55 protein-coding genes and 2 tRNA genes (2 of these 57 cut by a window edge) are annotated in these 55,375 nt (G+C 73.2%); 25 read left to right on the top strand and 32 right to left on the bottom strand.

Annotation, left to right across the window (positions count from 1 at the left end; all coding sequences use genetic code 11):
* On the bottom strand, window positions 1-1,160 hold the 5' portion of the coding sequence (locus ACFQBR_RS19695) for a molybdopterin oxidoreductase family protein (protein ID WP_267948005.1). Its footprint begins 784 nt before the window's first position; the window shows 1,160 of its 1,944 coding nt (coding positions 1-1,160); the start codon lies at window positions 1,158-1,160; its stop codon lies beyond the left edge, outside the window.
* A gap of 103 nt (window positions 1,161-1,263) precedes the next feature.
* The gene (locus tag ACFQBR_RS19690; RefSeq protein WP_344183000.1) at window positions 1,264-2,283 is read right to left on the bottom strand and encodes a 2-dehydropantoate 2-reductase; all 1,020 of its coding nucleotides are present in this window, start codon (window positions 2,281-2,283) and stop codon (window positions 1,264-1,266) included.
* Window positions 2,284-2,488: 205 nt separating this feature from the next.
* On the opposite strand from ACFQBR_RS19690, the gene ACFQBR_RS19685 reads away from it, so the two are divergent.
* On the top strand, window positions 2,489-3,592 hold the full coding sequence (locus ACFQBR_RS19685) for a molybdopterin-binding protein (RefSeq protein WP_267948007.1): 1,104 nt from the start codon (window positions 2,489-2,491) through the stop codon (window positions 3,590-3,592).
* A 67-nt stretch (window positions 3,593-3,659) separates the two neighbouring features.
* Window positions 3,660-4,343, top strand: coding sequence for a GntR family transcriptional regulator (locus tag ACFQBR_RS19680; protein WP_267948008.1), 684 nt, complete (start codon window positions 3,660-3,662; stop codon window positions 4,341-4,343).
* On the opposite strand, the gene ACFQBR_RS19675 is transcribed toward ACFQBR_RS19680, so the two are convergent.
* The 9 genes from ACFQBR_RS19675 to ACFQBR_RS19635 all read right to left on the bottom strand — a co-directional run bounded on the left by ACFQBR_RS19675 (window position 4,270) and on the right by ACFQBR_RS19635 (window position 13,001).
* Window positions 4,270-4,866 (bottom strand): DUF2087 domain-containing protein, encoded by a 597-nt coding sequence (locus ACFQBR_RS19675; RefSeq protein WP_344183004.1) that lies wholly within the window; start codon window positions 4,864-4,866, stop codon window positions 4,270-4,272. The two genes, ACFQBR_RS19680 and ACFQBR_RS19675, sit on opposite strands and share 74 nt — an antisense overlap.
* A gap of 69 nt (window positions 4,867-4,935) precedes the next feature.
* Window positions 4,936-5,754: an HAD family hydrolase gene (locus ACFQBR_RS19670; protein ID WP_267948010.1), complete on the bottom strand. Its 819-nt coding sequence runs from the start codon at window positions 5,752-5,754 to the stop codon at window positions 4,936-4,938.
* Window positions 5,754-6,740 (bottom strand): STM4011 family radical SAM protein, encoded by a 987-nt coding sequence (locus ACFQBR_RS19665; RefSeq protein WP_352987012.1) that lies wholly within the window; start codon window positions 6,738-6,740, stop codon window positions 5,754-5,756. Before ACFQBR_RS19665 ends, ACFQBR_RS19670 begins: the two co-directional genes overlap by 1 nt.
* Window positions 6,741-6,892: 152 nt before the next feature.
* Window positions 6,893-8,245, bottom strand: coding sequence for an STM4012 family radical SAM protein (locus tag ACFQBR_RS19660; protein WP_344183006.1), 1,353 nt, complete (start codon window positions 8,243-8,245; stop codon window positions 6,893-6,895).
* Window positions 8,242-9,099, bottom strand: coding sequence for an STM4013/SEN3800 family hydrolase (locus ACFQBR_RS19655; protein ID WP_267948012.1), 858 nt, complete (start codon window positions 9,097-9,099; stop codon window positions 8,242-8,244). Before ACFQBR_RS19655 ends, ACFQBR_RS19660 begins: the two co-directional genes overlap by 4 nt.
* 68 nt (window positions 9,100-9,167) lie before the next feature.
* Window positions 9,168-10,295 carry an STM4014 family protein gene (locus tag ACFQBR_RS19650; RefSeq protein ID WP_267948013.1) on the bottom strand — a complete coding sequence of 376 codons (1,128 nt, stop codon included), beginning with the start codon at window positions 10,293-10,295 and terminating at the stop codon, window positions 9,168-9,170.
* Window positions 10,292-11,368, bottom strand: coding sequence for an STM4015 family protein (locus tag ACFQBR_RS19645; RefSeq protein ID WP_344183009.1), 1,077 nt, complete (start codon window positions 11,366-11,368; stop codon window positions 10,292-10,294). The genes ACFQBR_RS19650 and ACFQBR_RS19645 overlap by 4 nt, the downstream gene beginning before the upstream one ends.
* 75 nt (window positions 11,369-11,443) lie before the next feature.
* On the bottom strand, window positions 11,444-12,436 hold the full coding sequence (locus tag ACFQBR_RS19640; protein WP_344183011.1) for an STM4015 family protein: 993 nt from the start codon (window positions 12,434-12,436) through the stop codon (window positions 11,444-11,446).
* A 40-nt stretch (window positions 12,437-12,476) separates the two neighbouring features.
* Complete coding sequence (locus ACFQBR_RS19635) at window positions 12,477-13,001, bottom strand: helix-turn-helix domain-containing protein (RefSeq protein WP_344183013.1); 525 nt, start codon at window positions 12,999-13,001, stop codon at window positions 12,477-12,479.
* Between the two features lie 57 nt (window positions 13,002-13,058).
* Here ACFQBR_RS19635 and ACFQBR_RS19630 point away from each other — a divergent pair, with 57 nt between their 5' ends.
* From ACFQBR_RS19630 to ACFQBR_RS19620, 3 genes are all read left to right on the top strand, one after another.
* Window positions 13,059-13,649, top strand: a complete 591-nt coding sequence (locus ACFQBR_RS19630; protein WP_344183015.1) for a class I SAM-dependent methyltransferase — start codon at window positions 13,059-13,061, stop codon at window positions 13,647-13,649.
* Window positions 13,650-13,784: 135 nt separating this feature from the next.
* Window positions 13,785-14,576 (top strand): class I SAM-dependent methyltransferase, encoded by a 792-nt coding sequence (locus tag ACFQBR_RS19625; RefSeq protein ID WP_344183017.1) that lies wholly within the window; start codon window positions 13,785-13,787, stop codon window positions 14,574-14,576.
* A 237-nt stretch (window positions 14,577-14,813) separates the two neighbouring features.
* Window positions 14,814-15,965, top strand: a complete 1,152-nt coding sequence (locus ACFQBR_RS19620; RefSeq protein ID WP_378554046.1) for a phospholipase D-like domain-containing protein — start codon at window positions 14,814-14,816, stop codon at window positions 15,963-15,965.
* 16 nt (window positions 15,966-15,981) lie between these two features.
* Here ACFQBR_RS19620 and ACFQBR_RS19615 read toward each other — a convergent pair whose 3' ends face one another.
* On the bottom strand, window positions 15,982-16,206 hold the full coding sequence (locus tag ACFQBR_RS19615) for a calcium-binding protein (RefSeq protein WP_344183021.1): 225 nt from the start codon (window positions 16,204-16,206) through the stop codon (window positions 15,982-15,984).
* Window positions 16,207-16,626: 420 nt separating this feature from the next.
* Here ACFQBR_RS19615 and ACFQBR_RS19610 point away from each other — a divergent pair, with 420 nt between their 5' ends.
* Window positions 16,627-17,805, top strand: a complete 1,179-nt coding sequence (locus ACFQBR_RS19610) for a right-handed parallel beta-helix repeat-containing protein (RefSeq protein ID WP_378554025.1) — start codon at window positions 16,627-16,629, stop codon at window positions 17,803-17,805.
* Window positions 17,806-18,084: 279 nt separating this feature from the next.
* Here ACFQBR_RS19610 and ACFQBR_RS19605 read toward each other — a convergent pair whose 3' ends face one another.
* Both ACFQBR_RS19605 and ACFQBR_RS19600 read right to left on the bottom strand, forming a co-directional pair.
* Window positions 18,085-18,669 carry an SMI1/KNR4 family protein gene (locus ACFQBR_RS19605; RefSeq protein WP_344183023.1) on the bottom strand — a complete coding sequence of 195 codons (585 nt, stop codon included), beginning with the start codon at window positions 18,667-18,669 and terminating at the stop codon, window positions 18,085-18,087.
* A gap of 211 nt (window positions 18,670-18,880) precedes the next feature.
* A tRNA-Arg gene (locus ACFQBR_RS19600) sits at window positions 18,881-18,953 on the bottom strand.
* Between the two features lie 417 nt (window positions 18,954-19,370).
* Here ACFQBR_RS19600 and ACFQBR_RS19595 point away from each other — a divergent pair.
* The gene (locus tag ACFQBR_RS19595; protein WP_344183025.1) at window positions 19,371-20,477 is read left to right on the top strand and encodes a D-alanyl-D-alanine carboxypeptidase family protein; all 1,107 of its coding nucleotides are present in this window, start codon (window positions 19,371-19,373) and stop codon (window positions 20,475-20,477) included.
* Between the two features lie 182 nt (window positions 20,478-20,659).
* Here ACFQBR_RS19595 and ACFQBR_RS19590 read toward each other — a convergent pair whose 3' ends face one another.
* The 4 genes from ACFQBR_RS19590 to ACFQBR_RS19575 form a co-directional block, all read right to left on the bottom strand.
* Window positions 20,660-21,064, bottom strand: a complete 405-nt coding sequence (locus ACFQBR_RS19590) for an MscL family protein (RefSeq protein ID WP_267948023.1) — start codon at window positions 21,062-21,064, stop codon at window positions 20,660-20,662.
* A 95-nt stretch (window positions 21,065-21,159) separates the two neighbouring features.
* Window positions 21,160-21,810, bottom strand: coding sequence for an SAF domain-containing protein (locus ACFQBR_RS19585; RefSeq protein ID WP_267948024.1), 651 nt, complete (start codon window positions 21,808-21,810; stop codon window positions 21,160-21,162).
* Between the two features lie 107 nt (window positions 21,811-21,917).
* Entirely contained in the window at window positions 21,918-22,298 is a 381-nt protein-coding gene (locus ACFQBR_RS19580; RefSeq protein WP_267948025.1) for an FmdB family zinc ribbon protein, read from the bottom strand.
* A 375-nt stretch (window positions 22,299-22,673) separates the two neighbouring features.
* On the bottom strand, window positions 22,674-23,306 hold the full coding sequence (locus tag ACFQBR_RS19575; RefSeq protein WP_267948026.1) for a 5-formyltetrahydrofolate cyclo-ligase: 633 nt from the start codon (window positions 23,304-23,306) through the stop codon (window positions 22,674-22,676).
* 204 nt (window positions 23,307-23,510) lie between these two features.
* On the opposite strand from ACFQBR_RS19575, the gene galU reads away from it, so the two are divergent.
* From galU to ACFQBR_RS19530, 9 genes are all read left to right on the top strand, one after another.
* Window positions 23,511-24,449, top strand: a complete 939-nt coding sequence (gene galU, locus ACFQBR_RS19570; RefSeq protein WP_267948027.1) for a UTP--glucose-1-phosphate uridylyltransferase GalU — start codon at window positions 23,511-23,513, stop codon at window positions 24,447-24,449.
* A gap of 156 nt (window positions 24,450-24,605) precedes the next feature.
* Window positions 24,606-25,838, top strand: coding sequence for a molybdotransferase-like divisome protein Glp (gene glp / locus ACFQBR_RS19565; RefSeq protein ID WP_344183030.1), 1,233 nt, complete (start codon window positions 24,606-24,608; stop codon window positions 25,836-25,838).
* A 170-nt stretch (window positions 25,839-26,008) separates the two neighbouring features.
* On the top strand, window positions 26,009-26,527 hold the full coding sequence (gene moaC / locus ACFQBR_RS19560; RefSeq protein ID WP_344183032.1) for a cyclic pyranopterin monophosphate synthase MoaC: 519 nt from the start codon (window positions 26,009-26,011) through the stop codon (window positions 26,525-26,527).
* On the top strand, window positions 26,520-27,038 hold the full coding sequence (locus ACFQBR_RS19555) for a MogA/MoaB family molybdenum cofactor biosynthesis protein (protein ID WP_344183039.1): 519 nt from the start codon (window positions 26,520-26,522) through the stop codon (window positions 27,036-27,038). Before moaC ends, ACFQBR_RS19555 begins: the two co-directional genes overlap by 8 nt.
* A gap of 250 nt (window positions 27,039-27,288) precedes the next feature.
* On the top strand, window positions 27,289-27,996 hold the full coding sequence (locus ACFQBR_RS19550; protein WP_344183034.1) for a GNAT family N-acetyltransferase: 708 nt from the start codon (window positions 27,289-27,291) through the stop codon (window positions 27,994-27,996).
* A 404-nt stretch (window positions 27,997-28,400) separates the two neighbouring features.
* Window positions 28,401-29,054, top strand: a complete 654-nt coding sequence (sepX, locus tag ACFQBR_RS19545; protein WP_267948032.1) for a divisome protein SepX/GlpR — start codon at window positions 28,401-28,403, stop codon at window positions 29,052-29,054.
* Between the two features lie 68 nt (window positions 29,055-29,122).
* Window positions 29,123-29,199 (top strand) — tRNA-Ala (locus tag ACFQBR_RS19540).
* A gap of 391 nt (window positions 29,200-29,590) precedes the next feature.
* Window positions 29,591-30,220, top strand: coding sequence for a TetR/AcrR family transcriptional regulator (locus ACFQBR_RS19535; RefSeq protein ID WP_267948033.1), 630 nt, complete (start codon window positions 29,591-29,593; stop codon window positions 30,218-30,220).
* Window positions 30,221-31,438: 1,218 nt separating this feature from the next.
* Entirely contained in the window at window positions 31,439-31,981 is a 543-nt protein-coding gene (locus ACFQBR_RS19530; RefSeq protein WP_267948034.1) for a hypothetical protein, read from the top strand.
* Window positions 31,982-32,016: 35 nt separating this feature from the next.
* Here ACFQBR_RS19530 and ACFQBR_RS19525 read toward each other — a convergent pair whose 3' ends face one another.
* The 3 genes from ACFQBR_RS19525 to ACFQBR_RS19515 all read right to left on the bottom strand — a co-directional run bounded on the left by ACFQBR_RS19525 (window position 32,017) and on the right by ACFQBR_RS19515 (window position 34,640).
* Window positions 32,017-32,325 (bottom strand): sec-independent translocase, encoded by a 309-nt coding sequence (locus ACFQBR_RS19525; protein WP_267948035.1) that lies wholly within the window; start codon window positions 32,323-32,325, stop codon window positions 32,017-32,019.
* 157 nt (window positions 32,326-32,482) lie between these two features.
* Window positions 32,483-32,686 carry a cold-shock protein gene (locus tag ACFQBR_RS19520; protein ID WP_267948036.1) on the bottom strand — a complete coding sequence of 68 codons (204 nt, stop codon included), beginning with the start codon at window positions 32,684-32,686 and terminating at the stop codon, window positions 32,483-32,485.
* A gap of 307 nt (window positions 32,687-32,993) precedes the next feature.
* The gene (locus ACFQBR_RS19515) at window positions 32,994-34,640 is read right to left on the bottom strand and encodes a dolichyl-phosphate-mannose--protein mannosyltransferase (RefSeq protein ID WP_344179996.1); all 1,647 of its coding nucleotides are present in this window, start codon (window positions 34,638-34,640) and stop codon (window positions 32,994-32,996) included.
* A gap of 111 nt (window positions 34,641-34,751) precedes the next feature.
* Here ACFQBR_RS19515 and rsmI point away from each other — a divergent pair, with 111 nt between their 5' ends.
* Together rsmI and ACFQBR_RS19505 are read left to right on the top strand one after the other, a co-directional pair.
* The gene (gene rsmI / locus ACFQBR_RS19510; RefSeq protein WP_344179999.1) at window positions 34,752-35,627 is read left to right on the top strand and encodes a 16S rRNA (cytidine(1402)-2'-O)-methyltransferase; all 876 of its coding nucleotides are present in this window, start codon (window positions 34,752-34,754) and stop codon (window positions 35,625-35,627) included.
* Between the two features lie 150 nt (window positions 35,628-35,777).
* Window positions 35,778-36,440: an AIM24 family protein gene (locus tag ACFQBR_RS19505; RefSeq protein WP_344180002.1), complete on the top strand. Its 663-nt coding sequence runs from the start codon at window positions 35,778-35,780 to the stop codon at window positions 36,438-36,440.
* A gap of 118 nt (window positions 36,441-36,558) precedes the next feature.
* On the opposite strand, the gene secD is transcribed toward ACFQBR_RS19505, so the two are convergent.
* Complete coding sequence (secD, locus tag ACFQBR_RS19500) at window positions 36,559-39,219, bottom strand: protein translocase subunit SecD (protein WP_344180005.1); 2,661 nt, start codon at window positions 39,217-39,219, stop codon at window positions 36,559-36,561.
* Window positions 39,220-39,301: 82 nt separating this feature from the next.
* The gene (locus ACFQBR_RS19495; protein ID WP_344180006.1) at window positions 39,302-39,757 is read right to left on the bottom strand and encodes a hypothetical protein; all 456 of its coding nucleotides are present in this window, start codon (window positions 39,755-39,757) and stop codon (window positions 39,302-39,304) included.
* Between the two features lie 226 nt (window positions 39,758-39,983).
* On the opposite strand from ACFQBR_RS19495, the gene metG reads away from it, so the two are divergent.
* Complete coding sequence (metG, locus tag ACFQBR_RS19490) at window positions 39,984-41,801, top strand: methionine--tRNA ligase (protein ID WP_344180007.1); 1,818 nt, start codon at window positions 39,984-39,986, stop codon at window positions 41,799-41,801.
* Between the two features lie 83 nt (window positions 41,802-41,884).
* Window positions 41,885-42,808: a TatD family hydrolase gene (locus tag ACFQBR_RS19485; RefSeq protein ID WP_344180010.1), complete on the top strand. Its 924-nt coding sequence runs from the start codon at window positions 41,885-41,887 to the stop codon at window positions 42,806-42,808.
* A 153-nt stretch (window positions 42,809-42,961) separates the two neighbouring features.
* Here ACFQBR_RS19485 and rsgA read toward each other — a convergent pair whose 3' ends face one another.
* From rsgA to ACFQBR_RS19465, 4 genes are all read right to left on the bottom strand, one after another.
* Window positions 42,962-44,071: a ribosome small subunit-dependent GTPase A gene (gene rsgA / locus ACFQBR_RS19480; protein ID WP_267948044.1), complete on the bottom strand. Its 1,110-nt coding sequence runs from the start codon at window positions 44,069-44,071 to the stop codon at window positions 42,962-42,964.
* A 209-nt stretch (window positions 44,072-44,280) separates the two neighbouring features.
* Window positions 44,281-45,162 (bottom strand): MHYT domain-containing protein, encoded by an 882-nt coding sequence (locus ACFQBR_RS19475; RefSeq protein WP_344180013.1) that lies wholly within the window; start codon window positions 45,160-45,162, stop codon window positions 44,281-44,283.
* 140 nt (window positions 45,163-45,302) lie between these two features.
* Window positions 45,303-46,154, bottom strand: coding sequence for an MHYT domain-containing protein (locus tag ACFQBR_RS19470; protein WP_267948046.1), 852 nt, complete (start codon window positions 46,152-46,154; stop codon window positions 45,303-45,305).
* Window positions 46,155-46,466: 312 nt separating this feature from the next.
* Entirely contained in the window at window positions 46,467-47,099 is a 633-nt protein-coding gene (locus tag ACFQBR_RS19465; RefSeq protein WP_378554014.1) for a TetR/AcrR family transcriptional regulator, read from the bottom strand.
* Between the two features lie 323 nt (window positions 47,100-47,422).
* On the opposite strand from ACFQBR_RS19465, the gene ACFQBR_RS19460 reads away from it, so the two are divergent.
* From ACFQBR_RS19460 to ACFQBR_RS19440, 5 genes are all read left to right on the top strand, one after another.
* Window positions 47,423-48,115 (top strand): carbonic anhydrase, encoded by a 693-nt coding sequence (locus ACFQBR_RS19460; protein ID WP_344180016.1) that lies wholly within the window; start codon window positions 47,423-47,425, stop codon window positions 48,113-48,115.
* Between the two features lie 221 nt (window positions 48,116-48,336).
* Window positions 48,337-49,041, top strand: coding sequence for a carbonic anhydrase (locus tag ACFQBR_RS19455; RefSeq protein ID WP_344180019.1), 705 nt, complete (start codon window positions 48,337-48,339; stop codon window positions 49,039-49,041).
* Between the two features lie 294 nt (window positions 49,042-49,335).
* On the top strand, window positions 49,336-49,848 hold the full coding sequence (locus tag ACFQBR_RS19450) for a hypothetical protein (protein ID WP_344180022.1): 513 nt from the start codon (window positions 49,336-49,338) through the stop codon (window positions 49,846-49,848).
* Between the two features lie 98 nt (window positions 49,849-49,946).
* Window positions 49,947-50,318 (top strand): hypothetical protein, encoded by a 372-nt coding sequence (locus tag ACFQBR_RS19445; protein ID WP_267948050.1) that lies wholly within the window; start codon window positions 49,947-49,949, stop codon window positions 50,316-50,318.
* A 70-nt stretch (window positions 50,319-50,388) separates the two neighbouring features.
* Window positions 50,389-50,634 carry a hypothetical protein gene (locus ACFQBR_RS19440; RefSeq protein WP_267948051.1) on the top strand — a complete coding sequence of 82 codons (246 nt, stop codon included), beginning with the start codon at window positions 50,389-50,391 and terminating at the stop codon, window positions 50,632-50,634.
* Between the two features lie 103 nt (window positions 50,635-50,737).
* Here ACFQBR_RS19440 and ACFQBR_RS19435 read toward each other — a convergent pair whose 3' ends face one another.
* The 5 genes from ACFQBR_RS19435 to ACFQBR_RS19415 all read right to left on the bottom strand — a co-directional run.
* Complete coding sequence (locus ACFQBR_RS19435) at window positions 50,738-51,742, bottom strand: sugar phosphate isomerase/epimerase family protein (protein WP_344180025.1); 1,005 nt, start codon at window positions 51,740-51,742, stop codon at window positions 50,738-50,740.
* A gap of 43 nt (window positions 51,743-51,785) precedes the next feature.
* A complete protein-coding gene (locus ACFQBR_RS19430; RefSeq protein ID WP_344180028.1) occupies window positions 51,786-52,496 on the bottom strand; it encodes a hypothetical protein in 711 nt (236 codons plus the stop codon).
* A gap of 163 nt (window positions 52,497-52,659) precedes the next feature.
* Window positions 52,660-53,511 carry a sugar phosphate isomerase/epimerase family protein gene (locus ACFQBR_RS19425; RefSeq protein ID WP_344180030.1) on the bottom strand — a complete coding sequence of 284 codons (852 nt, stop codon included), beginning with the start codon at window positions 53,509-53,511 and terminating at the stop codon, window positions 52,660-52,662.
* A complete protein-coding gene (locus ACFQBR_RS19420) occupies window positions 53,512-54,717 on the bottom strand; it encodes a substrate-binding domain-containing protein (protein WP_344180033.1) in 1,206 nt (401 codons plus the stop codon).
* Between the two features lie 2 nt (window positions 54,718-54,719).
* A protein-coding gene (locus tag ACFQBR_RS19415; RefSeq protein ID WP_267948056.1) for an ABC transporter permease crosses the window boundary here: on the bottom strand, window positions 54,720-55,375 show its 3' portion. 412 nt of this gene lie beyond the right edge of the window; 656 of the gene's 1,068 nt are visible here — the last part of the coding sequence; its start codon lies off the right edge, out of view — the gene reads right to left on this strand; it ends in the stop codon at window positions 54,720-54,722.

Here is a 55,375-nt window from a genome sequence, read left to right as displayed (position 1 = left end):
TCGGCGAGCTCGGCGGTGCGGGTCAGGAAGATGTCCTGCACCACCAGGTGGTCCAGGCTGCGCAGGCGGCGGGTGGTCTTCTCGGTCTCGGGCTCGGACTGGACCGGGTTCTCGCCGATCACGTAGAGCGTCCTGAGCTCCCGCTCGTCCATCGCCTCGAACATCTGGGTCAGGGTCTTGCCCTTGGTGCCCTGGATCTCGCGGCCCCACGCGGCCTCGAAGGGCGCGCGCGCCTCCGGGTCCAGGATGTCCTGGAACCCGGCCAGCCGGTCGGGAATGGCGCCCATGTCGCCGCCGCCCTGCACGTTGTTCTGGCCGCGCAGCGGGTTGAGCCCCGAGCCGTGCCGTCCCACGTGCCCGGTCAGCAGGGCCAGGTTGATGAGCGAGCGGACGTTGTCGGTGGCGTTGTGGTGCTCGGTGATGCCGAGCGTCCAGCACATCTGGGCGCGCTCGGCCCGGGCGTAGGCGTGCGCCAGCTCGCGGATGGCCTCGGCGGGCACGCCGGTCTCGGCCTCGGCGGCGGCGAGCGTCCAGGGCTCGACCAGCGCGCGGTACTCGTCGAACCCGCTCGTGGCGCGCCGGACGAAGGTGTCGTTGGCCAGGCCCGCGTGCAGGATCTCGCGTCCGATCGCGTGCGCGAGCGGGATGTCGGTGCCCACGTTCAGCCCGAGCCAGCGGTCGGCCCACTCGGCGGTCGAGGTGCGCCGGGGGTCGACGACGAACAGGCGCGCGCCGTTGCGCACGCCCTTGAGCACGTGCTGGAAGAAGATGGGGTGGGCGAAGCGCGGGTTGCCCCCCCAGATCACGATGAGGTCGGTGTCCTCGACCTCGGCGTAGGAGGAGGTCCCCCCGCCCGAGCCGAAGGCCGCGGCCAGGCCGGCGACGCTGGGCGCGTGGCAGGTGCGGTTGCAGGAGTCGACGTTGTTGGTGCCGACGACGACGCGGGTGAACTTCTGCGCCATGAAGTTCATCTCGTTGGTCGCCCGCGCGCAGGAGAGCATGCCGAAGGAGTCGGGCCCGTGCTCGTCCACGCCGCGCCGGAACCCGGCGGCCGCGCGGTCGAGGGCCTCCTCCCAGGAGGCCGGGCGCAGTTCGCCGCCGTCGCGGACGAGGGGGCGGGTGAGTCGGTCGTAGGGAGCGGAGAAATCGTCGGATCGCATGTGGCCTCGCTTGGTGGTCGTGGCCGGATTCGCCTGGTCCGACGGCGCCCGTGGCGCCTGACGGGGATACTGCATACAGTATTTAGCGATCATGAGTCATGGGTCAAGACCGGGCGGCCGGTGCGGGTGCGGGGGGAGCCGGGGGTCCGGGGGTGTCGAGCATCCGGTCGTTGAGCAGCCCGGCCACGGCGTCCACCGCCCGGAGGGCCGGGGCGGGGGTGCCGGTCAGGTCGGCCAGCTCCACCACGGCGGACAGGATGACGTCCAGTTCCATGGGCCGCCCGCGCTCCAGGTCGTGCAGGGTCGAGGTGCGGTGGTCCCCGGCGCGCTCGGCCCCGGCCAGGCGGCGGTCGATGGAGACGGCGGGGTGCACGCCGAGCCGCGCCGCGACCTCCAGGGTCTCGGCCATCATGGTGCGCGCCATCTCCCGGGTCGATCGGTTCCGGCAGATCTGCGCCATGGTGGAGCGGGTCAGCGCGCTCAGCGGGTTGAAGACGATGTTGCCCATCAGCTTCACCCAGATGTCCTCGCGCAGGTCCTGCTCGATCGGGCACTTGAGGCCGCCCGCCTCCATCGCGGCCTGGAAGTCGCGGCAGCGCGCGGAGGAGGACCGGTCCGGCTCGCCGATGGAGAACCGGGTCCCCTCCATGTGCCGGATCACCCCCGGGCCCGCGAGCTCGGTGGCCGCGTAGACCACGCACCCGACCGCGCGCTCGACCGGGATCGTCCGGCTGACCGCTCCCCCCGGGTCCACGCTCTCGATGCGGTGTCCCGCGAGGGGGCCCTCGACCCCGTGGAAGTACCACCACGGGATGCCGTTCTGGGCGGCGACGACCATGGTGGAGGGGCCCATCAGGGGGCGCAGCATCGGGCCGCAGCCCGCGTAGTGCTGGGCCTTCAGGCCGAGGAGGACGGCGTCGACGGGGCCGACCTCGGACGGGTCGTCGGTGGCGTGCGGGTGCGCGGTGAAGTCGCCGCGCGCGCTGAGCACGCGGACGCCCCGCTCCCGCAGGGCCTCCAGGTGGGCGCCGCGGGCGATGAGGTGGACGTCGGCCCCGCCCCTGTGGAGTGCGGCGCCCGCGTAGGCGCCGATCGCTCCGGCGCCGAGTACGGCGATTCGCATGAGGACTCCCTTCCTTTCACATACTGTATACAGTATGCTCCGAGATATCGTTCTCCACATGTCGGTAGGGAGAGAAGGAATGCCCGACCAGGGTTCCCCGGAAACTTCTCCGTTTCTTCACGTCGGAGACCACCCGCGACCCCCGCTGCCCTGGACCGCGGCGCGGGAGCTGGCGCGGGTGACCGGTGCCGAGGGTGGCACGCCCATGGCCGAGGAGCCGCTCGCCGGCGCCCTCGGCGCCACCCTCGGCGCCGACCTCGTCGCGGCGGTCGACGTCCCCGCGCTCGACAGCGCCGCCATGGACGGGTACGCGGTGTCCGGGGAGGGCCCCTGGTCGGTCCTCGGGCGCTCGCTCGCGGGGCGGCGGTGCCCGGTCGTCCGGCTGGGGGGTGGTGAGGCCGTGGAGGTCGCCACCGGTGCCGTCCTGCCGGACGGCACCACGGCGGTCCTGCCGCGCGAGCTGGCGACGGAGTCCTCCGGCGCCGTGCGCGGCGGGATCGGCGAGGGGCGGCACATCCGCCGCCGGGGCGAGACCACGGCGGCGGGAACGCCGGTCGCCCGCCGGGGTAGCCCCGTCACCCCCGCCCTCCTGGGGCTCGCCGCGAGCCTGGGCCGCGACACCCTGCCCGTGGTCCGGCCCCTCGTGCGGGTCCTGGTCACGGGGGACGAGGTCGTGGTCGAGGGGGCGCCGCGCCCCGGGGCGGTGCGGGACGCGATCGGTCCCGTGCTGCCCGGGCTCGTCGCCTGGGCCGGGGGCGCCTGCGCCCCCGCGGTGCGGGTCCCCGACCGGGGCCGGGACCTGGCGCGGGCGCTCGGCGTCGCAGGGCCGGCCGAGGTCGTCGCGGTCTGCGGCTCCTCCTCGGCCGGTCCGGCCGACCACCTGCGCCCGGTCCTGGCCCGGCTGGGCGCCAGGGTCGTCGTCGACGGCGTCGCCTGCCGCCCCGGCCATCCGCAGCTGCTGGCCGTCCTGCCCTCCGGGACCGTGGTCGTGGGGCTGCCGGGGAACCCCGGCGCGGCCCTGGCCGCCGCCCTCACCCTGCTGGTTCCGGTGCTCAGCGGCCGTGCGGACCGGCGGGACCCCGCGCACGCCGGCCGGCGGATCGGGCTCATCGGCCCGACCGGCCCGCACCCGTCCGACACCCGTCTGGTGCCGGTGCGCGTGAGCCAGGACCTGGCGGTGGAGCTGCCCGTCTCGGGCTCCGCCGACCTGAGGGGCGCCGCCACGGCGGACGCCCTCGCCGTGGTCCCGCCCTCGCGCGTCCCGGGGCGCGTCCCCGGAAGGGTCGAGCTCGTGGAGGTTCCGACATGACCCACGCACGTCCTGCGTTTTGTACACTGTCTACAAAGACCGCGCACCAGGATTCCGGAGATTCCCTATGGCCTCGCAGGGGTTGAACACCGTCGCAGGACGGATCCAGCGTCCCGTACCGCTGCGCGAAGCCGTGTACGAGGCCATCCTGGACCTGATCACCACCCGGGCGCTCTCACCCGGCCACCACCTGGTCGAGACGGAGCTGGCCCAGACCCTGGGCGTCTCGCGCCAGCCCGTCCGCGAGGCGATGCAGCGGCTCAGCAACGAGGGGTGGGTGGACCTGCGCCCCGGCTACGGGGCGTTCGTGCACACGCCCACCGAGAGCGAGGCCGACCAGCTCCTGGCGGTCCGCGCGCTGCTGGAGACCGAGTCGGCCCGCCTGGCCGCCGCCAACGCCTCGCCCGAACAGGTCGGCCACCTGCGCGACCTGGTCGCCGCCGGGCGCGCGGCGACCGAGCTCGCCGACACCGACGCGGTGGTCCAGGCCAACGCCGACTTCCACCGCACCGTCACCGAGGCCTCGGGCAACCGGGTGCTCGCCGAACTGGCCGCCCAGGTGGACCGGCGGGTCCGCTGGTACTACGCCCCGGTCGCCCGCATCCGCGGCGCCGCCTCCTGGGACGAGCACGCCAGCCTCGTCGACGTCATCGAGGCGGGGGACGCCGACCAGGCCCTCAGGCTGATGAGCGAGCACACCGAGCGCACCCGGCGCACCTACCACGAGCGCGTGGACGGCGACGGCTCCTGAGCCCCCGCGGCGGGGTCGCGGCGGCTCGGTCCGCCGCGACCCGGTACGCGCTCCCGTCGGCCTCGCGCGTCAGGTACCCCTCCTCCGCCAGGTACCTGCGCATCGAGGACGGGTCGTCGAAGCAGGTGCGGATCGCCGTGTTCACCTGCTTCTCGGTGTAGACCACCCCGGGCGCGAAGAGCCGCCCCGCGATCCGCGCGAAGACCCCTCGGCGCAGCTCGCGCCGGACGGGCAGGGCGGTCAGCCGTCCCTGGTGGAACAGCGCGTCCACGGGGTCGCGCCCGGCGGGGGCGTTCTCCTCCAGGGCGGCCGCGAACACCCCGGGCACGCACACCACGCGCCCGCCCTCCTCCCTCACGAGGCCGGCGTCCGCCAACCGGCGCAGGTGCCGTACGGCCCCGGAGCCGCCCGCGCGGAGGTCCTCCGGGGCGGCGCCGCCGGCGCCCGCCGCGACCACGCGGGCGTAGAGCGCGAGCCGGTCGGGGTCGGCGAGGGACGAGACGATCTGGGCGGGGTGCGGCACGGGGCTCCTCCTGGAGTGGGTCGTCCGCACCCATGAGACCGGAGGGGACGGGCGCCCCGCCAGCGGTTTTCAGCGCCCGGCGAGCAGCCGCTCCACCACCCTGGCCACCCCGTCCTCGGTGCTCGCCGGGGCGACGCCCAGGCCCAGGGCGGGATCGAGCAGGTCCGGGTGCCCGTCGGCCATGGCGTAGCCCATACCGGCCCAGGACAGCGCGGCCAGGTCGTTGGGCATGTCGCCGAAGGCCGCGACCTCCTCTGCGGCCACCCCCCACCGCTCGCAGACCAGTGCCAGGGTGGTGCCCTTGTTGACCCCGGACGCGCTCAGCTCCAGCAGGCCGTGCCCGCCCGAGTAGGTGACCTCCACCAGCGATCCGACCGTCTCCACGGCCGCCTCGTGCAGGAGGTGGACCGGGGTGCCGCCGGAGCGCACCAGCAGCTTGGCGATCGGGGAGGTGCGCTCCAGGAGCTCCTCGGCGGAGTCCAGGACCCCGCTCACCCAGTCGCGGTGCGCCCACGGTTCGAGCAGGTAGCCGGGCTCGTGGAAGAAGCCGGTACCCGTCTCCACGCCGAAGCCGAGGTCGGGCAGCGCGCCGCGCAGCTTCTCGACCACGGTGCCCGCCGTCTCCGGGGACAGGGCGCGTACGAGGGGCTCCTCGTCGGGGAGGTGGGCGAGCGCGCCGTTGCCGCAGAGGACGGCGGCGGAGGTGAACTGGGAGGAGATGTGCCATGTCTCCCGGGGCGGGCGGGCCGTGGAGACGACCACCCTCACCCCCGCGTCGGCGGCCGCCGCCAGCGCTTGTCGGTTGCGGGCGGAGACGAGGCCTCCGGAGCCCAGGAGAGTGCCGTCGAGGTCGGTCGCGATGACCCGGGGAAAGACCATGTGTCGCATTATGTCTGTCTCCGGTGACGGTTTGAAGTGGCGCCGTCCGGGCCCGGTGCGGGCGGCGCCGCGGCCGGGAGGACCGCCGGGACGCGTTCCACGACACCGCCCCGGAAGACGTCGTAGAGGTCGAGGGTCTCCAGGTGCACGTAGCCGATGTGGCAGTCGCAGCTGGTCAGAGGGCAGGGGGACGGCCCGGGGTCCAGGGCGAACGACCCGTCGTAGAGGTTGCCCATCGGGGTGTCCACGAAGTGGCATCGGCGCACCCCGCCGTCGGCGTCCACGGACAGCACACTGTCACCCGTGCGGCAGGGCCGTCCGAGGCTCGGGTGGGGGTGCCGGCTGTAGTGGAAGTGCGGGTCCAGGGCCTGCCACTCCGCGGCCTCCCCGTCGGTGTAGGTCCGGCCCTCGGCGGCGTTGACCCACAGGTACACGTCACCGGGCAGGTCGGCCCGCATCCTCCGGGCCGCCTCCAGGTGGTCGGGCTCGCCGACCACGCCGACGCTGAACCGCACCCCCGCGGCGGCCAGCTCCCGGGCCTTGGCGAGGAAGCGCTCATGGGACACCTGGCCGGGGTGGTAGGTGGTCCACAGCGCGGTGGACGACAGGTCGCAGTCGGCCAGCCAGCCCAGTCGGCCGCTCAGGTTGGTCTGGATCGCCACCCTCTCCACGTGGGGCAGGCGGCTGAGCCGGACGATCGCGGTCCGGTACCAGGAGCGCACCAGCCCCTCGCCCCAGGGGGTGAACAGCACCGAGACCCGGGTTCCCGGGTTCTCGGCGGGGCGGTCGGCCACCCAGTCGGCGAACCGCTCCAGGGCGGACCGGTCCGCGCGCAGGGTCCCGGGGTCGTCGCGCCGCTTGGCGAAGGGGCAGTACGGGCAGTCGTAGTCGCAGCTGGCCAGCGGCCCCCGGTAGAGGAGGGTGAGGTGCGGGGGGAGCTCCGGCGCGGGGCGCGCCCGGTCGGGGGCGCCCGGGGCGCGGGGCGCGGGGGACAGGGCCCCGTGGATCCCCGGCCAGGGGAGCGGTGTCACCCGCGGGGGCGCGGCCGGGTCGGGGGGACGCTCCGACCCGGCCGCGGCGGGGCACGCGGCCGGGTCGGAGGCGCGGGCGGGGGGAGCCCCGTGGTCCGCGGCGGGTTCCACGGCGCTCACCGGGCCTCGTACTCGGCCATCAGCGCCGACACCCGGGCGGAGAAGGCCATCGGCCCGACGGCGTCGGAGTGCGCGAGGCCCTCCGGGCTCAGCCGCACCGTGCCCGGACCGCCGTCCGGTTCCAGCCACCCGCGCGCGCCGAGCGCGGCGAACAGCTCCGGGAAGTCCTCCGCGGGGTGGCCGCCGAACCGCTCCGCGTAGGCGGCGGCGTCCATGCCCTCGGCCCGCAGCAGAGACTGGACGAGGTGGCGGCGCCGGCGCTCCCCGTCGTCCAGCAGGAACCCCACCTCCGCGTGCGCGAAGTCCCCCGCGCCGCGTCCCACGTAGTCCGCGATGATCGACCGCACGTGGCCCACCCCCACCGCGTAGTCGAACGAGTAGTGGGCGGACGCCGTGTACGACCGCGCCCCGCACCCGAGCCCGACCATGCCGTCGGTCTGGCAGCAGTGGTCCGGCACGTCCGCGCCGGTGGCGGGCGCGTCCGCGCGCCGGAACATGCGCATGGACACCTGCTCGTAGCCGCGTTCCAGCAGGTGGTCGCGCCCCTGCCGGTACAGGCCCAGCCGGTGGTCGTCCCAGTCCCGGGCGCGGCGGCCCAGGCCGGTGAGAGGCCGCACGTACAGGGGGTAGAGGTAGACCTCCTCCGGGGCCCATTCCAGCGCCGTGTCCAGGGAGTACGCCCACGTGCGGGCGTCCTGCCGGTCGATCCCGTAGATGAGGTCGAGGTTGAGGTCGGCGGAGGTGTGCCCGCGCACGGCCGCCAGGGCCCGGTCCACCTCGGCGCGTTTTTGCGGACGCCCCGCGGCGTGGGCCTCGGAGTCGAGGAAGCTCTGCACGCCCATGCTGATCCGGGTCAGGCCGCGCGCCTGGAGCACGTCCAGCCGGTCGGGCGTGGCCGTGGCGGGGGAGGTCTCCACCGAGACCGGTGTCCGGGAGAGGTCCACCCCGAACGCGCGTTCGGTCAGGTCGTAGACCCGGACGAGTTCGTCCGCGGTCAGGTAGGTGGGCGTCCCCCCGCCCAGGGCGGCGCGCGCGAACCGGAACCCGTCGGGCAGCGCCGCGGCCACCTCCCCGGCCTGGCGCTCCATCGCGTCCAGGTATGCGGTGACCTGCTCGGCCGGGGGCGTGGACCGCGTGAACAGGTTGCAGAACCCGCAGCGCATCTCGCAGAACGGGATGTGCGCGTACAGGGACAGCGCGCTCACGTCCTCGTCCCGCCACAGGTCGGCCAGCGGCGGGCGGTCCGCGAAGGGCCGGTAGGCGCTCTTGTGCGGATAGGCGTACACGTACGACCGGTACGGGGAGTCCTCGCGCACGGGTTCCGGGCGCGGCACGGGGGTGACGGTCACGGGGTCGCCTCCTCGGCGTGGACGGGTGCGGTGCGTCCCCGGGGCAGGAACGCGTGGGTGTAGGGGACCGTCCACACGGTCTCGTGGCCGATCCGGTGGCCGGTGTACCCGTCCTCGCCGTAGGCGGTGCCGTGGTCGGAGCACACGATCGCGAAGCACGGGCGGCGGGCGGACATCGCGGCGAGGAGGGGCGGCAGGTGCCGGTCGACGTACTCCAGGGCGGCCGCGTGGCTCTCCGGGGTGTCGCCGTCCCCGGGGGAGGCCCCCGGCAGGTGGAACCAGTTGGGCTGGTGCAGTGCGGACGCGTTGAGCAGCAGGAAGAGGGGCCGGTCGGCCGGGCGCTCCCCGGCGATCCGCACGGCCCGCGCCACCTGGTTCTCGAAGGAGCGGGGGTCGGCCACGCCGAACGACTCCTCCCAGTGGCTCTCGGCGAACATGTCCGGGATCACCGACCCCACCGCCGACCGCCGGTTGAAGAACCCCGTCCCCCCGACACAGGCGGTGTGGTATCCCGCTTCGGCGAGGCCGGAGGCCAGGTCGGGGGTGTCGAAGGTCCAGGTGTGCGGCGCGGTGGACACGCTTCCCGGGAAGGCGGCGGCGAACAGGCGCGGATGGGGGCCGGGCGCGGCCGGGGTGGGCAGGAACCCGGCGAGCATCGCCAGGTGGGAGGCGTACGTGAAGCTCCCCGGGGCGTGCCTGCGCTCCCACCCCCCGTCCGGCAGCAGGCGGGCGAGGTGGGGGGTGCGGCCCGCCCGCGCGAGTTCGTCGGCCACGTCGAAGCGCAGCGTGTCCAGGGTGAGCAGCAGGATGTCGTGCGTGCCCACCACGGCGTTCATGTCGGGTTCGGTGCTCATCGTTCTTCTTCGGGAGGAGGTGTGCGCGCAGGCCCGGCGTGCGGGTCCGGCTCTTCGGGGGCGGTCCCTCAGGGGGCGGGGACGGGAGGGGCGGGCGCGCCGGTCGGGAAGCGGCCGGCGGCCAGGGCGTGCAGCTGCTCCGCGTAGGTGTCGCGGCCCTCGTGCAGCACCCCGGGGAGGAGGTCGCCGAAGGCGTTGACCTCGCAGACCGTGAACCGCCGCCAGCCGGGCGAGGGCATCAGGTCCACCCCCGCGTGCAGGGTGCGGGGGAAGCACGCGGCGGCGGCCTCGGCGGTGGCCGTCGCCTCGGCCCAGGCACGGGGGCCGACCGACTCCCGCAGGGCGTCGATGTCGCCCCGCGCGTTGCCCAGGTGCAGGTTGGTCATGGGGGAGGACGACGTGCGCGCCACGACGTGGGTGGCTCGCCCCGCGACCACCACCACCCGGAGGTCGAGGACGCGGCCGTCGAAACCGGCCTTGGGCACCCACCGCTCGACGTGCAGCCCCTCGGGGGCCAGGGCGTCCACGACCGCCGCGATGTTGGGTTCCGACGTGTAGGTGCGCGGGCGCAGGCTGTTGAAGAGGCGCACGGACCCGTCCCCGCCGCGCACGAGGTCGGCGGTGGTCACCGCCCGGACCCGGCTGTCGGACGCGACGGCCAGCGCGACCACCCCGGAGGCGGAGGAGCCGTGCGCGGGCTTGACGAACACCCGTGTCCAGCCGTGGTCGGCCATCGCGGCGCGCAGCGACGCGTAGCCCGTGACCGGGCCGGGCAGCGCGGGGGCGACCGGGACCCCCGCGCGGGCCAGGCGGGTGTGGCAGCGCCGCTTGTCGCACATGTCCACCAGGTCCTGCGGATCCTGGAGCAGGCGTGCGCCCGGGGCGGCGGCCACCGCCTCCGAGAGCCGGTCCAGGGCGGCCCGGAACCCGGCGTGGTGGTCGGCGGTGCCCTCGGCGCGGTACGGGTCCGGGGCGCGGTCCCAGCCGCGCAGCAGGCGCTCGGTCTCCACGTCGCCGCCGGGGGAGTCCACCCGGACCAGTCCGCCGTCGGGCAGGCGGACCGGCCCGGCGGCCAGCTCCCGCCACGGCACGACCGAGGGCGGGGCCAGACCCGCGGACCGGGCCGCCGCGAGGAACAGGTCCAGGCGGCGGTTGCCGGGGACCCCCACCACGACCAGGGGCCGCTCCCGGGTCACTCGGAGACCGCCGAGTAGCGGTGGACGTGCGTCTCTCCGCCGTACTCGTCGACGTCGGGCTCCCGGGGGTCGGACACGTCGACCTCCACCCCGGCCCCGGCGAACTCCGCGCGGACGCGTGCGGCCGTCTCCTCGGACATGTAGTGGTGGTGCAGGTCCAACCGCTTCAGGCCGCGGAAGGCCGGCGCCCCGAGGAGCGCCCGGGCGCCCTCGTCGGTGAGGGTGCCCAGGGAGAGGTCGAGCGTGTCCAGCGAGGAGAGTACGGGCGCCCCGGCCAGCGCGGGGATCCAGTCGTCCAGTTCCTCGGCGTTGCGCAGTCCCAGGTGGCGCAGGCGAGGGAAGGCCTCGCCGGAGAGGACGGGGGCCAGGTCCTCCGGGGTGCTCTCACCGCCGTACTCCTTGGAGCCCGGCCACAGCTCCAGGCGCTCCAGGCCGGGCAGCGGGGACGCGCACACGTCCCGCACGACCTCGGGCCGGAGCGCCCCGCTCTGCACGGTGAGGCTGCGCAGCGCGCGGTGCTCCCCGAGCGCCAGCCCCAGGCCGGCGCTGCCGCCGCGGACGGTGAACTCGGCCAGGTCCGGGAACGCGGCGAGGAGCGGGGCGAGGTCGCCGTGCTCGATCCAGGAGATCTCGTTCTCCTGCTGGCGGATCTCACCGAAGAACAGGGACCGCAGGGCGGTCAGCTTCGGCGCGATGTCGAGCAGCCGGTCGCGGACCTCGTCCGGGGGCATCGCCTCGTAGTCGCCCCCCATGTACCCGACGATCAGGGCGGTCACCTCCGCGGGCGCGACGATCTCCGCGAACCGGCCGAGGTACTGGCCCAGGGTGTCGATCGGGCCGTTGGAGCCCGTGCCGTAGGAGGGGGTCTCCATCCGCAGCCGCCAGGCCGCCGAACCCGGGTCGGCGATGGCCTCGAAGAGCCGTTCGTAGTTCTTCGGGTGCTCGGTGTGCGGCTCGCGGCGGTTGCGGGCCCAGTACATGGCGAGCCCGAAGTCGTCCCTGAGGGCGTCCCACCCCGTGAACTCGACCACGGGGAGGCCGGCGAACTCCGTCAGGTGGCTGCGGTTCGGCAATGGTTTCTCCTGCCTGGGATTGCGGACGCCCCTATGTCTAACAGCCTGGTGCGACACCGCCGACGGCGCCTCCGCTCACTCGGAGACCGCCGTGTAGTAGTGGAACTCCCCGTCGTGGGCACGCGGGCTCTGGACATCGGACAGGTCGACCTCCACGCCGGGGAGCGCGGCGCGGAGGCGTTCGGCCGTCCCCCCGGACACGTAGTGGTGGTGCAGGTCGAGCCTCCGCAGGTGCCGGAAGGCGTCGGCGGCGCCGATCAGGGCCTCGGCGCCGGTGTCGGTGAGGGTGCCCAGGGACAGGTCGAGGACGTCCAGGGAGGCGGTCACGGGCGCCCCCGCCAGGACGGCGATCCAGTCGTCGATCCCCTCGGCGTTGCGCAGGCCCAGGTAGCGCAGGGCGGGGAAGGCTCCGCCGGAGAGGACGGGCGCCAGGTCCTGCGGCGTGGTGTCGCACCCGTACGTGTCCACCCCCAGCCACAGCTCCAGGTTCTCCAGGGCGGGCAGGCCGGAGGAGGCGATCCCCCGGCACACCCGCCCGGGCAGGCCGCCGCTCTGGACCGTGAGGGTCCGCAGGCCGGTGTGCTCGGGGAGGTGGAGGTCGAGCCTGCCGCCGCCCACGGAGGTCTCGCCGGTCCCGCGCACGGCCAGCTCCTCCAGCGCGGGGAAGGCCGCGGCCAGGGGGGAGAGGTCGCTCTGCTCGATCCAGGAGATCTCGTTCTCCTCGTAGACGATGTCCCCGAAGAACAGCGCCCGGAGCGACGGGAAGGCCTCCGCGTGGGCGATGAGCAGGTCGCGCGGGACCGTCGACGGCGATTCGGGGCCGTCCCCCCAGGTCCCGATGACGAGCGCCCCCACCCGGGCCGTGTCCACGTCCGCCAGGAAGCGGGCGAAGTACGCGGGGAAGGCCTCCGCCGCCTCGTACGGGTCGGCCCGCAGCCGCCACGCCACCGAACCCGGGTCGGCGAGCGCCGCGGCCAGTTCGCCGGGGGCCGGCTCCTTCGCCTCCGTCGCGGGGAACTCGACCACGGGGAGGTCGGCGTACTCGGTGAGGTGGGTGCTGTTCGGCATCGTCTGCTCCAGGGGCCGGTCCGGGGTTTCGGCACCCGTTCTAGCAGTCCGGGACGACATGCCGCCCGGACCGCGTCCCGGTCCCGGGGCACGGTGTGCCCGCCGGGGGGCGGAGGGCGTCCGGGAGCCTCTCCCGGGGGGTGCGGCCGCGGCCGTGGAGGGCGGGACACGTCGACGACGCCTCCAGCATCTCCCGCATCCGCGGGCACTCCAGAAAGTCCTCGGCGCCGCAGGACACGACGTGCGCCACCATCTCGCGGGCGGCCCGCAGCCGCTCCAGGCGCTCGTCCAGCAGGGCCAGATGCTCGGCCAGCCGGGCCCGGCGCGACCCGCCGTCCGGGGCGGAGACCACCCCGCGGATCTGGGCGAGGGTCAGCCCCGCCTCCTGGGCCTGCAGGACCAGCGCCACCTGGACGCGCTGTTCCGGCGCGTACCGGCGCCGGTCGCCGGAGCGGCGGGCCGGCTCCAGCACCCCCTCCGCCTCCCAGTGCCGCAGGACGTGGGCGGCCAGGCCGAACTCTCCGGCCAGTTCCCCGATGGACAGCTCCGACGCACTTGACTTCATGTGGACATTAACTTCCAGACTGGAGGTCCGGTCAAGGGTGGGAACGGGGAGGGTGTCATGGACGAGCGGACCGAGCGCGTGCGCGGTGACTGGAACCGGATGTCGGGGCGGTACGAACAGGGGGCGCGCCTCCAGGAGGCCGTGCTCGGGGGCGTCCGCGCGAGGCTGTGCGCCCCGGCCGCGGGCAGGGTCCTGGAGGTCGCGGTGGGCACGGGCCGGAACCTGGCCCACTACCCAGCCGGAGCGGAGGTCACCGGCGTGGACCTGAGCCCCGCCATGCTGGAGCACGCGCGGGCCCGCGCCTCGGCCCTGGGCGTGGACGCCGTGCTCCGGGAGGGCGACGCCCAGGAGCTCTCCTTCGCGGACGGGGAGTTCGACACCGTCGTGTGCGCGCTCGCCCTGTGCACGATCCCCGACCAGCGCCGGGCCCTGGACGAGATGCACCGGGTGCTCCGGCCCGGCGGGCGCCTGCTGCTGGTCGACCACGTCGACTACACGCGCTGGCCCTTCCGCCTCCGGGAGGCGCGCAAGGAGCACCCGCGGCGGCTCCCGAGGACGGTCGCCGCGGAGGCGGGCTTCACGGTGGACTCCCACGACCGGGTCGCCCTGGGGTTCGTCGAGCTCGTCGCCGCCCACCGGGGGCCCTGACGGGGCGGCGCGGGCCCGCCCGCGGGACGGACGGACCCCTGCGGCCCGCCCCGCGCGGACGGCGCCGCGGCGGTTCCGGGGCCCCACCGGCGCTGCGACGGGACAAGCCCGGGTGGCCGGTGTGACAGTGGTGGCATGGCTACGCACAGCGAACTCCGCGATTTCTGGGAACGCCGGCTCGAAGGCGACTGGACCGAGAGCGGCGTCGGGTACCGGGCCCTCGGAAGGCCCTTCAACACGTGGATGTACCGGGTGCGCGAGGAGGTGTTCCTGCGCGAGGTCGCGGGCCTGCGGCCGCGCGGGGCCGACGTCCTCGACGTCGGCAGCGGCACCGGTTTCTACGTGCGGCTGTGGGACCGGCTGGGCGCGTCCGCGGTCACCGGCTCCGACATGACCGAAGCGGCCGTGGAACGCCTGCGCGAGAGGTTCCCCGAGCACCGGTTCGTCCGCCAGGACGCCTCGGAGCTGGACGCCTTCGAGGACGGCTCCTTCGACGCGGTCTCCTGCATGGACATGCTCTTCCACATCACCGACGACGAGCGCTACACGGCCGCGTTCCGCGAGTTCGCGCGGGTCCTGCGCCCCGGCGGCCTGCTCGTCGTCTCCGAGAACTGCCTCCGGCGGCCGGAGCAGCGCGGTGAGCACCAGGTCAACCGCACCCTCGCGTGGATCGCCGGGACCGCGGACAAGGCGGGGTTCGACATCGTGCGCCGCGTCCCGATGCTCGTGCTGATGAACGCCCAGGTCGACGCCGCACTGCCGTGGCGCAAGGCCTGGGGCGGGGTCCTGCGCGCCGCCACGGTGACCGCGCCGACCGGCTGGCTCGCGGGCGCCGCCCTCTACCCGCTGGAGCGGCGCCTGGTCCGGGGGCGGAAGGAGAGCCCCACCACCGAACTCGTCGCGCTCCGCCTCCGCGAGCGGGCGTGACGCCGATGTGACGGGGGACACGTGCCGGTCGTGTGAGGGGGTGGGCGGCGCGCCGGGTTACGGTTGGGGTCCACCTTGTGCCGGATGCGACGGCCTCCGGGGTCGGGCCCCCGGCGCGGCGGCCGGCCTGTTCGGGAGGCGACTTTGCCAGGCTCCAGACGTTCCACGCTCAGATCCGTGGTCAAGTGGGGACTCGTGGGGCTGGTGACCACCCAGGTCGCGGTCGTCGCGGCCCTCATGGGGGTCAACCACTGGCGCAGGAAGGTGCGGCCGCACCGCGCCAACTTCCCCCGGACCGCCCCCGCGGAGCTGCCGGTCGGCGACACCGACGCCACCGTGTACACCTACGGCGAGGACGTGTTCGAGGACATGCTCGCGGCGATCCGGGGCGCCCGCCGCCGGGTCCTGTTCGAGTCCTACATCATCAAGGACGACCGGGTCGGCCACCAGTTCAAGCAGGCGCTCATCGAGGCGGCCCACCGGGGCGTCGAGGTGTACGTCGTCTACGACGGTTTCGCCAACCTCGTGGTCCCCCGGTCGTTCTACCGCTTCCCCGACAGCGTGAAGGTCCTGCGCTACCCGGCGTTCCGGCCGGGCGTGCTCCTCATGAACGTCCGCAAGTCCGGCCGCGACCACCGCAAGATCCTCACCGTCGACGGGGAGGTGGGGTTCGTCGGCGGCTACAACGTCGGCTCGCTGTACGCCACCGAGTGGCGCGACACCCACCTCCGGGTGTCCGGCCCGGCGGTGTGGGAGCTGGAGAACGCGTTCGCGGACTTCTGGAACATGAACCGCCGGGGCGGACACCCGGAGCTGCAGGGGCTGGGGGAGGCGGAGTGGAACCCGCGGTTCCGTGTGCACCGCAACGTGCCCGAACAGCTCATCTACCCCATCCGGGCCATGTTCCTGGAGGCCATCGACCGGGCCAAGGACCGGGTGCTGTTCACCCAGGCCTACTTCATCCCCGACCGCGAGCTCCAGCGGGCGCTGATCGACGCCGCCGAGCGCGGGGTCGACGTCAACATCCTCGTCCCGGAGAACTCCAACCACATCATCGCCGACTGGCTGGCCCGCGGGCTGTACTCGGCGCTCCTGGGCGGCGGGGTGCGGCTGTGGCTGTACCAGGACGCGATGGTGCACGCCAAGACGGCGACGGTGGACGGCCGCTGGTCGACGGTCGGCACGGCCAACGTCGACCGGCTGAGCCTGACCGGGAACTACGAGATCAACGTGGAGATCTTCGACGAGCACGTGGCGGCGCACCTGGAGGACGTCTTCGCCAAGGACCTCACCAACTGCCGGGAGCTGACCGCCGAGGAGTGGCGGAGCCGGCCGTTCGCGGCCAAGTTCAGCGAGGTCGTGCTCGCCCCCTGGCGCCCGTTCCTCTGAGGGCGCCGGGGGCGGGTCAGCCGCGGCGGCGCTTGGGCGGCGGCCCCAGCCTGGTCGTGAAGAAGGGGTCCGGATCCGCCTTCCGGGGCCTGGGGCCGCCCCAGTGCTGCGGACCGGGGTGCGGTGTGCGGTGGAGCGCGTTGGCGATGGCCGAGGCGGATCCGCCCCGCTGCCGGGAGGGCGGGCCGGTCTCCTCGTCCCCGTCCGGCCCCTCGTCGGGGGCGTGGTCCCCGTCTGTCATCCGAATACCCCCCGACCTGCTGTGACGTCTGCTCCGACCGGTCCATCATCGATCGGCGGGGGCGAATTGTCATGCCGACACGGGGGCCGGCGCGCGACCTTCTGCCGGGGGAGGCCGCCCTCCGCCGGGACGGGCGCCGGCGGAGGGGCCGAGCCGGGGGCCGCGGCATGGCGGGCATGTTTCCATAACATGAAATCCGCATGACGGCCAGACCGTTGACACCCCGTGGGCGGCGTTCTACCTTCTGTGCTGAAAGCGCTTTCCAAAAGAAGGGAAGGCCTCGACCGGCGCCACGGCGGCGGCCGGGGCAGGCGCGACCCGCGCGGCGGACGCGGGCCCCGGCACCCCGGGGACGGTCCGGACGCCGCGGCGGGACGGTTCCACCCCCCTCGGACCCTCGGACGAAGTCGGAGAAGAAGAATGCGAACCAGACCCCTCATCGCGTGCGCCGGCCTGCTGGCGGCGGCGCTCGGCGTCACCTCCGCCGGCGCGGCGCAGGCCGAGCCGACCCCCCTGGCGGACACCGTGCTGTACGCGTCGCCGGACGGCGACGACGGCGCGGGCGGCACGGAGTCGGACCCGACCACCCTGACCTCCGCGATCGACCGCATCAGCGCGGGCGGGACGGTCTACCTGCAGGGCGGCGTCTACGACCTCCCCGACACGGTCACCCTCCCGGAGGGCTCCGGCGGTTCCTCCGGCGCCCCCACCGAGCTCTTCGCCGCCCCCGGTGAGAGCCCCGTCCTGGACTTCTCCGCCCAGAGCGAGGACCCGGCCAACCGGGGGCTCGCCCTGGAGGGCTCCCACTGGCACATCCGCGGGATCGTCGTCCAGAACGCCGGCGACAACGGCATCTTCATCAGCGGGAGCGACAACGTCGTCGAGCGCACGGTGACGCGCTCCAACCGCGACACGGGGCTCCAGATCTCCCGCCGGACCTCCGACACCCCCGAGAGCGAGTGGCCCGCGAACAACCTGGTCGTGAGCACGGTGTCCCACGACAACGTCGACTCCGACGGCGAGGACGCCGACGGCTTCGCGGCCAAGCTCACCTCGGGTCCCGGGAACGTCTTCCGCGACACCGTGGCCCACAACAACATCGACGACGGCTGGGACCTCTACACCAAGTCCGACACCGGCCCCATCGGCGCCGTGACCGTCGAGGACTCCCTCGCCTACGGGAACGGCACCCTCAGCGACGGCTCCCAGGCGGGCGACGGCGACCGCAACGGCTTCAAGCTCGGGGGCGAGGACATCGGGGTGGACCACGTCATCCGGGGCAACATCGCCTACGACAACGGCAAGCACGGGTTCACGTACAACCGCAACGTCGGCTCGATGACGGTGTCGGACAACATCTCCATCGGCAGCGAGGAGCGCAACTTCAACTTCGACGGCGGCTCCTCGGTGTTCCGCGGCAACACCTCGTGCGACAGCGGCTCCAACGACCGGATCATCGGCGACTCCGACGGCTCGAACCAGTTCTGGTCCGGCTCCGACGGCCCCCGGTGCTCGTCCTACGACGGGGACCTGGACTGGTCCTTCGACGACGACGGCACCCTCGTCGTCACCTTCGGCGGCACCCCGGTGACGCGATAGGAGGGGCCTCCGGGCGCGCCGCACCGCCGGATCCCGGCTCTCCGACGGACGCGCGCACCGGCCCCTGAGGCCGCGGACCCGTGCACGCACGCCGGTCCGGCCCCCACTGCCCGTCCGGCGCCCTCCGGGGCGCCGGACGGGCCTTTCGCCGCACCGCCGCCGCGCGGCGGCGTCCACGCGGGGAAGACGCCCCCGGCGGTGGGGAGAGCGCTTTCCGTCGATCCTCCGGCCGTCGGCCCACACACGGGCGGGCATCGCGGTCCGGGGCCCGGCCCCCGGTCAGGAACCGACGGCGTTCCGGTGCGCCTCCGCCACGAGCGCCGCGAAGTCCCCGTACGGTTCGGGGTCCCCGCCGTCGCCGGGCCACCACGTGTAGGCCGTCCACTCGCCGTCACCGTCGGCGCTGTCGGCGTGCAGCAGCCACATGCCGCCGCTGCCCCCGTCGTCGTCGGAGACCAGCAGGCAGCGCTCCAGCACGCGGAGCCGGTCGGCGAAGTGGTCCATGTGCGGTTCCGACCACCAGGAGTAGAGCTGGGGGTCCTCCTCGGGGAACCAGCCGATCCTCTCCACCGGGAGCAGGTCGAAGGTGTAGGCCAGGGTGCTCCAGCCGTTGCTGACCAGGAGGAAGTTCCGGTAGGACGGCGGCAGCGACACGCCCAGGCGCTCCTCCGCGGCGAGGACGGCCTCCTCGGTCGCCGGCTCGTACCCGAGCCAGCGGTTCTCGCGCTGGGCGGGGCTCACCATCCACCCGGCCCTGTCCTCGGCCTCCGCCGTGCGCAGGTAGTCGGAGTCCAGGAACTCGGAACTGTGCCCGCTCAGGAACGCGCGCCACCGGGCCGCGGTCCTCGGAGGGGAGGGGTCCATGTCGGGTGGTCCTTCGGGGGCTCGGGGGTCTCGGGGCGCCGACGATTCTCGCACCCCCGCGCCGCCGCCGTGCCGACCTGGCGGGGCGGGAGGAAGCCGCCCTCGCGCGGCGGCCGACAGGGATCCGCTGACCAGGGTGGACCGGGACCCGGAGCAGGCCCCGGAAGCGGATCGGGGCCCCTCCCGAAGGAGGGACCCCGATCCACACGTGCGGCCCCAGCAGGATTCGAACCTGCGACACCCGCTTTAGGAGAGCGGTGCTCTATCCCCTGAGCTATGGAGCCATGGGTCTGACGGAGGTATGCGTTGCCCCGCCACCGGGCCAAGCCTAACCCAGGATAGAGGTGAATGGGGTGTCGGACCGTGTTCCCGGGGTGTGACTGGGGGACTCTGCGTGCATGGCGGAGTACGCTGACCTACGATTGGTTGTCCTGGCGCGTTGTGACGTTGTTCATGACGCGTGGTGCGTCATGGCCGGATATGTGCGCCGATCGCCCTGAAGGGCGGGTCGGAGTGAGGCCCGCACAGTGATGACCAGGTACTTCACCGACGGCCGGGGAAGACGGCGGCGGGACGGGCGCGAGCCCGCACCTCGTCCGCTTCCTCCGGCGCAACGGTTCCGTGTGTCCGCATGTGGACATGTAGTACGTTCCTTGCGGTCACGGGTAGGTGTTCGAGGAAAAGCAGCCGGAGGATCATTCGTGCCGTTCACTTCTGATCCGGCGCGGCGCAGGTCCCGCGTACCGGATGGCGGCGGGGCGCTCACCGCGTTCGCGGCGTTCCAGCGTGTCCGTTGCGTCCAGGCGCTGACGCTCGTGCTGGTCACCGCCCTGCTCGTCGTCCCCGTCCACCCCGCCGCGCTGGCGCCGGCCGCGGCCGACCTGGACGAGTTCCGCGAGCGGGCGGAGGCGTCCTCGCAGGAGCTGGAGGAGGCCACCGAGCGCCACGTCGAGCGCCAGGAGGAGTTGGAGGCCGCCCAGGAGGAGCTGGTCTCCACGCTCCACGAGCTCCAGCAGACCGAGCTCGAACTCGGCGAGATGCGCGAGCCCCTGGCCACCCTCGCCAGCACCCTGTACCAGCAGCCCGACGGCGGCCTGCTCACCATGCTGACGTCGGGCACGCTCGACGACGACCTCCAGACGCAGTCCTACGCGGCGAAGATCTCCGAGAACAACCAGGCGCTCATCCAGGACGCCACCGACCTCCGCGAGGAGCAGGTCGGGCTGGCGAGCCAGGCGCAGGAGCTCCAGACCACCACCCAGCTGGAACAGGTGGAGCTCGCGGCGGAGGTCGAGGACCTGCGCGAGCAGTCCGAGACGAGCATGAACGAGCTCGTCCAGGAGCTGGAGGACCGGGGCATCGACCCGGACGCCTACATGGCCGCCGCTGACTGCGACCCCTCGGCGGCGTCGAGGGCGAACGGCTCGCCCAACGGCCTGCTGCCGTCCGACGCCCTGTGCGACCTGTACGACGACAAGCAGCTGCGCGCCGACGCCGCGGTCGACTTCCTCGAACTCAACATGAGGTACGTGGCGGAGTTCGGCGAGAACATGTGCATCACCAGCGCCTACCGCGACCTGCCCAACCAGCACCGCGTCTACGCGCAGGAGCCGCCCGGCTTCGCCGCCGTCCCGGGCACGAGCAACCACGGCCTGGGCCAGGCGATCGACCTGGGCTGCGGGATCCAGAACTTCAGGTCCGAGCGCTGGAACTGGATGGAGGCCAACGGGGCCGAGTTCGGCTGGCACCATCCCGCCTGGGCGAAGTCCAGCCCCTTCGAGCCCTGGCACTGGGAGTACAGCGGATGACCCCCGGGGGGCGGCCCGTACGGGCCGCCCCCCGACCTGTGTCCGGGGTGTCCGCGGCCTCCCGCGCGGCCGGGAGGAGGGGCCGTGACCCGGTCCGGGAACGGCCGGGCGGTCCCGTGCTCCGCGACGGCCGGGCGGCCCCGGGGCCCGCGGGGACCGGACGGTCTGCGGCCCCGGAGCGGTCAGACGGTCTCCGGCACGACCTCGCTCGTGCAGTGGGAGCACCGGGACGCCTTCTTGTCGATGTCGACGCAGCAGTAGGGGCAGGCCCGGGTGGTGGCCTCCTCGGCCTTGACGAACCTCTCCATGAGCTTGCCGAGCGGCAGGACGATCAGGAAGTACAGGACCGCGGCGGTGATCAGGAACGAGATCAGGGCGTCGATGAACGAGCCGTACATGAACCGGCTGCCGTTGATCTCGAAGTAGAGGTCGCCGAACGTGGGGATACCGCCGAAGATCCCGATCAGCGGGGTGATGAACCCCTCGGTGAACGCGGTGATGAGGTTGGCGAAGACCGTGCCGATCACGACCGCGACCGCCAGCTGCACCAGGTTTCCCTGGAGCAGGAACTTCTTGAAGCCTTCCATGGAACAGCCCTACGTACTCGATGTGTGTGGGAGGGCCGGCGCGTCCGAGGGGCGCTCACCGGCGCCCGCCAGCTTTCACCACCACACGTCATCGGTCAACCGCGAATGGTGATGGACAGGCGTGACGCCGTGGCGTGGCCCGCCAGACTCCGGGCCTCCGCGGGCGTCGCGGCGATGAGGATCAGCGCGCCTCCCCCGCCGCCCCGGTCGGACTCGGCCGGAAGGGCGAGGACGGGGCGGTCGCTGACCACCTCCACGGCGGGCCCCGCGCGCACCGGGGCGAACTCGTCGGGGCTCCCCGCGGCGAGGACGTCCACCCGGCTGCCGGGGGAGAGGAGCCCGACCGCACCGGGGTCGGAGACCCGTACGGGGACGGCCACCAGGCCGGGCCCGTACGGGCCCGCGGGAGGGTCGGAGAGGCGGGCGTCGGTGATCACCTCGCCCCGGCGTACCGGGGACGTGAGGGAGAGGCCCGCCGCCTCCGTGTCGGCCGGGAGCGCGCCGTCCGGCACCGCGTCGGAGGGCAGGGGGCGCGGGGCGAGGTCGCCCGCGGCGAGCGGTGACGTGGCGTCGAGGTCCCTCGCGGCGACGAGGACGAGGCCGGCCGGCTCCGGGGGCGGGCGTACCGCCAGCACGGCGCTGAGGAGCGCGGCGGCCGCGAGGAGGGCGGCGACGACGCGCCGGTGCCGGTCGAGCAGGCGGGTGAGCGCCCGGCGGTGCCGGTAGGGGGGTGGTGCGCTGGTCATGTTCCAACGCTAGGCCGCGGCGGGGCCGTGCGGCCGTTGTCCACAGGCCGGACGTGCCGAGCGCCGCCGAGTGTTCGGCGGCGCTGCGTCGGTCAACGGCCCTGCGGCTAACCTGCCGCGGCGGCGGTGCTGCTGGTCGTGCTGGTGCTGGTGCTCGTGCCGGCGCCGGTGCCCGCCTTGGAGCCCGAGTCGCCGGAGGAGCTCTTGGCGTCCGTGCCGGAGGAGGCGGTGCCGCCGGACTCGGAGGAGCCGGAGTCCTTGCCGTCGCCGGAACCGGCGTTGGAGCCGGTCAGGACGGAGCTGTTGGAGGTCTTGCCGCTGTCGGTGCGGTAGAAGCCGGAGCCCTTGAAGACGATTCCCACGGCGGAGTACACCTTGCGCAGGCGTCCCTCGCACTCGGGGCAGACGGTCAGCGCGTCGTCGCTGAAGCTCTGCACGACCTCCATCTGGGCGTCGCACTCGGTGCACGCGTACTGGTACGTAGGCACTGTTCCGGGTCCTCCTTGCTGGCACTCTCGCCCGTTGACTGCTAAATAGTACGCGCTCGCCGACCGGAGCCGCGACAGCACCTCGCGCCGAGCGCGCGGCAGCGGCCCAGGTGCCGGAACGGTGGCGTCGCCGGGGCGCGACCGCCAGGGACAACGCCCGGCCCGGGCGGGATAATCCCCGCCGCCACGGGCCGGGAAGGACGCCCCGGCCGACCGCCCGGACCCCGCTCCCGGACCGCTCCTCCCCGCGAGGGCGCCCCCGGCGGGCGGTCCGCACCCCGTCCGCGGGCCGCCGTCCGCGCTCGGGCCGTCCTTCGGCGGGACCGCCACCCGGCCCGCGCGTCCGCGGGCCGCCGTCCGCGCCGGGGACCCGCGTCACACGGTGTCGTCTCCCCCGGGCCACACCCCGCCCGCGAACACGCGCAGGCCGCCGCCGGGTGTGAGGACGGCGTCCACCGGCCGGTCGTGCGGCTCGGCGGGCAGGGAGTCCACGAGCTCGTCGTCGTGCACCAGGGCGATCGCCGGGGTGTGCGGGCCCTTGTGCGCGAGTGCGCGGTCGTAGCAGCCGGCGCCCCGGCCGAGCCGGTTCCCGTTCCGGTCCACCGCGAGGGCGGGGCAGACCACCGCGTCCGCCCGGGCGAGCGCCCCGGGGCCGTAGCGGTGCCCGGTGGGCTCCACCAGGCCGTGCCCGGCCGGGGCCAGGCCCTCGGGCCCGTCGAAGGCCGCCCAGTCCAGGTCGCCGCCGGGCAGGAACACGGGCAGCAGGACGTACGTGCCGCGCTTCCACAGGGCCGTCACCAGCTTGCGGGTGCCGGGCTCCCCTCCGACGGAGTAGTAGCACGCGACCGTCCCACCCATGGCGAGCCACGGGACGCCCATCAGGGCGTCCCGGACCGCCGACCCGACCCGCGCGCGCTCCTCCGCGCCCCGGGCCCGCCGCCGGGCGAGGACGTCCCCGCGCAGCCGGGCCTTCTCCGACGGACCGCCGTCACCGCTGCTCCCGCTCATGGGGCCAGTGTGGCAGCGGGACGGACCGGGCGGCGAGGGGGCCGCTCCCGCCGGGGCGGTCCGGGCGCGTCCGGCGGAGCCTGCCCCGGGCGGTGAACGCCCGGTGGCGGTTTGCGCTCCGCCGCCCGAAAGAGCGGGGACTTCTTGGCGCCCGGCCGGGCGTCGGGGCGTCGAGACGGCCGGGGACTGTCCTAAAGTGCCGACATGAACGACGCCACCGAGCAGAAGCGACCCTCCGCGTCCGCGCCCGTCACCAAGGCGGTCGTGCCCGCGGCCGGCCTGGGCACGCGGTTCCTCCCCGCGACCAAGGCCACGCCCAAGGAGATGCTGCCGATCGTGGACAAGCCCGCGATCCAGTACGTCGTGGAGGAGGCGGTCGCCGCCGACCTCAAGGACGTCCTGATGATCACGGGACGCAGCAAGCGCTCCATCGAGGACCACTTCGACAGGGCCTACGAGCTGGAGGAGGCACTGGAGGCCAAGGGCGACGACGCCCGGCTGCGCTCGGTGCGCGAGTCCAGCGACCTCGCCCAGGTCCACTACGTCCGCCAGGGGGAGCCCAGGGGGCTCGGCCACGCGGTCCTGTGCGCGGAGGCGCACGTGGGCGACAACCCGTTCGCCGTGCTGCTCGGTGACGACCTCATCGAGTCGGCCGACCTGCTGCGCCGCATGATCGAGGTGCGGGAGAGGCGCGGGGGCAGCGTCGTCGCCCTCATGGAGGTGGAGCCCGAGCAGGTCTCCCTGTACGGGTGCGCGGGCATCGAGCCCACCGACGAGGAGGACGTCGTCGCTGTCACCGACCTGGTCGAGAAGCCCGCGCCGGAGCACGCCCCGAGCCGCTGGGCGATCATCGGCCGCTACGTCTGCGATCCGGCGGTCTTCCCCGTCCTGCACGAGACCCCGCCCGGCCGCGGGGGGGAGATCCAGCTCACCGACGCCCTGCGCGAGCTCGCCCGGCGCAAGCCCGAGGACGGCGGGACCGTGCACGGCGTCCTGTTCCGCGGCCGCCGCTACGACACGGGGAACAAGGCCGACTACATCCGCACGGTGGTGGACTTCGCCTGCCGCCGGCCCGACCTCGCGGACGAGCTCCTGCCGTGGCTGCGCGACTTCGTCGAGCGCCAGGACGCCGGACGCCCCTGACCCGCACCGGGGGCGCCCGCCAGCGGGCCCGGCACGGCCCGGCGGCGCCGGGAGGCCGCGCACACGGGGCCGGACGTGGTGACAATGGGATGCGCATCAACTCCTGAGGGAGGGGAGACGCTCCGCCCCAGGAACCGCGACAACGGAGGAACCCCCGTGAAGAGCGTCGAACAGCACGTCGCCGACGTCCTGGCACTGATCGCCGACCCGCAGCCCACCGAGCTGGACCTGCTCCGGGCGCACGGCTCGGTGCTCGCCGAGACCGTCACCTCGCCGGTGTCGCTGCCGGGCTTCGACAACTCGGCCATGGACGGGTACGCCGTGTGCGCCGCCGACCTGGAGCCGGCCACGGCCGACTCCCCGGTCCGCCTGCCGGTGGTCGGCGACATCCCCGCCGGCGACCCCTCCCCCGCGGCGGTCCGCCCGGGCCTGTGCGCGCGCATCATGACCGGTGCTCCGATGCCCTCCGGGGCGGACGCGGTCGTGCCGGTCGAGTGGACCGACGGCGGCGTGGCCACGGTGGCCGTCGACCGCCCGGTCCGCGTCGGCAACGCGGTGCGCCCGGCCGGGGGCGACGTGGTCGAGGGCGCGGTCGTGCTCCGGCCGGGCGGGCGCATCGGCGCGGGGGAGATGGGCGTGCTGGCGGCCGTCGGCCGCCGCTCGGTGTCCGTGTACCCCCGGCCGCGCGTCGTCGTGCTCTCCACCGGTGAGGAGCTGGTCGAGCCGGGGCGCCCGCTCGGGCCCGGCCAGATCTGGGAGTCCAACAGCTTCATGATCGCGGCGGCCGCCCGCGACGCCGGGTGCGAGGTCCACCGCCACGGTTTCGTCGGGGACGACCCCCGGACGGTGCTGGACACGCTGGAGGGCCTGCTGGTGCGGGCCGACATCGTGATCACGACCGGCGGTGTGAGCATGGGCGCGTACGACGTCGTCAAGGAGGTGCTCACGCGGGAGGGCACCGTGGAGTTCACACAGGTGGCGATGCAGCCGGGCAAGCCCCAGGGCTTCGGGGCGATCGGCCCGGACCGGACCCCGATCGTCACCCTCCCGGGCAACCCCGTGAGCGCCTTCGTGTCGTTCCAGATCTTCGTCCTCCCCGCGCTGCGCCGCCTGCGCGGCCTCGACCCCCGGGGGCTGCCGACCGCGCGCGCGGTCCTCACCGCCCCTGTGACCTCGCCGAAGGGCCGCCGCTCCTACCTGCGCGGCGTCCTGGAGGAGTCGCCGCACGGGCGCGAGGCCGCCCCCACGGTGTCCCCGGCCCTGCGCCAGGACTCCCACCAGCTCTCCGCGCTCGCCGGGGCCAACGCGCTGATCGTCGTGCCGGAGGAGACCACGGAGCTGGCCGCGGGCGGCACCGTCGACGTGGTGCGCCTCCCCGATCCCGCCTGAGGGGCGGCCCGCGCGTCCGGCCTCCCCCGGGTGCGGTGGTCCGGGAGTTCGCGGATCGGTGGGCGGACCGTCGCCGGGGTGCCGTACGGTCGTGGATGGCGCGCCGCGGCGCGCCCGGACACCGCCGTCCCGGCCGTGTTCCGCGTACGAGCGCAGAAGCTGGCGGACCGATGAGCGACACCCCACGGACGGAGGGGGCAGACCACCCCTCCGGCTTCACCCACCTGGACGCCTCCGGCGCGGCGCGCATGGTCGACGTCTCGGAGAAGCGCGTGAGCACGCGCACGGCCACGGCCACCGGCCGCGTCCTGCTCGGCGCGGAGGCGGTCGCCGCCCTGCGCGGGGGGACGGTGCCCAAGGGCGACGCGCTGGCCGTCGCGCGGATCGCGGGCATCCAGGGGGCCAAGCGCACCCCCGACCTGGTGCCGCTGTGCCACCCCATCGCCGTGCACGGCGTGGAGGTGGACCTCGCCGTCGTGGACGAGGGGGTCGACATCAGCGCCACGGTGCGCACGGCCGACCGCACCGGCGTGGAGATGGAGGCGCTCACCTGCGTCATGACCGCGGCCCTCGGCCTGGTCGACATGGTCAAGGCCATCGATCCCGGGGCCGAGGTCACCCGGGTGCGGGTCGAGGAGAAGACCGGCGGGCGCAAGGGCCACTGGAGGCGCGGTGGCAGCGGTGAGTGAGCCGGGGGGCCGTACGCGCCGCGTCGCGGTGGTGACGGCGTCCAACCGGGCGGCGGCCGGGGTCTACCCGGACCGGTCGGGGCCCGTGGTCGCCGACCGGCTGCGCGCCGCGGGCTTCGCGGTCGTCGGTCCGTGGGTGGTTCCGGACGGGGCCCCGGTGGCGGAGGCGATCTCCCGGGCCCTGGACGAGGGGGCCGACGCGGTCGTCACGACCGGAGGCACGGGGCTCACGCCGCAGGACCTCACGCCCCAGGCGACCCGGCCCCTGCTGTCGTACGAGGTCCCGGGGATCGCCGAGGCGCTGCGCGCGGCGGGCCGTGACAAGGGCGTGCCCACCGCGATCCTGTCGCGGGGGCTGGCCGGGGTGGCGGAGAGGGGAGGCCACCGGATGCTCGTGGTCAACCTGCCCGGTTCCCGGGGAGGCGCGAACGACGGGATGGACGTGCTGGAGCCGGTGCTCGGCCATGCCTTGGACCAACTGCGTGGCGGAGATCACGCCCGCCCCGAATGACGCCGAACAATGACCGGAATCACAGGCCGGGCATTCCGTCCCTCGATCATTCTTTGACCTTGGATCGCTTTTCGGTGCGTGAGTATTGGAGTTAGGAATCAGCCGATTCCCGCGTTGTGAGAGTGACGCCCGCCACGTCACCCGTGCGGAGTGGAATACTGGAACCCGTCACCGACGCGGGGGGTCCGGCGCCTCCGTCCCCGGTGGCGCGCCCCCGGGCGGTGGCGCCGGGGGGATCGAAGGGACGGTCGTGAATCGCAGACAAGGGTGGCCCGTCACTCTGGAGGAGGGGCCGGTCACGCTCAGACCCCTGCGGCTCCGCGACGCCGTCGCACTGCGTGACACCCGCTCGCGCAACGAGGAGTGGCTGCGTCCGTGGGAGCCCACGTATCCCGAGATGCCGCTGCGCACCACGGGGCTGGCGCCCTACGTCGCGATGCTCCAGTCCATCCGGAGAGAGGCCAGACAGGGCCTGTCCATGCCGTGGTCGGTGACCTACGACGGCCGGTTCGTCGGCCAGCTCACGGTGGGCGCCATCGTGTGGGGCTCGGCGCGTTCGGCCCAGGTCGGCTACTGGATCGACAGCGCCTACGCAGGCCGGGGCGTCACCCCGACGGCGGTCGCGCTCGCGGTCGACCACGCGTTCTTCGGGGTCGGCCTCCACCGGATCGAGGCCAACATCCGCCCGGAGAACCGGGCGAGCAGGCGGGTGGTCGCCAAGCTGGGGTTCCGGGACGAGGGGGTGCGCAGGCGCCAGCTGCACATCGACGGGGCATGGCGCGACCACATCTGCTACGCGATCACGTCGGAGGAGGTCCCCCAGGGAATGCTGCGCCGCTGGCGCGACGGGTCGTCCTCGGGGTCCGGTTCCGGCCCCGGTTCCGCTTTGGGGCCACAGGGCCCGAACGGCGGCGGAGATCCGCGGGACCCGGCGAGTCCGCAGTCCGGGGCGAACTGAACGTGGCACGATCACGGTTGCGCTCGGCGTCTAAACCTCGCTTTAGCGACATTGACTCATTACTTTGCGTTGAATTGGGACTGCGCTCCGCAGTCAACTACTGACCTGCGTTTTTACCCCCGGGCGTCGGGCGGCCGAAACTGGGGGTCCACAATCTTGCGACACTCCGGTCGGAATGTGGCGCATTTATGGACACGGGGTCGTACCGTGCGGAACATAGACGCATTGACGATGCGGCCAACGCGTGGATATGGCTCCCGGGAATCACCCCGGACCCGAGGCGGGTCCGGAACGATGTCCCAGCGGGAGACGTCTCTACATCCGGGAGGACCGGGGGTACCACGCGACGCGGTGTCGACGACGTGTCGATCAACGTCCAGTGGCCGTCATCGTGAGGAGGGGTGATGAGCAGCTCTCCTCTGTACCTGGCCATCGTGGTGGTGTGGCTCATAGTCCTTGTGCCGATGTTGTTGCGCAAGGACTCCGCGGAGGTCGTCTACGACGAGCAGCGCGGGGACGACGAGGGTCCCGGCGAGCCCGGCGCCGACGGGCCCGGGGAGGACGTCGACGGCCGGGCCGACGACGAAGACCCCGACCTCACCGAGACCCAGGTCATCCACCGGGACGACCTGGAGCCCGATCCCGGGGTGCGCGGCGCGCAGGAGATCGACCGGGCCCGGGAGCAGTACCGGGCCGGCCGCGAGCCGCGTGCGCGGGTGATCGCCCGCCGCCGGCGCCGCACCAGCGTGCTCACGCTGGTGACCGTCGCCACGGCCGCCGCCGTCTCTTTGGGACTGGGGCCGTGGTGGGTGATCGCCCCGCCGGTGCTCCTGCTCTCCGGGCACCTGATCCTCCTCCGGGAGGCGGCCAAGGCCGACGCCGAGCAGCGGGAGGCGGCCGCGCGGGCCCGCCGCAGGGCCGTGCTCCGCGCCCGCAGGGCCGAGGAGGAGCAGCGTGTCGACGCCGAGCGCGAGGCCAAGGTCATCGCCCTCCAGGAGCGGCGCAGCCAGGTGTACGACCAGTACGCGGACGCGCGTCTGCGAGCCGCCGGGGACTGACCCCGGCCCGGGGTGGAACGGTCGGTTCGGACCACCCCGGGATTCCTGCTATCGTTTAACTCGTCTTCGGGGCTATGGCGCAGTCCGGTAGCGCACCTCGTTCGCATCGAGGGGGTCTGGGGTTCAAATCCCCATAGCTCCACCAGAAGACCAGGCGGGTCACGTCCTTCGGGACGGGCCCGCCTGGAGTTTTTTCGCGGTCCGACCGAGGGCGCGTCGAGGGGCCGCCGCCGCGGCCCCTCCGGTGTGTCCGGGGCGCCCGCGGCCGCCGCTGGACGGGAGAGGCGGAAGGGGCCCGCGCCCGGTCGGACGCGGACCCCTTGCCGTGCGGCCCCGGACCGAGGGGCACTGCTCTTCCCTGCGGCGGGCGGTCGTTTCCGGACCGGAGCCCCGAGTGTCACCGGCGAAGTGTCCATCCCCTGAGACGGGGCGGGCCGGTGCCCCACAGACTACCCCCGGGCTCCCGGGAGGGGGTTTCCCGGCAGGAGCCGCCCGTCATCTTCACGCCGGAAACTTACCGGCGTACAGTTCGAGTCATGGCAGACGGATACCACCACGGAAACCTGCGGGCCGCCGTCCTGGAACGGGCCGCGGAGGTCATCGAGAGGGAGGGGCCCTACTCCTTCAGCCTGCGCTCGCTCGCGGCCGACCTCGGGGTGAGCCACACGGCCCCGCGGCACCACTTCGGGAGCCGCGAGGGCGTGCTCAACGCCCTGGCCGTCGAGGGGTTCCGGGACCTCGCCGCGCGGCTGAGGGCCGACCGGGAGGCCGGTGGAGGGTTCCTGGAGGCGGGGGTCGAGTACGTGCGGTTCGCCACGGACCGCCCGGCCCACTTCCAGGTGATGTTCGCGCCCACCCTGCTGGGCGAGGGCGACGAGGAGTTGGAGGCCGCGCGCGAGGCGGCGTTCGCCGAGCTCCAGGGCGGTGTGAGGTCACTGGCCGAGGAGGGGCGCCCCGTCGAGGACGGCGCCGCGGCCGTGGTCGCCGGCTGGGCGATCGTGCACGGCATCGCGACCCTCGCCCTCACCGGCAACCTCGACAGGTCCGGCGTCCGGCGGCTGTTCGAGGACACCGACCTGCTCACCATCACACGCCGGAGCGCGGGGCTCCTGTTCGGCCCGGTGTCCGGCCCCTCGGGGGGAGTGCCGGGAACCGGGTCCGGCTGATCCCGCCGGACGCGGTTCCGCGGCCGTTGCCGGCCCCTGCTGCGGCGACCGCGCCGGGCCCGGTCCCGGCATCGGCGGAACGGCGCCCCGGCGGCCGCGGGCGGGCTCCGCGGCCCGGGTGGCGGGAGGCGGACGCCCCGGGCCCCTGCGGGGGCGCCGGAGGGCCCTGAGGGGCATCGGGGGGCGCTGGAACCCCCGGGTCGAGGACGCCGACCGCGGGCTCCGGAGGCGGCTCCTCCGGGGCGCCCGGCGTCCGGCGGGACCGCGCGGGCCGCGGGCGCCGGGCCCGCGTGCGGGAGCCCCCGGCGGGGGACCCGCGGTCCTCCCGACCCCTCCGCTCCCGACCCCTCGGGGCGGGGGCCCGGCGCTCCCCGGGGGAGGCCGCCCCCGGGGCGGCGGACCAGAAGGGGCTGATGGTTATGAGCCTTAGCGGGTGACCGAAACTCGGCGCCGAGATCCGATCGTCGGACGGCCGTCGCCCGGCGGGCCAGGGAGTCCATGACGCGCTGTCACCGTCAGGGGTGACGAGTTCGCGGTTAAAAGATGTGGATACCTCCGTTTTCTGGCACTCTGTCCGTGAGATCCTGGATGGTGTCCGCCCGTCACCCTGCGGATTTCGGGGGGAGTCGGTCGAAGAATAGCTCCGGTCTTCACTCGGAGTTCACGTTCGCCACTGTCGCTCTCCGTTATCCGTGTGGAATGTATTTTGCGGCTGGGTGGGCTTGTTTTGGCAGGTCGTGGGGCAGGGTGAGTGTCATGTACATGAATAGCAGCCCCTCTGAACTGCGAAGACGCGTCGAGGTCGTTTATGTGGAAGGTGAGCACGGTGATTTTTCCGGTCCCCGTGTCGTAAAACGATGAATGTTTCACTCCGGGTCTTGCGTGAACAGAGCACCCCACGACATCGTGGTCGTGGGATGGGCTGGAAGCCAAACGAAAGGTAGATGCCATGACCACGCACGCGATGACCGTCCGTAACAACGGGTGGTCCTGGCTGTAACCAGTCCGCCGAACGGGTTTCACTGAACCCCGAAGCCCGGGCCTGTCCGATCCATGATCGGGTGGGCCCTTCGTCCTTCCGGCGCCCGGTCGGCCCCGCTCCGTCGGCCGACGGTTCGCGGCGCGCTGATTTGACGGCGGACCGCACCGGGTAGGGACACGGACACGACCCCCCGGTCCGGCCAGGGCCGGGTCCCGCCAACCGTGAAGGGGCGGACCGTGCCCGATTCCCCCCAGCCCCCCGGCGGCTACGAGTACCCGGAGGAACCGGCTCCGGCCGGAGGGTACGAGCCGCCCGGCCCCCGGCCCGAACCCCCGCAGCCGCCTCCGGAGACCACGGTCCGACCGGCCGGGGACGAGGAGGGCGGGCCGTTGGCCGCGGCGGAGCGCTTCCGGCGCACCACGCCGGCCCGCCTCAGGACGATCCCGGCGCACAGGAGCGGGGGCCACTGGCGGCTGCTCGCCGGGACGCTCACCTACGTGATGGTGGTCGGGGGGATGGCCGACTACGTCGAGCCGGAGACCCGCGCCTTCGCCCACCTGGTGTTCTGGCTGCTCATCGCGGTCGCGTTCGCGGTCACCGTCGTTCGTGAGCGCCGCCACGGGTGGGACCCCGCGCCGCGCTGGCCGTGGGCGGCGGGCGCCGTCGGGGGCGCGCTCGCGGTGGAGGTGCTCATCCTGGCGTTCGGCTCACCGGCGATCATCACCGGCTCGGTGATCCTGCTCGGCCTGGGCCTGTTCGTGCTCATGCTCGTGGGGTGAGGGCGCGGGGAGGGCCGGCTGCGGAGCGGACGGGGTCAGGTGGCCTCGTCGTCGAAGGGCGGGCGCTTGCCGTTGAGGCGCGCCGCGGGCTTCCTCTCCTGCTCCTCTTCCTCCCAGAAGTGCTTCTGCACGAAGCGCTTGGGGTTGAGGTCCTGGACGTCGAAGTCCTTGAACTCCGGGCCCAGCCCCTCCTTGATGTCGTTGGACGCCGAGTTGGCCATGGTCCGCAGTTGTCTCAGGACCCGCCCGACCTGCTGGGCGGCCTTCGGCAGCTGGTCGGGCCCGAAGATCAGCAGCGCGAGAAGGAGGAGGATGACGAACTCCACCCCGCTGATGTTGAACATGCGCGACCCTCGTCCCTCGGTGTACCTACCGGCCCCATGCAGGTTAACCGGTATCAGCCGGGTGCGGTAACCCTGCCCCGGTCACACCTGGGAGACGGAACGCGGACCAGCCCCCCACTCGGAGAGCGGAGGGCTGGGGAAACGCACGTGCGGCGGTCTAGATCGCTCGAACGTCCGCCGCCTGCGGGCCCTTCGGGCCCTGGATGATGTCGAACTCGACCTTCTGGTCCTCTTCCAGGTTCCGGAAGCCGGTGCCCGTGATCGCCGAATAGTGCACGAACACGTCGGGCTGACCACCCTCGACGGCGATGAACCCGAAACCCTTCTCAGAGTTGAACCACTTCACGGTGCCCTGAGCCATGTGCTCTCCCTTGGGGACTACGGCGGGGCCGCACCCTGCTGGCCCCGGGTCGCCGGGCGCCGAACCGACGAGTAATCCCCGTATCGACGAGCGCCCACGTGAAGTTCCGCGAGGCGCCTCGGGCATCCATGGAAACTACAACAGCAACCAGTTGCAGACAGTACCAGGGAGGGTGGTGCCGTGCCGAGCCTTTCGCGGCAGGAATCCGCCCTTCCCCGGTGTCCTGTTTCGGCTACTGGAAACTGTTGCTTTCCGCTCTCTCTGCCACTAATGGAGATCGGCGGAATGCGTGTTCTCCACCGGTGGTTCAGGAAGCGTCGTTGCCGTAGATCCACACGTCGAACCAGAGGCGTTCCCGCCAGACCGACTCCTCGATCGGATAGGCGGCCAACACCGGATAGAAGTACGCGAAGTAGGCGACGATCAACAACAGGACGACGCCGTAGACGATGCCTCCGCCCGCCCTCAGATAGGGGGCGAAACGCGGGCTGTCGTCCCCTGCCCCCATCACCAGGCCGAGCGCAAGCACGATCGCCAGGACGAGGAAGGGCAGGAGCGGGAGCGCGTAGAAGAGGAACATGGGGCGGTCCGGGTAGGCGAACCACGGCAGCCACCCCGCGGCGACGGCCAGCAGCACCGCGCCCGCGCGCCAGTCGCGGAAGGTCACCCACCAGGCGAACATGACGACCAGGGCGAGCAGGCTGACCCACCAGATGACCGGCGTGCCGATCGACACGACCGAGGTCACGCAGTTGCCGGTCCCGCAGCCGACGGCCTCGCCGTTGTAGTGGAACATCACCGGTGTGCGCATGACGAGCCACTCCCACGGAGCGGAGATGTAGGAGTGGTCGCTGGTGAGCTCGGTGTGGAACCCCATCATCCGCCGGTGGTAGTCCCACAGGCTCCACAGCGCCTCCACCGGGGCGTGCAGGAACCCGGGGACCACGTCCGGCAGCATCCCGTCCGCGTAGTCGCGGTTGTAGCCGCCCCGCGTGAACAGCCAGCCCGACCACGAGACCAGGTAGACGACCCCCGCCACCACCACGGTCTGGAGGAACGCCGGCACGGCGTCGGTCCCGAGCCAGCGCCAGAACGGGCGCACCTGGCCGACGCTGGACCGCGCCCCGTAGTCCCACGCCACCGTGAGCAGTCCGAACGCCGCCACGAAGAACAGCGCCGACCACTTGGTGCCGATCGCCAGCCCGAAGCACAGCCCCGCCGCGAGCCGCCACCAGCGCATCCCCAACCAGCCCACCGCCGCCAGGTCCGCCCCCGCCTCCGACAGCCGGACGAGCCGCTCCCGCGTCCTGTCCCGGTCGATGACCAGGCAGGTGAACCCGGCGAGGATCCACAGGGTGAGGAAGATGTCCACCATGGCGATGCGGCTCAGCGTGAAGTGCAGGCCGTCCAGCGCCATGATCAGGCCCGCCGTGCAGCCCAGCAGCAGCGACCGGGTCATGCGGGTGGCCAGGCGCACCAGGATGAGGACCGAGACCGTGCCGGCCAGGGCCGCGGCGAACCGCCACCCCTCCGGGGTCATCGTGGCGCCGAACGGGAACAGCGACCAGACCCAGTCGCCCAGGGCGATCATCCACTTGCCGACCGGGGGGTGGACGATGAAGTCGCCGCCTCCCGCGAAGATGTCCTGGCTGCCGCTGTTGAGGAGGTCGTCGGCCTCGATCGGCTCCTCGCGGGTCTCGTGCTCGTAGCCGTACCGCCAGAGCCCGTAGGCGTCCTTGGCGTAGTAGGTCTCGTCGAAGTAGATCCGCTCGGGCTGCCCCAGGTTGAAGAGCCTGAGCGCCCCGGCGAACAGCGCGACGAGGGAGGCCCCCAGCCAGGCCAGCCACCAGGGGGAGGGATCGGCGGGCAGGAACCGTGCGCGCAGCGGGACCCTGCGGGGCGGAGAGGGCGGCGTCGAGGGCTCTGCCTCGGAGGAAAGTGCGGTGGAGGTCATCTCGGCTCGTAGGTTGGGGTCGGAGATGGTTGTCCATTGCGGACGTACCACGAAACCAGGTTTCGGGTGGCGTGATAGAGCCAACCGTAGCGTGACAGGACGGGGATCACAGTGGTTGAGGGCGGAGCTGCGACGCGGAGGGTCGGGACCCTGACTCTCGCCGGGTTGCCCATCGGGAACGTGGAGGACGCGCCGCCCCGGCTGCTCCGGGCCCTGGGGGAGGCACGTGTCATCGCGGCCGAGGACACCCGCAGGCTACGCCAGTTCGCCTCGCGTGCGGATGTGCGCCTGGGCGGGGCCGAGGGGGCCCGCGTGGTGTCGTACTACGACGCCAACGAGGCGAGGCGCACCGACGAGCTGATGACCGATCTGAGGGAGGGCCGCGACGTCATCGTCGTGACCGACGCGGGGATGCCGGGGGTCTCCGATCCCGGCTACCGGCTCGCCTCCGCCTGCGCCGAGGAGGACATCCCCGTCACGGCCATCCCCGGGCCCTCCGCCGTCACCACCGCGCTCGTCGTGTCCGGGCTGCCGACCGACCGCTTCTGCTTCGAGGGCTTCCCGCCCCGCAAGGGGCTCCGCGGGTACCTGGCCGACCTGGCGGCGGAGCGCCGCACCATGGTGTTCTTCGAGAGCCCGCACCGCGTCGCCGCGACCCTGGGGGCGATGGCGGACGCGTTCGGCGCCGACCGCAGGGCCGCCGTCTGCCGGGAGCTGACCAAGACCTACGAGGAGGTGCGCCGGGGCGGGCTCGGGGAGCTGGCGGCCTGGGCGGCCGACGGGGTGCGGGGCGAGGTCTCCGTCGTGGTGGAGGGGGCCCGCGGGCGCGCGGGGGAGGCGACGGACGAGGAGCTGGTCGGCGCCGTCGCGGCTCTGGAGGAGGAGGGCGTGCGCCGCAAGGAGGCGATCACCCGCGTGGCCAAGGAGACGGGCGTGCCCAAGCGCCGGGTCTACGACCTCGTGCACGGGATCGTCGCTGCCGACTGACCCCGCGCCCCGCCCCGCTCCTCCCCCGGCCCCGGGGGAAGCGGGGGCACAGGCGGACGGAGCCCGGGAGAACAGGGGCGGCACGCGGAACCTTTCCGCGTCCGGGGCGTCTCACCAGGAGCACACGTGACCGTCGATCGAGGATCGTTCATGAGAAGTCAGCTCTTCCAGCAGGCCCAGGAGAACACCCAGCCTGGCATGCACCTCCAGAACCACAAGATGCTCCGTGTGGGCCTCAACGGCGAGTTCTACGCCCGCCAGGGCGCCATGGTCGCCTACCAGGGGCAGGTCGACTTCTCCTACGAGGGGGCGGGGGGCGTCGGCAAGTTCTTCAAGAAGGCCTTCACGGGCGAGGGCCTGCCGCTGATGAAGGTCTCCGGCCGCGGGGACGTGTTCCTCGCCCGCGACGCCTGGGACGTCCACCTGATCGACCTGGAGGACGAGCAGCTCACCGTGAACGGTCAGAACGTGCTGGCCTTCGAGGGGGGGCTGAGCTGGGACATCCGCCGGGTCGAGGGGGCCGGGATGGCGGCCGGCGGCCTGTTCAACACGGTCTTCGGCGGGCGTGGCCGCGTGGCCGTCGCCTGCCACGGCGCTCCCGTGCTGATCAACGTCGACCAGCCCACCTTCGTCGACACCGACTCCGCCGTGGCCTGGTCCAGCACTCTGCGCACCGGCGTGCGCCGCACGATGAAGGCCGGGGCGCTGATCGGCCGCGGCAGCGGCGAGGCGGTCCAGCTGTCCTTCGAGGGGCAGGGCTTCGTCCTCGTGCAGGCCTCCGAGGGGCCGCCGGCGCCCGTCGCCGCCGGCTGATCCGCCGCCCGTCCGGGCGGGGAACGGCGAGGGCCCCGGGAACGTGTCACCACACGTTCCCGGGGCCCTCGTCCGTTCGGCCGGGGCCTCCGCGAGGAGGCCCCGGCGCCGAACACGGCTAGACCACGGCGCCGTCGTCGGCCTCGCGGGCGGCCTTGGCCGCCACCTTCTGCTTGGCCTTGCGGTCCTTGATCACGTGGGGCGGGGCCGTGCGGTCCCACTTCTGCAGCCAGATGGCGAGCGGCACGGCGACGAACACCGTGGACACCACGCCCGTGGTCAGACCGACCAGCATCGCGATCGAGAAGTCCTGGAGCGAGGACCCGCCGAGGAAGACGAGGAAGCCCAGGATGATCCACGCGCCGACGGTGGTGTTGACCGTACGCGGCAGGGTGTTGAGGACCGCCCGGTTGGCGATCTCCTTGAACGAGGACTTCTCGTCCCTCGCCCACTCGTCGCGCACCCGGTCGAACACCACCACCGTGTCGTTGACGGTGAAGCCGATGACACTCAGGATCGACGCCAGGAAGACGCCGTCGATCGGCTTGCCGAGCCAGATGAACAGGCCGACCACCAGCAGCATGTTGAACGCCAGGGACAGCATCGTGGAGACGCCGAACGACCAGCGGAAGCGCCAGGCCAGGTAGATCATCTGGAGCGCCAGCGCGGCGCCCAGGGCGATCAGGGCCCGGTTGCGCAGCTCGTCGCCCATGCTCGGGCCGATCAGCTCGTCGCTGACCCTCTCCACGCCGCCGGTCGCCTCCGACAGGGCGTCGGTGATGCTCTCCGCCTCCGGGTCGGAGATGTCGCCGGTGCGCACGGCGATGTCGCTGTCGCCGGACTCCTGCACGACGGCGGTGTCCGAGCCGGGGAAGTTCAGGCCCGAGATGATGTCGCGCGCCTCGTCCACCGAGATCGGGTCGCCGGTGACCTCGTACTCCATCACGCGGCCGCCGGTGAACTCGACACCGAGGTTGGTGTCGCGGATCAGCGGTGCGGCGATCGCCGCCGCCACGATCAGCGCGGCGACGACGAGGGCCTTGCCCCGGTGCTTCATGAGGTCGGGGTTCTTCTCGACCAGCCAGGTGCGGATCGGGCCGATCTGGTTCAGTCCGGTGACGGCCGGGTGCTTGCGGATGACCGCCCTGCGGACCGCCCACTCGACGAACACGCGCGCGATGACCAGTGCCGAGAACATCGAGACGACGGTGCCGATGCTCAGGGTCACGCCGAAGCCCTGGACGGTGCCGGAGGCGAAGAAGAACAGCAGGGCCGCCGCGATGAGCGTCGTGACGTTGGTGTCCAGGACGGCGCTCCACGCCTTCCGGGAGCCCTCGACGAACGCCTTCTCCAGGTTCGGCGGGATCGCCCTGCGGCGACGGCGGGCGAGCGCGCCCGTCTCGGCCTTGGCGGCCTCGTCCTCGGTGGCGTCCCGCATGCCCGCGGACTTGTTGGACTCGTACACCTTCTGCTGGCGCTGGTACTCCTCGCGCGCCCGCTCGAAGATGAGCACGTTGGCGTCGATGGCCATGCCGATGGCCAGCACGAAGCCGGCCAGGCCAGGCAGGGTGAGCGTGGCCCCCAGCGCGACCAGCGCCCCGTACGCGATGAGCGTGTAGAACGCCAGGGCGACCGAGGCGAGGAAGCCGACCAGGCGGTACACCAGCGTGATGTACAGCGCGGTGAACGCGATGCCCAGGAGGGCGGCGATCGCGCTGGCCTCGATGGCGGCGGCGCCCAGGGTCGGGCCGACCGTCTGGCGCTGGACCTCGGTGACCGGCAGCGGCAGGGAGCCGCCCTCGATCAGCACGGCCAGCTCGTCCGCGGTCTCGCTGGTGAAAGTGGGGCTGGTGATGCTGGTGGAACCGCCCGGCATACCGACCTCGCAGCCGATCTCCGGGTTCACCTCCGGGGCGGAGATGATCTGGTCGTCCAGCACGATCGCCACACGGCGCCGCGGGTCGCCCTGCTCGTAGCAGGCCGCGGCGCCGGTCAGCTCCGCCCACTGGTCGCGGCCCTCGCCGCGGAAGTTGACGTTGACCGTCCACTGGGTGCGGTTGACGCTGTCGAGCGCCGCGTCGGCGCTGGACACCCGGTCGCCGCGGATGGCGGTCTCACCGAGCTGGAGGTAGGTGCCGTCGGCGTCCGGGAGCGTCATGGCGACGTCCTCCGGGTTCTCCGCGCTGGGACCCGCCGGGGCCTGCTGACCCCCGGTGGGGTCGCCGCCCATGCTGCCCATGAGCTCTTCCAGCTGCTCGGGGGTCATCTCCTCCCCGCCGCCGCCGGCGTCCTCGCCGCCCTCGCCGCCCTCGGCGTCGGAGGGTGCGCGGGCCTCGTCGGCCGCGGTGTCCGGCGCGTTCGCGAAGTCGCCGGCAGGGGGGGCCTGCACGCCCTGGCCGCCCTGCTCGCCGACGCCCAGCACCGGGTGGAAGGACAGCTGCGCGGTGCGGCCCACGATCTGGGCCGCCTCCGCGGGGTCCTGCACGCCGGGGAGCTCGACGATGATCCGGTTCTCACCGGACCGGGACATGGTCGCCTCGGCCACGCCGAGGCGGTCGATGCGCTGGCGCAGCACCTCGACGACCTGGTCGGTGTTGTCGGAGTCGGCGGGGGTGCCGTCGGCTCCGTCCTGGGTCTCCAGCACGATCTGCGTGCCGCCGCTGAGGTCGAGTCCCAGGCGGGGTGGGATGAACCACGCCGCGCCGAACGCGACGAGGATGACGAGGAGGGAGATGAGCGCGCGTGTCCAGCGCGCTCCCGCTCCCGTTTGACTGGACAAGGGGTAGGTACCTCTCACTGCGAAGACGGGTAGCCGAACGCACGCCCGGAAGGAACCGGGCGGGGGGTGTGGCCGGGGACGGTCAGATGGCGGTGTTCGCTGCGAGAGGCGGGGCCCGCGTCGGCGGCAGCTCCCCGGAGGCGACCTGTTCGGGAACGGGGTCGGAGGCCGGGGGCGGCAGCGGCCACCAGGGCTGGTCCCACACGGCCAGGCGCAGGGCGCGACCGGGCACCGTGTCGGGCAGGTCGCGCAGGACGGAGCGCTGGTCGCAGGTGGTGGCGGGAGGGCCGACCGTGAGCACGGGGTTCTCGGCGAGGTTCGCGCGCTCGCGCGGGGTCACCGACTCCTGGGCGGCGCGGCCCGGGGCGCCGTCGGGGGCGCTGGCCAGGCCGTGCGGCGGCAGGTGGGCGGAGGCCGTCCCGCCGCCCGTGCCGGAGGCGACGGGGAACGACAGGATGACCAGCAGCACCATGCTCGTGAGGAGCGCGGTGGTGTGCCGGGCAGGGCGGGGTAGGGCACGGGTATCCGTGGTGACCACCGCCTCAGGTGAAGGACCGGGGAGAGGGCGTCTCCGTCACCGCGCGCCCCGGCGGCACGCGGATCGTCCAGCAGAGCATACGGGTACGGGTCCTCCCCGGGGAATCGTCCCCGGCGGGGAGAGGTGCGGGCCGCCGCGCGGATCGGCGGCGACACGGGGGGCCGGGGGCGCGCGAGCGGGAGAAATGAGGTGCGGGGCAGGCCCCCGGCGGCTTTAGGCTTGGGGCATGTCGTCGAATCGCCACATCCTGACCGCGGTCGCCTGGCCCTACGCCAACGGACCGCGCCACATCGGCCACGTGTCCGGCTTCGGGGTCCCCTCCGACGTCTTCTCCCGCTTCCAGCGAATGTCGGGCAACCACGTGCTGATGGTCAGCGGCACGGACGAGCACGGCACCCCGGTCCAGGTGCAGGCCGACCAGGAGGGCGTCACCCCGCGCGAGCTGGCCGACCGCTACAACCGGATCATCTCCGAGGACCTCGTCGCCCTCGGCCTGTCCTACGACCTCTTCACCCGCACCACCACGGGCAACCACTACGCGGTCGCCCAGCAGCTGTTCACCACGCTGTACGACAACGGGTACGTGTTCACCCGCACCACCAAGGGCGCGGTGTCCCCGTCCACCGGCCGTACGCTGCCCGACCGCTACATCGAGGGCGTCTGCCCGATCTGCGGCTTCGACGGCGCGCGCGGCGACCAGTGCGACAACTGCGGCAACCAGCTCGACCCGATCGACCTCATCTCCCCCCGCTCGCGGATCAACGGCGAGACCCCCGAGTTCGTGGACAGCGAGCACTTCATGCTCGACCTGCCCGCGTTCGCGGAGGTGCTCACCGCCTGGCTCACGGGCAAGGAGGGCGAGTGGCGGCCCAACGTCCTCAAGTTCTCCCTGAACCTGGTGGACGACCTCCAGCCGCGCGCGGTCACCCGCGACCTCGACTGGGGCGTGCCGATCCCGCTGGACGGCTGGAGCGACAACGCCAACAAGCGCCTGTACGTGTGGTTCGACGCGGTGATCGGCTACCTGTCGGCGTCCATCGAGTGGGCGAAGCGGATCGGTGAGCCCGACGCGTGGAAGCGCTGGTGGCAGAGCGACGAGGCCCGGTCCTACTACTTCATGGGCAAGGACAACATCGTCTTCCACTCGGTGATCTGGCCGGCGATCCTGCTGGGGGCGTCGGGCCGGGGCGACCGGGGCGGCGAGCCCGGACCGCTCGGCGGGCTCGACGTCCCCACCGAGGTGGTCTCCAGCGAGTTCCTCACCATGGAGGGGCGCAAGTTCTCCTCCTCCCGCCGCGTCGTCATCTACGTGCGCGACTTCCTGGAGCGCTACTCGGCCGACGCGCTGCGCTACTACATCATGGCCGCCGGGCCCGAGACCCAGGACACCGACTTCACCTGGGCCGAGTTCGTGCGCCGCAACAACGACGAGCTGGTCGCGGCCTGGGGCAACCTGGTCAACCGCTCCATCTCCATGGCCGCCAAGAACCTCGGGGAGATCCCCGCGGCCGGTGAGCTCACCGACGAGGACCGGGCCGTGCTGGAGGCGTCGAGGGGCGCGTTCGCACGGGTCGGCGAGCGCCTGGAGCGCTCCCAGTTCAAGGCGGGCCTGCAGGAGGCCATGCGGACCGTCGCCGAGGCCAACAAGTACATCTCCGACCAGGCCCCGTGGGCGCTCAAGAAGACCGACCCCGAGCGGATGGCCACCGTCCTGCACGTGGCCCTCCAGCTGGTCCACGACGCCAACACCCTGCTGACGCCGTACCTGCCCGAGTCGGCCAACAAGGTGCACGCGATGCTCGGCGGCACCGGGACCTGGACGGGCATGCCCCGGCTCGACACCGGGCACGACACCGTCGGCGGCTCGGAGGAGGCGGTGGACTACCTGGTCATCACCGGCGACTACGCCGGGGACGCCGCGCGCTGGGAGTCCACGCCGATCGTGCCGGGCACGCCGCTGGGCCGCCCCGAGCCGCTGTTCGCCAAGCTCGACCCGTCCGTCGTGGACGAGGAGCTGGCACGCCTGGAGAACCCCGCAGAGTAGTCCCGGACGACGGCCGGGAAGCAGGACGACCGCGCCGACGGGCCACGCCCGTCGGCGCGCCTTCGCGAAGGAACGTGAACACCATGGGCAAGCGCAGCGGCAGAGCGGTCAGGGAGCGCAACGACCAGACCCCTCCGCCGGTACCGGAGCCCCTGCGCGTCCCGGTGGCCGACAGCCACACCCACATGGACATGCAGGTCCCGGACGTGGAGGACATCATCGCGGCCGCCGAGGGCGTCGGGGTGACCCCGCTCGTCCAGGTGGGCGTCGACCTGCCGTCGTCGCGGTGGGCGGCCGAGGTCGCCGCGGCGCACCCGGGGAAGGTGTGGGCCGCGGTGGCCCTGCACCCCAACGAGGCGCCGCGCATCGTGCACGGCGACGGAGCCTCCGGCGTGGAGCCCGACGACACCGACTGGGCCGGCAAGGCCAGGGAGCCGGCGGGCCGCGCGGGGCTGGAGGAGGCGCTCGCCGGGATCGACGAGCTGGCCGCACTGCCGCAGGTGGTGGCGGTCGGCGAGACCGGCATGGACACCTTCCGCACGGGGCCCGAGGGGGCGCGGGCGCAGGAGGAGTCGTTCCGCCGCCACATCGCCATCGCCAAGGCCCACGGCAAGGCCGTGATGATCCACGACCGCGACGCGCACGACGACGTGTTCCGGATCCTGGCCGAGGAGGGCGCGCCCGAGCGCGTCGTCTTCCACTGCTTCTCCGGCGACGCCGGCATGGCCCGGGTGTGCGCCGAGCACGGGTACTTCATGAGCTTCGCCGGCAACGTCACCTTCGCCAGCGCCGAGTCGCTGCGCGAGGCCGCCGCGGCGGCGCCGCCGGAGCTGGTGCTGGTCGAGACCGACGCCCCGTTCCTCACGCCCAAGCCCTACCGGGGGCGCCCCAACGCCCCGTACCTGATCCCGCACACCCTGCGCCTGCTGGCCGGGGTCAAGGGGATGGACGAGGACGAGCTCGCCGGGATCGTCGCGGGCAACGCCCGCCGCGCCTTCGGGTTCTGAGGGGGCCGCCGGGGTCCGGCGCGCGTTTCGCCCGGCCGCGGAGGCCGGATCCCGCCGGGCGGCGACGGGTCCCTCCCCGGGCGGGAAGGGACCCGTCGCGTCCGATGGGGCCTCGGGGGCCGGGCGCAGGGCCCGGCGCGCCCGCGGGGCGGGTCAGCGGCCGCGCTTGAGCCGGGCGTTCGCGCGGGCCTCCCGCTCGGCGGCCTTCCACCGCTGCTTGCGCTCGGCGCGCACGCGCTGGTCGCCCCGGGCGCTGTTCCACTCGGCCTCGCGGCGGAGCCGGTTCCAGCGGGCCAGCCGTTCGGAGTCCAGTTCGCCCTCGTCGACGGCGGCGGTGATCGCGCAACCGGGCTCGGACCCGTGGGAGCAGTCCCGGAAACGGCACCGCCCGGCGAGTTCGCCGACGTCGGCGAAGGTCCGGTCGACGCCTTCGGGATCACCCGGCACGTCGATGCGCCGCACGCCGGGGATGTCCAGGACCAGTGCTCCGCCGGGCAGCTCCAGGAGCTGGCGGTGGGTGGTGGTGTGGCGCCCCCGCTTGTCCTGGCGGATCTCCCCGGTGTCCATCAGGGACTGTCCGGCGAGGGAGTTGACCAGGCTGGACTTGCCCGCCCCGGAGGTTCCCAGCAGCACCCACGAGGTGCCGGGCAGGAACCGGGGGGCCAGCTCCGCCAGCCCGTCGCCGGTGTGGGCGCTGACGCCGTACACGTCGGCGCCGGCGGCCACCGTCCGGACGAGTTCGAGGACCTCGGGGAGCCGGTCCCCGGCCAGCTCCGACTTGGTGACGGCGACGACCGGGGTCGCGCCGCAGGCCCAGGCGAGGCTGAGGAAGCGCTCCAGGCGGCCCACGTTGGGCCCCTGGTCGGCGGCCTCGCAGACCAGGACCGCGTCGACGTTGGCGGCCAGCACCTGGTCGTGGGAGTCCTTGGCCACGCCCTGGCGGACGAGGCTGGTGGAGCGTTCGAGGACGGCCTCCACGAGCCAGGTGTCACCGGACCGGCGTACGGCGACCCAGTCGCCGGCGCACGGGGCCGTGGAGGGGTCCTCCCGCGCGGCCCTGGTCAGGGCGGGGGCGTAGTCGGCGTGGGCCTCGCCCGGCAGGCGGACCAGCGCGCCGCCCCGGCGGGAGGAGGACACGCGTGCCGGGTACAGGGCGTGCCCGCTCGCGTGGGAAAGGGAGTCGAAGGCGTGTTCGACACGCGGGTTCCAGCCCAGCCCGGTCAGCGGGTGGGCGGTGGGCGTGTCGGTACGGGATGTGCTCACGGCGGTCTCTCTGGGAGGCGAGCCGTCCGGAGGGGGTTCCCTCAGGGCTCGCGGACGAACGGGAAGGCGGGGAGGGTGGTACTCGCAGAGTCGGTCATCGCTCTTCCTTCCGTCGTCGGTCGCCGTTCGGTGCACGACGCCCGCGGGCCCGCCGAGTCTAGGACCGGCGGGCCCGCGGGCTCCAGTGGTTTTCCGGGGTGTGCGGCGGCTCAGCGCCGCCTGGTCCACACGTCGTCCTCCGGCGCCCGCGCCGGCGGGGCCGGGGGCGCGGGGGCCGCGCCGTGGCGCGGCCGGTACCCGGCGTCGGGCACGCGCTCGCTGTCGGGCGGGGCGGGGGTCGCGTGGACCGGGCGCCGCGCGTAGTCGGGGCGCTCCTCGTCCACCCCGAGGAGGAGGAAGAGGCTGCAGACCAGCAGGAAGACGAACAGGCCCGTCATCATGGGCAGCAGCAGGTCCGTGGTGCTCGCCCCGGGCGGGGGGCCGTAGCGGTTCAGGCGCGAGGGCTCGATGTGGACCCCCAGCATGCCGGTGTAGTGCATGGAGGTCACCGCTACGGCCATCACCGGCGAGGCCAGGAGGATGGCGGTCATGCCGCGCAGCCGGGACGCGCACCACAGGGCGCTGGTGGCCGCGACCAGGGCGATCGCACTCGCCAGCGCGACGTAGACGGGGTCGTGGTGGAGTTCGCCGTGGACGCTCATCGACGCCATGCCGGTGTAGTGCATGGCGACGATGCCGGCTCCGGCGACGAGCCCGCCGAGCAGCAGGGTGGACGTCCTCTGCCGGGAGATCGTGATGGTGAGGGCGACGCCCATGACCAGGACGGCGGTGACGCCGCTGACGACGGTGAGCAGGGCGTCGTAGCGGATCGAGGTGCCGACGGGGGAGAACCCCATCATGGCGATGAAGTGCATGGACCAGAGGGCCATGCCGCCGAGGGAGAGGGATGCCAGGGCCAGCCACTGCCACCGCGTGAAGGTCTTCGACCGGCGGGCACGGGCGGCGAAAGCCAGACCGAGGAACGAACCGATGGCCGAGACCGTGAAGGCGATGATGGGGGTGAGCCAGTCCTGGGTGGGGAGATCGACCACAACTCGCTACTTTCTATGACCTGAGTCACAAATCGACCCAGGTTATGGATAGTAGGGATGCTCAGGATGGGACACCAGGGGTTTGAGAAAACCCGGATGGCCTGATGTGGCCATTCATCACCCGGCGGCGGCCGAAGGCCTCAGGCGGGGCGGTCCCAGGCGCTGCCGGTGCTGTGGCGCGCGGTGTAGCGGCCCCTCTCCCCGCCCGGGAGCGCCGGGACGGGCGCGGGTTCGCCGTCGTGCCGGGCGGTCCGCGCCCCGCGGCGCGGCTCGGAGTCGTCGACGCCGAGCATCAGCAGGAGGCTGCACACCAGGAGGAAGACGAACAGGCCCACGACCAGGGGCAGGAGCAGTTCCGGGGCGGTCGAGCCCGGCACCGCGCCCGGGTTCCGGGCGTCGTCCACGGTGACGTGCACGCCGAACATGCCGGTGTAGTGCATGGAGGTCACCGCGATGCCCATCACCAGGGAGGCGAGCAGGATCGACACGACGCCCCTGAGCCGCTGGGTGAACCACAGGGCCGCGGTCGCGGCGAGCAGGGCGACGGCGCCGGCCAGTCCCACGAACAGCGGGTCGTGCCCGAGGTGGCCGTGCATGTTGATGGACGCCATGCCCAGGTAGTGCATGGCGACGATCCCGCTCCCGGCGATGGCGCCGCCCGCCAGGAGCCACCCCGTCCCGCGGCGGATGACCGTCAGGTACTGGGCCAGCCCCATGGCCAGCACCGCGAGGAGGCCGCTGGCGACGGTGAGGGTCGCGTCGTAGCGGATAGCCAGGCCCGGGACGTGGAACCCGAGCATGGCGATGAAGTGCATCGACCACACGGCGGTGCCGCCGAGGCAGAGGGCGCTGAACACCAGCCAGGTGGCCCGGCCGGCCCCGCGGGCGTTCCGGGCGCGGGCGGCGAACATGAGGCCGACGAAGGAGCCGATGACCGACACCGCGTAGGCGACCGCGGGGGTCAGGGCCCCGTGGGTGAAGTGCTCGACCATGGCCTGCGGCTCCGGGGGTGTGGGGAGGGAGTCCTGTTCAGGCCAATCCTAGGGAGGCCGGTGCCGGTCGGGGACGGGTTCGGGCCGCATCGTGCGATCACGGTGGGCGGTCGCGGCGCAAGGGTCCTTGGTCCTGAGGGCATGTGGCGGACGGTAGCCGCGGTCTGTGTGACGCCAAACACACCGGGGAGGCCGTTCCGGGAGCGCCGGCCGCCTCCCCGCCGTCCCGGCCGTCGTCCCGCCCCACCGTCCCGTGCCGGGCGCGGGGACCGTTCACGGGGGCGAGGTCGCGGGACGGTCCCGCGTCGCGCGCTAGGCGCGCAGGCCGCCGAAGGCGATCCGGGCGAGGGTGTCGGCGACCTCCTCCGAGGCCAGGCCCCGGTCCGGCTTGTACCACTCCACCAGCGAGTTGACCATGCCGAACAGCAGGCGGGCGGCGACCGCCGGGTCGACGTCGCTGCGGATGTCGCCGTCGACGATCCCCTCGCGCACCAGGTCGGCGATCAGGTGGTCGAACTCGCGGCGCCGCTCCAGCGCGCGCTTCTCCACCTCCGTGTTTCCGCGCACGCGCAGCAGGAGGGTCACGTGGGGCAGCTCCTCCACCAGGACGCGGACGCTGCCGCGCAGCACGTGGTCGAGCCGGTCGATGGCCGGGCCGGTCGTCGAGCCCTCCTCGCGGGTGACCGCGAACAGGGCGTCCATCGCCAGGTCCAGGGAGCGGCGCAGCAGTTCGGTCTTGCCGGTGACGTGGTGGTAGATCGCCGACTTGGTCACGCCCAGGGCGCGCGCCAGGTCCTCCATGCTCGTGCCGTCGTACCCGCGCTCGTTGAACACGCGCGCGGCGACGCGCAGGACGGAGTCGGCGTCGTGGCCGGGACGGCCGGAGCGCCGCCGGCCCGCCCCGCGGCGGGAGGACGCTGGTTCGGGAGGGGAAGTTCGGGACACGGTTGTCGAATCTACCTGGTGGAGGGCGCCGGTGCGCGGGTCCGGCCGGGAGCGCCCCCGTGTCCGGCGGCCCGCGCGAGGACGCGGTGACCCGCCGGACGGTCGGTCGGTCATGGCGGGCGGACGCCGCCCGCGCCCGCGGAGGCCCGCGCCGCCCGGGGCCTCCGCCGACGGGTTCCGCCCGCCGCCCGGGGGAGACACGCTTGGTCCAAGGATTGCCCCGGCGGGATTGTCCGCCGCTCCGACCAGGCGTAGCTTCGGCCTCATCGTCACAGGTACGGGCGGTACCGCGCCCGCGCCCACCCGACCCTGAGCGAGGCAGCATGGCGATCGTCCAGAAAGCCGCCCCACGGAGGGCGACGATCACCGAGGGCCACGACGCGGACCGCAGGCGGCAGAGGCTCGACCGGGGCAACACCCGGTGGCGCACCTTCGGCTCGGTCCATCCGCGCCAGGACTCCGGCCGCAGGCGCGAACTGCTCGAACACCAGGCGCCCCGGGTGTCCGTCCTGTCCTGCGCCGATTCCCGCGTGCCGCCCGAGATGGTCTTCGACCAGGGGCTCGGCGACATGTTCACGACCCGGTCGGCGGGCCAGGTGCTGGACTCGTCGGTGCTCGGCACGCTCGTCTACGGGGTGGACGCGTTCGACACGGAGCTCCTGGTCGTGCTGGGCCACGACTCGTGCGGGGCCGTGAAGGCGGCCGTCGAGGCCCTCCGGACGGGTGAACTGCCGCCGGGCAACCTCGGCTACCTCGTGGGGCAGGTCCTGGAGGTCGTGGAGAAGGTGCCGGAGCAGGAGACGGAGAAGGCCTTCCTCGACGCCTGCGTGCGGGCCAACGCCCGCGCCGTCGCCGAGCAGCTGCGGCACGAGCCCGGCCTCCGGGAGGCGGTCGCGGCCGGGCGCATGAAGGTCGAACCCGCGCGCTACGACCTCAGGCGCTCCCGCGTGGAGTGGCTGGACGACGCGTCCGGGGGCGAAGGGGGGATCCCGGCGCCGAGAGCCCGGACCGGGTGAAGGCGCAGGTGGACCAGGACGGGCGAACGGCCGCACGGAGAATTCCGGGCGGCCGTTCGCCTGTCCGAATGGGGGCGGTTGTGATTGTCGTTCCCTGAGTGGTGTTCTGTGGCGCTAGGGATCCATTAAAAAACTTGGAGAGGTTAGCGGCTTAAGGGTAATTTGGTCCTCGTTTGGCGGCATTGGTCTCTAATGTCGCTAGTCGAGAAGGGAAAACCCCCATGGCCATCACCCGTCGCGGCGCCTTACGCGCATCCCTCATCGGCGGAGTCGGGGCAGCGGTCGCCACCGCAGCCCCCGCCTCCGCCTGGGCGGTCCCCATGCCCTCGCCCTCCCCCGGCCCCCAGGACGCGGCCTCGGCCCTCCGGCTCCTCAAGGAGGGCAACCGCCGCTGGAAGCGCATCGCCTCCCGCCACCCCAACGAGGGGGCGGCCCGCAGGGCGGAGATGGCCCTCGGACAGAACCCGTTCGCCGTCGTCCTCGGATGCGCGGACTCCAGGGTCGCCCCGGAACTGGTCTTCGACCGGGGGCTCGGCGACCTCTTCACCATCCGGTCCGCCGGCCAGGTCCTGGACTCCTCCGTCCTCGGCAGCATCAGCTACGCGGCCGAGCACCTGGCGGTCCCGCTCATCGTCGTCCTCGGCCACGCCTCCTGCGGAGCGGTCGGCGCGGCCGTGGAGGCGCACCGCACCGGGCAGGTCCCGCACGGCCACGTCGGCTACCTCGTGGAGCAGATCCTGCCGGTCGTCGACGCCACGCCGGACGACGGGGGCGACTTCGTTGACGCCTGCGTGCGGGCCAACGCCGAGCACATCACCGGCCTGCTCCGCCAGGACGCCGACCTGCGCGACCTGGTCGACACGGGCCGCCTGGACATCGTCCCCGCCCGGTACGACCTGGAGACCTCGGCGGTGTCCTGGCTCTGACGCCGCGGGCGTCCGTTCCGGGGCGTAGGGCCTGAAAGCCGCACAGGACAAAAAAGGTGATCGACCGGATTCTTCCGGTCGATCACTGTCGTTCTCGGGTCTGGGAGGCACGTTCCCCTCAAGGGATTTTCGGCAGTAAATGACGTGCAGGGCCTCCTATCAGGCAAAACAAAACACATGACGCAAAAACCTGCAGATTCGCGAGAATAGCCTTATTCTCGTTGTGTCCGCAAAGGACTGCCTGATTCACAGCGGGCCGGTCGCCGAACGGCCCCTTTTTCGCAAAGGACCGCCGTGCGCGCCTTCGACCAGCAGATGCGGGAGATGCTCCAGACCCCGGGAGTGCACAGTGTCGGCCTCGTCGACTGGCGGGGCGGCCGCACCCTGGCACGCGTCGGCGCGGACGACCGCTCGGACGACGCCGAGGCGATCCTGAGGGCCGTCCACGGCGGTCCGCTGTGGGCCGTCGGGGACCTGGAGGACATGGTCGTCACCGGGACCGACCGCTGCCTGCTGCTCGCCGTGCTCGACGACCCCGACCTGTGCCTCCAGGTGTGGATGGCACGGGACGAGGGCAACCTCGGCTACGCCCTGCGGCGCCTGAGGCGGCTCGCCCGCACGGTCGCGGTGCCTTCGCCGCCCCGCCCCCGGCAGGACGGCGACCTGCCTCCCCGCCGCGGCGGCGACCCCGCCCGTCCCCCCGCCCGGGCCGCCGCGTCCGTGGACCGCCGGGTCCTGGAACGGGTCCTCACCGCGCTCCGCACCCTGTCCGCCGACCGTCCCCGGCCGGATGCGGGGGTCGCATGACCTCAGGAGCCTCGCCCCGGCGGGGCGTACAGGGGCCCCGCCGGTGGATGGCCGACCTGAAGGCCCGGCGCCGACCTACACCCAGGAGAGAGAAGGACATGCCGAACATCGAATCCGGTCTCAAGGACATGATGCAGATCGAGGGGGCCATCGGCGCCGCCGTCGTCGACTACAGCAGCGGAATGGCGCTGGGCACCCTCTCGTCCACGAACACCCTCGACCTCACCGTCGCCGCGGCGGGCAACACCGAGGTGGTCCGCGCGAAGATGCGGACCATGGACCAGTTGGGCCTCAACGACGCGATCGAGGACATCCTCATCACCCTGTCCGGCCAATACCACGTCATCCGGCCGCTCACCAGCCGCAAGGGGCAGGGCCTCTTCCTGTACCTGGCGCTGGACCGCGCCCGTGGCAACCTCGCCCTGGCCAGACACAGGCTCAAGGGCATCGAGGGGGATCTGGAGGTCTGAGCATTCCCAGGGGCCGAGGCGATGGGGGAGAATGCCGGTGTCAACCCCCCGACGCCGCAGGGAGCCCGGTATGTTCCGGATCGTGATCAGCCGCCTCACCCACGACGGACTGCACGTCACCCCAGAGCAGCACAGGACGGCCATGTCCGTCGACGAGGCGGTCCTGGCCGTACGGCAGCACCTGCCCACCGCCGACACCGGGGCCCTGCGCGGCGACGCGGTGCAGACCTCCGTCAACCGGGTCAACGACTTCCGGCGCGACGTCCGCACCGGTGACGGCGACCGCTTCCGCGTGGTGATCGCCCCCATGATGTGACCGGGTCCGCCGCGGCCCCCGACGGCGGCGGGGCCGTCCCTCCCCGGGAGGATGCGGGGAGGGACGGCCCCGGGCCCGGCGCGGGCGCGGCCGGGCGGTGCCGTCAGTCCGAGCCGAAGGCCGAGTCGAAGGACGACTCCGGCGGGTCGTAGGCGTGGGAGCGGACGAAGTCGACCGCCTCCGCCGCCCCGACCAGGCGGTCCATGCCCGCGTCCTCCCACTCCACCGAGATCGGCCCCTCGTAGCCGATCGCGTTCAGCGTGCGGAAGCAGTCCTCCCAGGGGACGTCCCCGTGCCCGGTCGACACGAAGTCCCAGCCCCGGCGGGGGTCGCCCCACGGCAGGTGGGAGCCGAGCCGGCCGTTGCGGCCGTTGCCCGTGCGCCTGCGGGTGTCCTTGCAGTCCACGTGGTAGATCCGGTCGCGGAAGTCCCAGAGGAACCCGGCCGGGTCGATGTCCTGCCACACCATGTGGCTGGGGTCCCAGTTCAGGCCGAACGCGGGCCGGTGGCCGACGGCCTCCAGGGCCTTGTGGGCGGACCAGTAGTCGTAGGCGATCTCGGAGGGGTGCACCTCGAGCGCGAACCGCACCCCCACCTCGTCGAACACGTCCAGGACGGGGTTCCACCGGTCGGCGAAGTCCCGGTAGCCGGCCTCGATGACGTCCTCGCCCACCGGCGGGAACATCGCCACGTACTTCCAGATCGCCGAACCGGTGAAGCCCACGACCGTGGACACGCCGAGCCTCGCGGCGGCGCGGGCGGTCGTCTTCATCTCCTCGGCGGCCCTTCGCCGCACGCCCTCCGGGTCCCCGTCGCCCCACACGCGGGAGGGCAGGATGTCCCGGTGCCGGTGGTCGATGGGGTCGTCGCAGACCGCCTGTCCGAGCAGGTGGTTGGAGATCGCCCACAGGCCCAGGCCGTGGCGCTCGAGGACGTCGAGCCTGTCGCGCACGTAGTCGTCGTCCACGGCGGCCCGCGTGACGTCGAGGTGGTCGCCCCAGCAGGCGACCTCCAGGCCGTCGTAGCCCCACGAGGAGGCCAGGGAGCACACCTCCTCGAAGGGCAGGTCGGCCCACTGTCCGGTGAAAAGGGTGACTGGTCGCGGCATGTTCGCTGTCTCCGTGGTCGGGGGGTCGTCGGTGGGTTGCGGATCAGTGGTCGTCGCCGTGCCCGTCCGCGGGCGCGGGGTCCCCGCCGCCCTCCTCCGCTCCGTCGGGCCGGAGCGCGCCGGGGACGGCGGGCAGGTACAGGTGGACGTGCTCCCCGCCGGCCTCCAGGCTCAGCAGGTCGAGTTGGGTGGCGGCGGCCGACCAGGAGACGACCGCCTCGTTGCGCAGGTCCATGGCGATGTGCAGCACGTCCATGCGCAGCTCCTCGTCCTCGGCCTGCGCCGCCTTGGCGTAGGTCTCCACCGCCATGGACAGGAGGCGGACGGACGAGGTCAGACCGGTGTGGGCGACGCTGTGGGAGGACGCGTCGGACGGCGGGTCGCCGAAGTGCCCGGCGGCCTCCTGGACGCCGGTCCGCCAGGAGTTGACGGTCGCGGCGTCGGTCGTGTCCAGCGGCGGGTGCGATCCGTCGGTGGGCAGGAACTCCTCCATGTCCTCCACGATCGGTGTCAGGCCCTCCACGGCCATGCGGGTGTGCTCGACGAGGTCGTCGACCGGTGCGGCGGCGGCCTCCCCGGCGGGGGCGGCGGCGGAGCCGGCGCCGTCACGGCCGAGGAAGACCACGGAGGCGGCGACGAGCGCGCCGACCAGGACGAGCGAGCAGGCCGTCAGCCACCATGTGGCGGCCGTGGCGGGGGCTGCCCCGTCCTGCGTCTCGGGCACCGTGTCGGAGGGGGGTTTGCGTGTGGACATCGTGACGTCTCCTCGGGAAGAGTGGAGCCGCCCGACTTCAGATGGCGCTTTCCGGTGAGCGCGGCACCGAGCGGGGGTGAGGGCTTGCGGCCCGGCCCGGGCGCCGCGGTCCGTGGTGCGGTCACGGCCGCGAGCGGTTCGCTCCGACGCACGGCGTCTCCCTTCAGGAGGTCAGTGAACGCAGGTGGGCCAGGCCGTCGACGGCGATCGCGTCCTGCGACGCCGCCAGGGGTCGCCAGACGGAGGCCGCCGTGGCGATGCTGGCATTGTCCGCCGTGAACGATTCGATGACCAGGGGGCCGTCGTAACCCGCCGCGTCCAGCGAGGCCAGGATGCCGCGCCAGTCCAGGTGGTCGGCCCCCGGCGCGCCCCGGTCGTTCGCGCACACCTGCACGTGCTTGATCCGCCCGGCGGCCCGGCCGATCGCCGCCGCCACGTCCTGCTCCTCGATGTTCATGTGGTAGACGTCCAGGGCCAGGCCGCAGTGCTCGGCCGGCAGGTCCGCGAGCATCGCCATCCCCTGGTCGACCGTGTTGACCAGGCTCGTCTCGTACCGGTTGAGCGGCTCGACCGCCACACAGACCCCCGTGGCCGAGGCGTGCCCGACCACGGGGGCGAGCCCCTCGACCAGTTCCGCACCGGCCCGCCGGCGCTCGTCCGGGGACAGCCTCCACGTGCGGCCGACCGAGGCGTAGGCCGGGCCGGCGACGACGGGGGAGCCGACCGTCGCCGCCGCGTCCACGACCCGCTTGAGGTAGTCCTGCGTGGCCGAGCGGGTGGCCGGGTCGGTCGCGACGAGCTCCCGCCCCGGTCCCATGACCAGCACGACGGTGGCGCCGAGCCCCAGCCCGTCCAGCAGCGCCCGTGCGCGCCGGGGATCCCAGTCGCCGTCCTGTTCGACCGGGAGCTCGATCACGTCGAACCCCCACTCCGCCACGCGGGGGGCGATCCGCTCCAGCCCGGCGTCGGTCAGGGGCGACGTCCACACCCAGGTGTTGACCCCCAGCGCGCGCATCTACCGGTCCGTCCAGGCCTCGGGGAAGCCCGGCAGGTCCTCGCCGCCGAACTTCGCGTAGTGCAGCGACGGCATGTCGGCGTTGCGCTCCAGGTACTCGGGCAGCTCGTCCTGGGTGATGGGCGCCTGCGGGAGGATCCACTCCGAGGGGACCTCCTCGCCGGCGAGGATCATGCTCGCGGCGAGGACCGGCGTACGCCACTGGAAGTTGGAGTAGACCGGCGCGATGGCGGTGAGGCCCTCCTCGTCCCACTTGCGCATGAAGCTCAGCTCGTCCTCGCCCGCGATCACCGGGTAGGGCTGACCCGCGTCCTCGAAGGCCTCCAGGCCGGCGACGGCCCCGTCGCCCGCGTCCATCCAGATGCCGTCGATCTCGCCGCGCTGGAGGTGCTGGGAGACCAGGTCCTTGATCCTGGCCCCGTCGCCCTCGGTGAACTCGTCGGCGACCACGTTGAGCTCGCTGTCGCCGAAGATCTCCTGGGCGGCGGCCCAGCGGTGCTCGAGGACGTCGACGCCGGGCAGGATGCGCAGCGCCAGCACGTTCGAGCCGGGCTCCAGGTTGTCGACCAGGAACTCCGCGGCGTCCGCCCCGTAGGCGTAGCCGCCGATCGGGTGGATGAACGTGACCATGCAGTCGGAGTTCACCCCGCGGTCGAAGACCACGACCGGGACACCGCTCTCGCACGCGGTCTCCACCGCCGGGGTCAGGGTGGCGGTGGTGGACGGCGAGATGATGATGGCGTCGCAGTCCCCGGAGTCCACGAACGCCTGGATGTCGGAGATCTGCTGGTTGTCGTCGTCCGCGGCGTCGGACACCCGGAAGTCACCGATGGCGCCCTCCTCCTGGAGGGCCTCCACCTGCTGTTCCATGGTGATGAAGCCGGTGACCCGCCACGGGTTGGACACCGAGGCGTTGGAGAAGCACAGGGTGGCGTCCTCGGGGGAGTCGTGGGCGAACTCGGAGGTGTCGATCCACTCCGGCTCGATCGCCTGCATCCACGGCTCGTCCTCGGGACCCTCCGGGGTGATCTCGCGCTGGGCGAGCTGGGCGTCGTACTCGGCCTGGTCGAACCACTCCTCGCTGGGGGCGAGCTCGCTGCCGCCCTCCTCGCCGGCGGCGCCGTCCTCCGGCGCGTCGGTCGTACACGCCGTGAGCATCAGTGTCAGGCCGGCGGCGCCGGCGATCAGCACGCGGGGGACGCGCATGGTTACCTCCTGGAAGTGCCGAGCGGCCGCTCGGTCGGATGGTCCGGTCGCCGTCGCAGGCGCTCCGGCAGTCGAAGGTCGCCCCGGCGGGCCGCATAGGCCACCGCGGCGATGATGATGACTCCCTGCACCGTCGGCTGGATCGTCGAGGGCAGGTAGAGCTGGTTGAACAGGGTGAACAGCGCCTCCACGGTGACGGCGCCCAGGACGGCGGCGACCACCGTGCCGCGGCCTCCGCCCAGGACCACCCCGCCCAGGACGACGGCGGTGATGGCGGTGAACTCCAGGCCCTGCCCGACCTGCGCCGTGACCCCGGCGTACCCGCCGATGAGGACCGCGGCGACGGTGGCCAGGAGGGAGGAGCCGACGAAGGCCAGCGTGCGCACCCGCCACACCCGCACCCCGGAGAACGCCGCGGCGACGTCGTTGTCGCCGGTCGCGATGAGGGAGCGGCCGTAGGGCGAGCGCATCAGGAGCACCCCGGCGACGGCGATGACGGCCGCGATCACCAGCGCCCACGGGAGCTGGCCGAGGAAGGGCAGGTCCTCGACGCCGCCCCGGCCGGGGACGCGGAAGGCCTCCGACAGGGCGCCGGTGGGCGCGCCCCCGGTCCAGTACCGGACGGCCCCGAACAGGATGAGCATCGTGCCCAGGGTGG

Origin of the sequence: Nocardiopsis tropica (genome assembly GCF_042660575.1) — a bacterium.
In the GTDB taxonomy this organism is placed as follows: domain Bacteria; phylum Actinomycetota; class Actinomycetes; order Streptosporangiales; family Streptosporangiaceae; genus Nocardiopsis; species Nocardiopsis tropica.
The sequence above is the reverse complement of the archived record's forward strand: the minus strand, read 5'-3'. Positions and strand labels throughout refer to the sequence as shown.

Excerpts from the sequence above, each read along its gene's own strand:
- ACFQBR_RS19690 (WP_344183000.1), bottom strand. The coding sequence starts at position 2,283 with ATGCGAATCGCCGTACTCGGCGCCGGAGCGATCGGCGCCTACGCGGGC.
- ACFQBR_RS19685 (WP_267948007.1), top strand. The coding sequence starts at position 2,489 with ATGGCCGAGGAGCCGCTCGCCGGCGCCCTCGGCGCCACCCTCGGCGCC.
- ACFQBR_RS19680 (WP_267948008.1), top strand. The coding sequence starts at position 3,660 with ATGGCCTCGCAGGGGTTGAACACCGTCGCAGGACGGATCCAGCGTCCC.
- ACFQBR_RS19670 (WP_267948010.1), bottom strand. The coding sequence starts at position 5,754 with ATGCGACACATGGTCTTTCCCCGGGTCATCGCGACCGACCTCGACGGC.
- ACFQBR_RS19655 (WP_267948012.1), bottom strand. The coding sequence starts at position 9,099 with ATGAGCACCGAACCCGACATGAACGCCGTGGTGGGCACGCACGACATC.
- ACFQBR_RS19640 (WP_344183011.1), bottom strand. The coding sequence starts at position 12,436 with ATGCCGAACAGCACCCACCTCACCGAGTACGCCGACCTCCCCGTGGTC.
- ACFQBR_RS19635 (WP_344183013.1), bottom strand. The coding sequence starts at position 13,001 with ATGAAGTCAAGTGCGTCGGAGCTGTCCATCGGGGAACTGGCCGGAGAG.
- ACFQBR_RS19630 (WP_344183015.1), top strand. The coding sequence starts at position 13,059 with ATGGACGAGCGGACCGAGCGCGTGCGCGGTGACTGGAACCGGATGTCG.
- ACFQBR_RS19625 (WP_344183017.1), top strand. The coding sequence starts at position 13,785 with ATGGCTACGCACAGCGAACTCCGCGATTTCTGGGAACGCCGGCTCGAA.
- ACFQBR_RS19620 (WP_378554046.1), top strand. The coding sequence starts at position 14,814 with ATGGGGGTCAACCACTGGCGCAGGAAGGTGCGGCCGCACCGCGCCAAC.
- ACFQBR_RS19615 (WP_344183021.1), bottom strand. The coding sequence starts at position 16,206 with ATGACAGACGGGGACCACGCCCCCGACGAGGGGCCGGACGGGGACGAG.
- ACFQBR_RS19610 (WP_378554025.1), top strand. The coding sequence starts at position 16,627 with ATGCGAACCAGACCCCTCATCGCGTGCGCCGGCCTGCTGGCGGCGGCG.
- ACFQBR_RS19605 (WP_344183023.1), bottom strand. The coding sequence starts at position 18,669 with ATGGACCCCTCCCCTCCGAGGACCGCGGCCCGGTGGCGCGCGTTCCTG.
- ACFQBR_RS19590 (WP_267948023.1), bottom strand. The coding sequence starts at position 21,064 with ATGGAAGGCTTCAAGAAGTTCCTGCTCCAGGGAAACCTGGTGCAGCTG.
- ACFQBR_RS19585 (WP_267948024.1), bottom strand. The coding sequence starts at position 21,810 with ATGACCAGCGCACCACCCCCCTACCGGCACCGCCGGGCGCTCACCCGC.
- ACFQBR_RS19575 (WP_267948026.1), bottom strand. The coding sequence starts at position 23,306 with ATGAGCGGGAGCAGCGGTGACGGCGGTCCGTCGGAGAAGGCCCGGCTG.
- galU (WP_267948027.1), top strand. The coding sequence starts at position 23,511 with ATGAACGACGCCACCGAGCAGAAGCGACCCTCCGCGTCCGCGCCCGTC.
- moaC (WP_344183032.1), top strand. The coding sequence starts at position 26,009 with ATGAGCGACACCCCACGGACGGAGGGGGCAGACCACCCCTCCGGCTTC.
- sepX (WP_267948032.1), top strand. The coding sequence starts at position 28,401 with ATGAGCAGCTCTCCTCTGTACCTGGCCATCGTGGTGGTGTGGCTCATA.
- ACFQBR_RS19535 (WP_267948033.1), top strand. The coding sequence starts at position 29,591 with ATGGCAGACGGATACCACCACGGAAACCTGCGGGCCGCCGTCCTGGAA.
- ACFQBR_RS19525 (WP_267948035.1), bottom strand. The coding sequence starts at position 32,325 with ATGTTCAACATCAGCGGGGTGGAGTTCGTCATCCTCCTCCTTCTCGCG.
- ACFQBR_RS19520 (WP_267948036.1), bottom strand. The coding sequence starts at position 32,686 with ATGGCTCAGGGCACCGTGAAGTGGTTCAACTCTGAGAAGGGTTTCGGG.
- ACFQBR_RS19515 (WP_344179996.1), bottom strand. The coding sequence starts at position 34,640 with ATGACCTCCACCGCACTTTCCTCCGAGGCAGAGCCCTCGACGCCGCCC.
- ACFQBR_RS19505 (WP_344180002.1), top strand. The coding sequence starts at position 35,778 with ATGAGAAGTCAGCTCTTCCAGCAGGCCCAGGAGAACACCCAGCCTGGC.
- metG (WP_344180007.1), top strand. The coding sequence starts at position 39,984 with ATGTCGTCGAATCGCCACATCCTGACCGCGGTCGCCTGGCCCTACGCC.
- ACFQBR_RS19485 (WP_344180010.1), top strand. The coding sequence starts at position 41,885 with ATGGGCAAGCGCAGCGGCAGAGCGGTCAGGGAGCGCAACGACCAGACC.
- ACFQBR_RS19470 (WP_267948046.1), bottom strand. The coding sequence starts at position 46,154 with ATGGTCGAGCACTTCACCCACGGGGCCCTGACCCCCGCGGTCGCCTAC.
- ACFQBR_RS19460 (WP_344180016.1), top strand. The coding sequence starts at position 47,423 with ATGGCGATCGTCCAGAAAGCCGCCCCACGGAGGGCGACGATCACCGAG.
- ACFQBR_RS19455 (WP_344180019.1), top strand. The coding sequence starts at position 48,337 with ATGGCCATCACCCGTCGCGGCGCCTTACGCGCATCCCTCATCGGCGGA.
- ACFQBR_RS19445 (WP_267948050.1), top strand. The coding sequence starts at position 49,947 with ATGCCGAACATCGAATCCGGTCTCAAGGACATGATGCAGATCGAGGGG.
- ACFQBR_RS19440 (WP_267948051.1), top strand. The coding sequence starts at position 50,389 with ATGTTCCGGATCGTGATCAGCCGCCTCACCCACGACGGACTGCACGTC.
- ACFQBR_RS19435 (WP_344180025.1), bottom strand. The coding sequence starts at position 51,742 with ATGCCGCGACCAGTCACCCTTTTCACCGGACAGTGGGCCGACCTGCCC.
- ACFQBR_RS19430 (WP_344180028.1), bottom strand. The coding sequence starts at position 52,496 with ATGTCCACACGCAAACCCCCCTCCGACACGGTGCCCGAGACGCAGGAC.
- ACFQBR_RS19425 (WP_344180030.1), bottom strand. The coding sequence starts at position 53,511 with ATGCGCGCGCTGGGGGTCAACACCTGGGTGTGGACGTCGCCCCTGACC.
- ACFQBR_RS19420 (WP_344180033.1), bottom strand. The coding sequence starts at position 54,717 with ATGCGCGTCCCCCGCGTGCTGATCGCCGGCGCCGCCGGCCTGACACTG.